This is a genomic window from Streptomyces sp. HPF1205, from assembly GCF_020400825.1.
Classification (GTDB): Bacteria; Actinomycetota; Actinomycetes; order Streptomycetales; family Streptomycetaceae; genus Actinacidiphila.
Map to the genome: position 1 here is coordinate 230,686 of NZ_JAINVH010000001.1, position 57,671 is coordinate 288,356.

Annotated in this window: 43 protein-coding genes and 1 tRNA gene (2 of these 44 only partly in view); 23 read left to right on the forward strand and 21 right to left on the reverse strand. The window is 74.1% G+C overall.

Annotated features, from left to right (window positions below; all coding sequences use genetic code 11):
* The 8 genes from K7G61_RS00975 to K7G61_RS01010 form a co-directional block, all read left to right on the forward strand.
* Positions 1–1,425: the 3' portion of an MFS transporter gene (locus tag K7G61_RS00975; RefSeq protein ID WP_225844539.1), read on the forward strand. Its footprint begins 216 nt before the window's first position; the window shows 1,425 of its 1,641 coding nt (coding positions 217–1,641); the start codon falls outside the window, past its left edge; it ends in the stop codon at positions 1,423–1,425.
* The gene (locus K7G61_RS00980) at positions 1,422–2,072 is read left to right on the forward strand and encodes a hemerythrin domain-containing protein (protein ID WP_225844540.1); all 651 of its coding nucleotides are present in this window, start codon (positions 1,422–1,424) and stop codon (positions 2,070–2,072) included. Before K7G61_RS00975 ends, K7G61_RS00980 begins: the two co-directional genes overlap by 4 nt.
* Positions 2,073–2,513: 441 nt before the next feature.
* Positions 2,514–4,292, forward strand: a complete 1,779-nt coding sequence (locus K7G61_RS00985; RefSeq protein WP_308190563.1) for a tryptophan 7-halogenase — start codon at positions 2,514–2,516, stop codon at positions 4,290–4,292.
* A gap of 49 nt (positions 4,293–4,341) precedes the next feature.
* Positions 4,342–5,859: an FAD-binding oxidoreductase gene (locus K7G61_RS00990; protein WP_225844541.1), complete on the forward strand. Its 1,518-nt coding sequence runs from the start codon at positions 4,342–4,344 to the stop codon at positions 5,857–5,859.
* A 549-nt stretch (positions 5,860–6,408) separates the two neighbouring features.
* A complete protein-coding gene (locus K7G61_RS00995; RefSeq protein WP_225844542.1) occupies positions 6,409–7,782 on the forward strand; it encodes a cation:proton antiporter in 1,374 nt (457 codons plus the stop codon).
* The gene (locus tag K7G61_RS01000) at positions 7,779–8,399 is read left to right on the forward strand and encodes a flavin reductase family protein (RefSeq protein WP_308190564.1); all 621 of its coding nucleotides are present in this window, start codon (positions 7,779–7,781) and stop codon (positions 8,397–8,399) included. The genes K7G61_RS00995 and K7G61_RS01000 overlap by 4 nt, the downstream gene beginning before the upstream one ends.
* 128 nt (positions 8,400–8,527) lie before the next feature.
* Positions 8,528–8,893, forward strand: a complete 366-nt coding sequence (locus K7G61_RS01005) for an antibiotic biosynthesis monooxygenase (RefSeq protein WP_225844543.1) — start codon at positions 8,528–8,530, stop codon at positions 8,891–8,893.
* A 60-nt stretch (positions 8,894–8,953) separates the two neighbouring features.
* Entirely contained in the window at positions 8,954–10,429 is a 1,476-nt protein-coding gene (locus K7G61_RS01010) for a cation:proton antiporter (protein WP_225844544.1), read from the forward strand.
* Between the two features lie 74 nt (positions 10,430–10,503).
* Here K7G61_RS01010 and sigJ read toward each other — a convergent pair whose 3' ends face one another.
* Entirely contained in the window at positions 10,504–11,523 is a 1,020-nt protein-coding gene (gene sigJ / locus K7G61_RS01015) for an RNA polymerase sigma factor SigJ (protein WP_225844545.1), read from the reverse strand.
* Between the two features lie 153 nt (positions 11,524–11,676).
* On the opposite strand from sigJ, the gene K7G61_RS01020 reads away from it, so the two are divergent.
* Complete coding sequence (locus tag K7G61_RS01020) at positions 11,677–12,060, forward strand: nitroreductase family deazaflavin-dependent oxidoreductase (RefSeq protein WP_225844546.1); 384 nt, start codon at positions 11,677–11,679, stop codon at positions 12,058–12,060.
* On the forward strand, positions 12,057–12,431 hold the full coding sequence (locus K7G61_RS01025; RefSeq protein WP_225844547.1) for a hypothetical protein: 375 nt from the start codon (positions 12,057–12,059) through the stop codon (positions 12,429–12,431). Before K7G61_RS01020 ends, K7G61_RS01025 begins: the two co-directional genes overlap by 4 nt.
* Before the next feature lie 186 nt (positions 12,432–12,617).
* On the opposite strand, the gene K7G61_RS01030 is transcribed toward K7G61_RS01025, so the two are convergent.
* From K7G61_RS01030 to fdh, 5 genes are all read right to left on the reverse strand, one after another.
* On the reverse strand, positions 12,618–13,109 hold the full coding sequence (locus K7G61_RS01030; protein WP_225844548.1) for a MarR family transcriptional regulator: 492 nt from the start codon (positions 13,107–13,109) through the stop codon (positions 12,618–12,620).
* 504 nt (positions 13,110–13,613) lie between these two features.
* A complete protein-coding gene (locus tag K7G61_RS01035; RefSeq protein ID WP_225844549.1) occupies positions 13,614–13,787 on the reverse strand; it encodes a hydrophobic protein in 174 nt (57 codons plus the stop codon).
* Positions 13,788–13,871: 84 nt separating this feature from the next.
* Positions 13,872–14,933 carry an NrfD/PsrC family molybdoenzyme membrane anchor subunit gene (gene nrfD / locus K7G61_RS01040; protein WP_225844550.1) on the reverse strand — a complete coding sequence of 354 codons (1,062 nt, stop codon included), beginning with the start codon at positions 14,931–14,933 and terminating at the stop codon, positions 13,872–13,874.
* Positions 14,930–15,919, reverse strand: coding sequence for a 4Fe-4S dicluster domain-containing protein (locus tag K7G61_RS01045; protein WP_225844551.1), 990 nt, complete (start codon positions 15,917–15,919; stop codon positions 14,930–14,932). The genes nrfD and K7G61_RS01045 overlap by 4 nt, the downstream gene beginning before the upstream one ends.
* Before the next feature lie 4 nt (positions 15,920–15,923).
* The gene (gene fdh, locus K7G61_RS01050; RefSeq protein WP_225844552.1) at positions 15,924–19,277 is read right to left on the reverse strand and encodes a formate dehydrogenase; all 3,354 of its coding nucleotides are present in this window, start codon (positions 19,275–19,277) and stop codon (positions 15,924–15,926) included.
* 429 nt (positions 19,278–19,706) lie between these two features.
* On the opposite strand from fdh, the gene K7G61_RS01055 reads away from it, so the two are divergent.
* From K7G61_RS01055 to K7G61_RS01085, 7 genes are all read left to right on the forward strand, one after another.
* Positions 19,707–20,735 (forward strand): SDR family oxidoreductase, encoded by a 1,029-nt coding sequence (locus K7G61_RS01055; protein ID WP_225844553.1) that lies wholly within the window; start codon positions 19,707–19,709, stop codon positions 20,733–20,735.
* Positions 20,736–20,939: 204 nt separating this feature from the next.
* Complete coding sequence (locus K7G61_RS01060) at positions 20,940–21,641, forward strand: UdgX family uracil-DNA binding protein (RefSeq protein WP_225844554.1); 702 nt, start codon at positions 20,940–20,942, stop codon at positions 21,639–21,641.
* A gap of 244 nt (positions 21,642–21,885) precedes the next feature.
* Positions 21,886–22,680: a DUF4232 domain-containing protein gene (locus K7G61_RS01065; protein WP_225844555.1), complete on the forward strand. Its 795-nt coding sequence runs from the start codon at positions 21,886–21,888 to the stop codon at positions 22,678–22,680.
* A 219-nt stretch (positions 22,681–22,899) separates the two neighbouring features.
* Positions 22,900–23,562, forward strand: a complete 663-nt coding sequence (locus K7G61_RS01070) for a class F sortase (RefSeq protein WP_225844556.1) — start codon at positions 22,900–22,902, stop codon at positions 23,560–23,562.
* 108 nt (positions 23,563–23,670) lie between these two features.
* Complete coding sequence (locus K7G61_RS01075) at positions 23,671–24,159, forward strand: RNA polymerase sigma factor (protein ID WP_374204024.1); 489 nt, start codon at positions 23,671–23,673, stop codon at positions 24,157–24,159.
* Positions 24,152–25,423, forward strand: a complete 1,272-nt coding sequence (locus K7G61_RS36235) for a DUF4232 domain-containing protein (protein WP_263983719.1) — start codon at positions 24,152–24,154, stop codon at positions 25,421–25,423. Before K7G61_RS01075 ends, K7G61_RS36235 begins: the two co-directional genes overlap by 8 nt.
* Positions 25,424–25,659: 236 nt before the next feature.
* A complete protein-coding gene (locus K7G61_RS01085; protein WP_225844557.1) occupies positions 25,660–27,420 on the forward strand; it encodes an MOSC and FAD-binding oxidoreductase domain-containing protein in 1,761 nt (586 codons plus the stop codon).
* Between the two features lie 143 nt (positions 27,421–27,563).
* Here K7G61_RS01085 and K7G61_RS01090 read toward each other — a convergent pair.
* A tRNA-Arg gene (locus tag K7G61_RS01090) sits at positions 27,564–27,636 on the reverse strand.
* 336 nt (positions 27,637–27,972) lie between these two features.
* Here K7G61_RS01090 and K7G61_RS01095 point away from each other — a divergent pair.
* From K7G61_RS01095 to K7G61_RS01120, 6 genes are all read left to right on the forward strand, one after another.
* Positions 27,973–29,589 (forward strand): dynamin family protein, encoded by a 1,617-nt coding sequence (locus K7G61_RS01095; protein WP_225844829.1) that lies wholly within the window; start codon positions 27,973–27,975, stop codon positions 29,587–29,589.
* A 4-nt stretch (positions 29,590–29,593) separates the two neighbouring features.
* The gene (locus tag K7G61_RS01100) at positions 29,594–31,414 is read left to right on the forward strand and encodes a GTPase (RefSeq protein WP_374204017.1); all 1,821 of its coding nucleotides are present in this window, start codon (positions 29,594–29,596) and stop codon (positions 31,412–31,414) included.
* Between the two features lie 126 nt (positions 31,415–31,540).
* Positions 31,541–31,963, forward strand: coding sequence for a single-stranded DNA-binding protein (locus tag K7G61_RS01105; RefSeq protein WP_225844558.1), 423 nt, complete (start codon positions 31,541–31,543; stop codon positions 31,961–31,963).
* Between the two features lie 562 nt (positions 31,964–32,525).
* Positions 32,526–34,190: an energy-dependent translational throttle protein EttA gene (gene ettA / locus K7G61_RS01110; RefSeq protein ID WP_225844559.1), complete on the forward strand. Its 1,665-nt coding sequence runs from the start codon at positions 32,526–32,528 to the stop codon at positions 34,188–34,190.
* Positions 34,190–34,609, forward strand: a complete 420-nt coding sequence (locus tag K7G61_RS01115; RefSeq protein WP_225844560.1) for a thioesterase family protein — start codon at positions 34,190–34,192, stop codon at positions 34,607–34,609. Before ettA ends, K7G61_RS01115 begins: the two co-directional genes overlap by 1 nt.
* Entirely contained in the window at positions 34,606–35,322 is a 717-nt protein-coding gene (locus K7G61_RS01120; protein WP_225844561.1) for a hypothetical protein, read from the forward strand. The genes K7G61_RS01115 and K7G61_RS01120 overlap by 4 nt, the downstream gene beginning before the upstream one ends.
* 10 nt (positions 35,323–35,332) lie before the next feature.
* On the opposite strand, the gene K7G61_RS01125 is transcribed toward K7G61_RS01120, so the two are convergent.
* The 14 genes from K7G61_RS01125 to K7G61_RS01190 form a co-directional block, all read right to left on the reverse strand.
* Positions 35,333–36,364 (reverse strand): ABC transporter ATP-binding protein, encoded by a 1,032-nt coding sequence (locus K7G61_RS01125; RefSeq protein ID WP_225844832.1) that lies wholly within the window; start codon positions 36,362–36,364, stop codon positions 35,333–35,335.
* 314 nt (positions 36,365–36,678) lie between these two features.
* Entirely contained in the window at positions 36,679–39,576 is a 2,898-nt protein-coding gene (locus K7G61_RS01130) for an FtsX-like permease family protein (RefSeq protein ID WP_225844562.1), read from the reverse strand.
* Positions 39,576–43,085, reverse strand: coding sequence for an FtsX-like permease family protein (locus K7G61_RS01135; RefSeq protein WP_225844563.1), 3,510 nt, complete (start codon positions 43,083–43,085; stop codon positions 39,576–39,578). The genes K7G61_RS01130 and K7G61_RS01135 overlap by 1 nt, the downstream gene beginning before the upstream one ends.
* A 242-nt stretch (positions 43,086–43,327) precedes the next feature.
* A complete protein-coding gene (locus tag K7G61_RS01140) occupies positions 43,328–43,732 on the reverse strand; it encodes a globin (protein WP_225844564.1) in 405 nt (134 codons plus the stop codon).
* Between the two features lie 442 nt (positions 43,733–44,174).
* On the reverse strand, positions 44,175–44,900 hold the full coding sequence (locus K7G61_RS01145) for an MBL fold metallo-hydrolase (RefSeq protein WP_225844565.1): 726 nt from the start codon (positions 44,898–44,900) through the stop codon (positions 44,175–44,177).
* A gap of 4 nt (positions 44,901–44,904) precedes the next feature.
* Positions 44,905–46,020 carry an FHA domain-containing protein gene (locus K7G61_RS01150; RefSeq protein WP_225844566.1) on the reverse strand — a complete coding sequence of 372 codons (1,116 nt, stop codon included), beginning with the start codon at positions 46,018–46,020 and terminating at the stop codon, positions 44,905–44,907.
* A gap of 66 nt (positions 46,021–46,086) precedes the next feature.
* Entirely contained in the window at positions 46,087–47,427 is a 1,341-nt protein-coding gene (locus K7G61_RS01155; RefSeq protein ID WP_225844567.1) for a VWA domain-containing protein, read from the reverse strand.
* 69 nt (positions 47,428–47,496) lie between these two features.
* The gene (locus K7G61_RS01160; RefSeq protein ID WP_308190565.1) at positions 47,497–48,579 is read right to left on the reverse strand and encodes a PP2C family protein-serine/threonine phosphatase; all 1,083 of its coding nucleotides are present in this window, start codon (positions 48,577–48,579) and stop codon (positions 47,497–47,499) included.
* Between the two features lie 281 nt (positions 48,580–48,860).
* On the reverse strand, positions 48,861–51,545 hold the full coding sequence (locus K7G61_RS01165) for a serine/threonine-protein kinase (RefSeq protein WP_225844833.1): 2,685 nt from the start codon (positions 51,543–51,545) through the stop codon (positions 48,861–48,863).
* 191 nt (positions 51,546–51,736) lie between these two features.
* Positions 51,737–53,029, reverse strand: coding sequence for a hypothetical protein (locus K7G61_RS01170; protein WP_225844569.1), 1,293 nt, complete (start codon positions 53,027–53,029; stop codon positions 51,737–51,739).
* Positions 53,030–53,105: 76 nt separating this feature from the next.
* Positions 53,106–54,077, reverse strand: a complete 972-nt coding sequence (locus K7G61_RS01175; RefSeq protein ID WP_225844570.1) for a glutamate ABC transporter substrate-binding protein — start codon at positions 54,075–54,077, stop codon at positions 53,106–53,108.
* Positions 54,078–54,169: 92 nt separating this feature from the next.
* The gene (locus K7G61_RS01180) at positions 54,170–55,588 is read right to left on the reverse strand and encodes a hypothetical protein (protein WP_225844571.1); all 1,419 of its coding nucleotides are present in this window, start codon (positions 55,586–55,588) and stop codon (positions 54,170–54,172) included.
* 160 nt (positions 55,589–55,748) lie between these two features.
* Complete coding sequence (locus tag K7G61_RS01185; RefSeq protein ID WP_225844572.1) at positions 55,749–56,798, reverse strand: BadF/BadG/BcrA/BcrD ATPase family protein; 1,050 nt, start codon at positions 56,796–56,798, stop codon at positions 55,749–55,751.
* A protein-coding gene (locus K7G61_RS01190) for a 6-phospho-beta-glucosidase (RefSeq protein WP_225844573.1) crosses the window boundary here: on the reverse strand, positions 56,795–57,671 show its 3' portion. 401 nt of this gene lie beyond the right edge of the window; the window shows 877 of its 1,278 coding nt (coding positions 402–1,278); its start codon lies beyond the right edge, outside the window; the stop codon is at positions 56,795–56,797. The genes K7G61_RS01185 and K7G61_RS01190 overlap by 4 nt, the downstream gene beginning before the upstream one ends.

Sequence of the window (57,671 nt, forward strand, 5' to 3'; positions counted from 1 at the left end):
GGCAAGAAGACGCTGTTCATGGCGGGGGTCAGCCTGTTCACCGCGGCCAGCCTGGCCTGCGGTCTGGCGCAGAGCCCGGGCCAGCTCATCGCGTTCCGTGCCGTGCAGGGCGTCGGCGCCGCGCTGCTGCTGCCGCAGACCCTGTCGATGATCGTCGACGTCTTCCCCGAGGAGAGGCGCGGCGTGGCGCTGGGCATCTGGGGCACGGTCGCGGGCCTCGCCTCGGTGGCCGGCCCGAGCCTGGGCGGCCTGCTGGTCACGAAGCTGGACTGGCGCTGGATCTTCGTCATCAACGTGCCCATCGGGGTCGCGGTGGTGGCCGCCTCGGCGGTGGTCATGCCGAACGCGACCCGCGCGGTACGGCACCGCTTCGACGTCCCCGGCGTCCTGCTCGCCACCGCCGCGCTGTTCCTGCTCGCCTTCGGCCTGATCGAGGGCCAGAAGTACGACTGGGACGCGGCGATCTGGGCGACGCTGGCCGGCGCCGCGGTACTGCTCACGGTCTTCCTGCTCTACCAGCGCGGCCAGCAGGACAACGAGCCGCTGGTGCCGTTCGAGCTGTTCAAGGACCGCAACTTCTCGGTGGTCAACTTCGTCGGGGTCGCGGTGTCCTTCGGGATCGTCGGGCTGATCCTGCCGCTGACCATCTACCTGCAGTCCGTCCTGGGCTTCAGCGCGCTCAAGGCCGGCGGGGTGCTGGTCCCGATGGCGGTCGGCTCGATCATCACCGCCGGGCCGTCCGGCGTGGTGGCCGACAAGATCGGCGGCAAGTACATCCTGGTGGCCGGGCTGCTGGCCTTCGGCGGCGGCATCGGCTGGATCGCGGCGACCGCGAAGCCGGGCGAGAGCTGGACCGGACTGGTCGCGCCGGTGGTCCTCATCGGCCTGGGCATGGGCTGCACCTTCACCCCGATGGCCACCGAGGTGATGCGCAACGTGCCGCCCCGGCTGACCGGCGCGGCCTCCGGCGTCAACAACGCGCTGCGGCAGGTCGGTTCCGTGCTGGCCGGCGCGGTGATCGGCGCGGTGCTGCAGAGCCAGCTCGTCTCGGCGCTGCGCGACCAGGCCCGGCAGCGCGCGGGCGCGGTCCCGGCCGGCTACCGCGAGCGGTTCCTGCACACCTTCGACGAGGCCGGCAAGCACCTGGCGGTCGGCGGCCGGAGCGGCGGCGGGATGCAGCCGCCCAAGGGGGCGTCCCCCGACGTGGCCCACCGCGTCCAGGACGCGGCCGCCGCGGTCTTCGGCCACGGTTTCGTCCACGCGATGAAACCCACCATGCTCGTGCCCGTCGGGGTCCTGCTGGTCGGGGTGGTCGCCTGCCTGAGCATCGTCAGCCCGCGCGGCCCGGCCGCCAACCCGCACGGCCTGCCCGCCGCCGCGGACGACGCGCTCGTCTCCGCGCGAACAGAAGCGAAGGAATCATGACTACCGAAACAGAACGCATCGTCACCGCCAATTCGCCCGACCGGATCAACTTCACCGAGATGTACGTCACCCACGACGGTTTCCGCCGCGACCTGGAGCGGCTGGCGGCCGCGGCCTCCGCGGGCAGGGCGGACTCCCCGCAGGTCCGCGAGGGATGGGAGACCTTCAAACGGCAGCTGCACGTCCACCACACCGTGGAGGACGAGTGGCTGTGGCCCAAGCTCCGCCAGCGTGTGGCCGGCCGCCCCGACGACCTGGCGCTGCTGGACGCGATGGAGGCCGAGCACTCGGTGATCGACCCGCACCTGGAGGCGGTGGACGCGGCGATGGCGCGGCGCGACCCCGACCTCACCGCCAAGGTGGAGGAGCTGCGGGCCGGCCTGGACGGCCACCTGTCGCACGAGGAGACCGACGCGCTGCCGCTCATCCAGCAGGTGATGACGCCCAAGGACTGGGCCGGATTCCGCGGCGCGATGGCCCGCAAGCAGAAACTCGGCGGCGCCGCCGAATGGGTTCCGTGGATCACCGACGGAATGTCGCCCGCGGACGCCGGGAAGTGGCTGCGGCGGATGCCGCCGCCGCTGCGCCTGCTGAACAAGGTGTCGTGGGAGGGACGTTACCGCAAGCGCAATCTGTGGAGCTGGTGAAGCCGCGGAACGCGCGTTTCGACGACACTCGCGGAGCGGTGCGGACATATCAGTGAACAACGCCCGACAGGCGTGAGCGAATCCGGAACCGGTCCGGAACCGGTCCGGAAACGACCCCGGACCGAACCGGGTTGACACGTCTCGATTCGGCATGTCACGCTTCTCGCAGCGGTAGACGTATGCCCGCACCCGTGCCTTGATTTTGATCGCCGGACCTGCCCTCCCGGGGCCAGGCCCGGCGATTCTTTTTGCCCGCTGCCGGTTTTCCCGCGCGCGTTTCGCCCGACGGGTTTCCGCTGAGCGGGTCCCGCCCGCGCCAGTTCGCTTGTCGCCGGCACCCTTGCCCGCAGTCCTGCCTGTGAATGTGCCCGTGAATGTGCCTGTTGTTTGCCTGTGGAAATGCCTGTGGATCACGCGGAATCGAGCAGAGAGGGGCGCACTGTGCCCAGCAAGCCCAAGGAAGAAGTTCCGGCGGCCACCGCCTCCAAGGCCGCGGCCAAGGCCCCCGCGGCGGCCCCGGCCACCGCCCCGTCCCCGGTCACGGCCGCCGCTTCGGCCCCGGCCAAGGCCCCCGAGCAGTGCGATGTGCTGATCGTCGGCTCGGGCCTGGCGGGCTCGGTGAGCGCGTCGATCCTGGCCCGCCAGGGCAAGAAGGTCGTCATGGTCGACGCCGCCAGCCACCCCAGGATGGCGATCGGTGAGTCGATGACCCCGCAGCTCATCGAGTGGCTGCACATCCTCTCGCTGCGCTTCGACGTGCCCGAGCTGAAGCACCTGCTCGACATCAAGGCCGTCACCAAGTACATCGGCCCCAAGCACGGCAGGAAGCAGTCCTTCGGCTTCATGCGGCACACCCCGGGCAACGAGCCCGACCCGCGCGAGGCGACCCAGTTCGTGATCCCGAAGCTGCTGACCGAGGCCAGCCACCTGTTCCGGCAGGACACCGACACGTACTACTTCAACGTCGCGGCCAAGTACGGCGCCGTGACCAGGCAGAACTGGCGTGTGTCGGACCTGGACTTCGACGACGACGGGGTGACCGTCACCGGCCAGAACGGCGAGGTCTTCCGGGCCCGCTACCTCATCGACGCCTCCGGCTTCCGCTCACTGCTGGCCGAGAAGTTCGGCCTGCGCGAGCAGCCGGCCCGCTTCAAGCACCACTCGCGCTCGCTGTTCACGCACTACATCGGCGTGAAGCCCTTCGACGACGTGTGCCACCACCCCAACAGCCTGCGCCCGCCGGCCGCCTCCCCGTGGAGCGGCGGCACCATGCACCACCTCATCGAGCGCGGCTGGTTCTGGATCATCCCGTTCAACAACTTCAAGGGCTCGATGAACCCGATCACCAGCGTGGGACTGACCTTCGACGAGCGGCTCTACCCCAAGCCGAAGGACATGACGCCGGAGGAGGAGTTCAACAAGTACCTCGACATGTACCCGGCGGTGAAGCGGCAGTTCGAGGGCGCCAAGCGGGTCCGCGAATGGGTCTCGACCGACCGGCTGCAGTACAGCTCCAAGCAGTCCATCGGCTACCGCTGGTGCCTGATGTCGCACGCGGCCGGCTTCCTGGACCCGCTGTTCTCCCGCGGCCTGTCCAACACCTTCGAGGTGGTGTACGCCCTGCTCAGCCGGCTCATCCCCGCGCTGGACGAGGACGACTTCGCGGTCGAGCGCTTCGAGTACGTCGAGACCGTCGAGCGCGGCCTGCTGCACTACAACGACGCGCTGGTCAACAGCTCGTACATCTCGTTCAACCACTTCCCGCTGTGGAACGCGGTCTTCCGGGTGTGGTCCGCCTTCCTCACCCCCGGCGTGATGCGGCTGACCCGGGCCCGGCAGAACTACGCGCTCACCGGTGACGTCAAGTGGCTGGACGCTCTGGAAAACACCCTCCACCCGGGGCTGTGGTGGCCGGAGAGCCACGAGTTCAAGCAGATACTCGACCTCATGGCCGAGACCTGTGAGAAATACGAAGCAGGCAGCATAGACGGTGACACGGCCGCCGAAATCATCATGAAGAGCCTGCGGGACTGCGCTCTGGTCAACCCGGTCTTCCAGTGGACCGACCCGGAAGTGAAGTTTGTCCTCCCCAGTACGTTGATGATGGGGAAATTCATGTACTGGGGCACGCGCAAGGCACCTGCGGAAATGCGGGAACTCGCGCAGGACACACTCCGCGGGATTGTCCGTTCGGGTCTCAAGGGCAAGAAACTGCTCTAATGTGATCGCTCGTCAGCATCCATTCGAGCCAATGAAAGTTGGGCCGAAGATGATCAGTCGGAGAACAGTCCTGGGAGCCGGGGCGGGCGCCGTCGCTCTCAGTGGACTGGGCAACACCGTGAGCTGGGCCGGCAGCGGTGTGCCGTGGAGTCAACTCCGTTCGCATCTCCAGGGCACGCTCGTGCTGCCCACGGACCCGGGTTATACGACCGCCAAGCAACTGGACCTCCAGCAGTTCGACGCCGTCAACCCCAAAGCGGTCGCGTACTGCGCCAGTGAGACGGACGTGGCCACCTGCCTGACGTTCGCACAGGACAACCGCCTGCCGTTCGCCGTCCGCAGCGGCGGCCACAGCACCGGCGGCTACTCCACGAGCACCGGGCTGGTCCTCGACGTGTCCCGGCTCGACTCCATATCCGTCGGTCCGGGCACCGCGCGGTTCGGTCCCGGGGCGCAGAACGTCGACGCGATCGCCGCCCTGTCCCCGTACGGCCTGGCGATACCCGGCGGGTACTGCCCGACGGTGGCCGTCGGCGGCTTCTACCAGGGCGGCGGTCTCGGCATACTCACCCGCTCCGGCGGGGTCGCCTCGGACCGACTGGTGTCGGCGCGGGTCGTGCTGGCGAACGGCCGGACGGTCACCGCCTCGGCCACCTGCAACCGCGATCTGTACTGGGCGCTCAGGGGCGGTGGCGGCGGCAACTTCGGCGTCGTCACCTCCTTCGAGATATCGCCCGTGCCGGTCGCGGCCGGCATCGGCGTGGTCAACCTCACCTGGACCTGGGACCGGGCCGCCGACGTCCTCGACGGCTACGCGCGCTGGTCGGTGGACGCCCCCAGAACCGTCACCGGCGGCGGCTTCCTCCAACTGTTCGACGCCGCGCCGGGCAACCCGGGTGTGCCGATGGTCTTCGTGGCCTCGACCGGCAGCACCGCGGAACTCGACAGCGAGGTCGCCCGGCTGATCGCGCTGACCGGGCCGCCGGCCCAACGCACACCCACCGGTGTGCTGCCGTACCAGGACCTGATGATGAACTTCTACCAGTGCGCGGCGGACACCGTCACCCAGTGCCACCGCGCCGACACCGAGCCCGGCGGCCTCCTCACCCGCCCGGCCTTCGGGCTGCAGCGCAGCCGGTTCTTCGACCGGCTGCCGAGCCGCGACCTGTGGGACTCCCTGGCGGCCCACTTCGACACCAGCGGCCGTCAGCCGGGGCAGCACCACATCCTCGAACTGCTGCCGATGGGCGGCGCGGTGGGCGATCTGGGGCGCACCGACACCGCCTACGTGCACCGGGACGCGCTGTTCACCCTCAACCTGCTGGTGGACATCGAGGACCCGGCGGCCGCGGACTCCGCGGGGCGCGCGGCCGGGCACCATTTCGTCGATGACGGGTTCGCCCTGATCGACCCGCAGTCGGCGAGGGAGACCTACCAGAACTTCATCGATCCCGCGCTGACCGACTGGCGTTCGTCGTACTACGCGGAGAACTACCCGCGGCTGGCGTGGATCAAGGGCAAGTACGATCCGTACGGCGCGTTCGACTTCGCGCAGAGCATCGACTGACGCCGCCGGCGACAGGGCCGAGCCCCCGTCCCGCCCCGCATCGGCCAACCGTTCCGAACCCCTGGTCACGGCGCGTGCAAACGCCCACCAGGCCCCGGCGGGAAGGCTGTTGAGGCGGTTCGGCGGGTCCTCGGCCCTGTCGCTCATCTACACTGGAATCACGGACCGGTCGCGCCCCGGGCCCATCCCGTCACCGCAGTGCGTGACGGCGAACGACTCAGTACCTGCGCCAGCACGGCGCGGGGCCCGTCTGTGCGGGGCGGCACCGGAGCTTTCGGTTCCTCCCGCGGGCCTTCGCGCGCGTCGGCGGGGAAGGGGTCCGCGGCCACGGCCGCGGCCTGCCCGGCGGTCCGATCCGGACTCGTCGCGGGCTCACCCGCCGAAGTCCCGTCCGCTTCATCGGAATTCATCGAAATTCATCGAACTCCGTTCAGCAAGGACCGGCCGGCCCGCTTCGACCACCGCACCCCGCCTTGGGCCGTCCCGACCCCGACCGCCACGTGACGCGGCGCACGTTCCGTCGTCCGGACGTCCCCAGGAGCACCGTCGATGAGCAGTCCCGTGCACAGTTCCCTGTCCGGCCCCACCTCGCGTACCGACCTCGCCCTCCACAGCCTGGCCCCGCACAGCGATCTGCGGGTCGCCACCATGGTGGCGGGCATCGCGATCGTCCTGCTGGCCGGCGTCCTGCTCGGCTCGCCGGCCAGGCGGATCCGCCAGCCCGCGGTCATCGGGGAGATCCTCGCCGGTATCGCCCTCGGCCCGAGCGTTCTCGGCCAACTGCCCGGCGACCTGCCGCGCAAGCTGTTCCCCGACGACGTGCGGCCGCTGCTGTCCGCGGTCTCGCAGGTCGGCCTGCTGCTGTTCATGTTCATGGTCGGCTGGGAGTTCGAGAAGCGCATCCTGCGGCCGCACCGCGGGGTCGCCGCCGCCGTCTCGTTCAGCTCCGTCGGCCTGGCCTTCGGCCTCGGCGTCGCGGTGTCCACGCTGCTGTACTCCCACCACGACCACGTCGCCGGGCACCACATCTCCTTCCTGACCTTCTCCACCTTCATGGGCGCGGCGATGTCCGTGACCGCCTTCCCGGTCCTCGCCCGCATCCTGACCGACAACCGCCTGACCCACACCCGGGTCGGCACCCTCGCCCTGGCCAGCGCCGCCGTCGACGACATCCTCGCCTGGTGCATGCTCGCGTACGTCTCCGCCCTGGTCACCTCCGGCAGCCCGAAGGACCTGCTGCAGGTGCTGAGCCTGAGCGCGCTGTACGTGGCCGGGATGTTCCTGCTGGTACGCCCGGCGCTGACCCGGCTGGTCGGCCGGTTCGCCGCCCGCCGGCAGTGGCGCAACCTGCTGGTGATGCTGGCGGCCGGCACCTTCCTGTCGTCCTACGTGACGACGTGGATCGGCATCCACGGCATCTTCGGGGCCTTCCTCTTCGGCTTCGTCATGCCCCGCGAACCCGCCGCCCAACTCGCCGAGCACCTGCGCGGCCCGCTGGACAACATCAGCACCGTGCTGCTGCCGGTGTTCTTCATCGTCACCGGCCTCGGCGTCGACATCAACGGCCTGCACGCCCGGCAGTGGGCGGAACTGGCCGTGATCGTCTCCGTGGCGTGCGCGGGCAAGCTGCTGGGCGCTTACATCCCGGCCCGGCTGTTCGGCCTGGGCAGGCGCGAGGCCCGCGCGCTGGGCCTGCTGATGAACACCCGCGGCCTGACCGAGCTGATCATCCTCAACACCGCGGTCCAACTCGGCGTCCTGGACGGCCAGATGTTCACCATGATGGTGATCATGGCGCTGGTCACCACCGCCCTTGCCGGGCCGCTGCTGCCCAAGGCCACCGTGCTCATGGAGACCACCACCGTGCAGGTCCCGGTCGCCGAACACGCGGCGCGGGACGCGGCGGGAGGGACGCCGCGATGACCGCCACCCCAAGTACCGCCGGTACATCCGGCACGTCCGGTACATCCGGCACGTCCGGTGCGGCGGACGGGGCCGGCGCGCCGGCGACCGCCGTGCACCGGACCGAACCCGTCGAGGGCCGGCTGCTGCGCACCGTGTGCGGCCTGTTCGTCACCGGGGTCACCGTCATCACCAGCGGTGCCGGTGACCGCTTGGAGGGAACCACCGTCAACTCCTTCACCTCGGTGTCGCTCGACCCGCCGCTGGTGCTGTTCTGCCTGCACAAGGCGTCCCGGCTGCGGACCCTGATCGACCGTTCGGGGTCGTTCGTGGTCAACTTCCTGGCCGGACCGCAGGAACCGCTCGCCCGGGCCTTCGCCGGCAGGCAGACCGCCTCGGTACGGGACGTGCCCCACCACCTGTCGGCCGACGGCATGCCCGTGCTCGGCGACGCGCTGGCCTTCCTCGCCTGCCGCCTGGAGAACGAGTTCGACGGCGGCGACCACACCATCTTCGTCGGCCGGGTCGTCGAACTCGGCGTGCCCCGCGAGCACCAGGAACCGCTGATCTTCTTCCGCGGCAGCCTGGGGGCACTGGAGGAGGAGCCGCGCGGGACGCACCCGATCTTCGACGGCTGACCCCGCCGCGCGCCCCGCGCTCCCGTACCCCGCTCCTGTACCCCTTCGCGCTCACCGCGCCCGTACCCCGTTCCCGCGCACCGCGCGCGGAGCGCTCATCCCGTGCTCATTCCCAGGGAGGAACCGTCATGCAGTTCGAGAACATCGACCCGAAGGTCCCGTTCGAGGCGCAGCTCCAGGAGAAGACCGGGACCGTCGTCCTGGTCAACACCGTGATCGTCCCGGACGGGCTGATGGACGACGTGCTGGAGAGCTGGGCCGTGGACGCGGCCTTCATGAAGGCCAGCCCGGGCTGCATCTCCACCCAGCTCCACCGGGGCACGGCGGGCGGCAACGTCCTGGTCAACGTGGCCGTCTGGGAGAGCAGCGAGGCGCTGTTCAAGGCGTTCTCCAACCCGGAGTTCCAGGCCAAGGCGTCCGCCTACCCCGAGGGCGTGATCGTGCGCCCGTACCTGACCGAGCGGGTCGCCGTCGAGGGCATCTGCGTCGCCTGACGTCTTCCGTCCGTCCCTCAGCCCGCCGTACCGGTCGTTGCGTCTGCGAGGAGTTCCCGGATGAGTCCAGTCAGCCTGGCGGCAGAGACCGTCGATCCGCTGCCGCAGCACACGCTGCTCGTGTTCCTGCTCCAGATCGGCTCTCTGCTGCTGCTGGCGACGGTGCTGGGCCGGCTGGCCCGGCGGTGCGGTCTGCCGACCATCGTGGGGGAACTGGCCTCGGGCGTCCTGCTCGGCCCCTCGGTGCTGCTGCACACCGCGCCCGGCCTGTCCGGCTGGCTCTTCCCCCGCGACCCCACCCAGATGCACCTGCTCGACGCCGTCGGCCAGATCGGCGTCCTGCTGCTGGTGGGGTTCACCGGGATGCACCTCGACCTGCACGTGGTCCGTACCCGCGGCGGGAAGGCGGCGGTCGTCAGCGCCGTCGACCTGATGGTGACACTCGGGCTCGGAGTCTGGCTGGGGTACGCGCTCCCCGGCCGGCTCCGGCCCCCCGACGCCGATCCCGCGGTGTTCGCGTGGTTCGTCGGGGTCGCCATGTGCGTCAGCTCGATCCCGGTGATCGGCCGGGTGCTGGTGGACATGAAGCTGATCCACCGCAACGTCGGCCAGCTCATCCTCGTCGTGGGCACCATCGACGACGCCGTCGGCTGGCTCATGGTGTCCGTCGTCACCGCGCTGGCCACCACCGGGGTCGGCGCCCACGAGATCGCCACCCCGCTGTGGCACCTGGCCGTCGTCGTCCTCGTCCTGCTCACCGTGGGCCGCAGGACCGTACGGTGGGTGATGCGGCGCGCGGCCGCGACCGGCTCCCGCGGTACCACGATCGCCGCCACCGTCATCCTCCTCGTCCTCTCCGGGGCCGGGGTGCAGGCACTCGGCTTCGAGGCCGTCTTCGGCGCTTTCCTGTGCGGCATCCTGATCGGCTCGTCCGGCGTCGACACGCAGGCCGCGAAGCTGGAGCCGCTCAACGCCACCGTCCTGTCCTTCCTGTCGCCGCTGTACTTCGCGCTGGCCGGACTGCGGATCGACCTGACCACGCTGGCCCACTGGGACATCGCCCTGTGGGGCCTGGTCGCGCTCGCCCTCGCCGTCCTCGCCAAGTACCTCGGCGGCTTCGTCGGCAGCACCTTCGCGCGGCTGGGCCGCTGGGAGGCCCTGGCGCTCGGCGCGGGCATCAACGCGCGGGGCGTCATCCAGGTGGTCATCGCGGTCGTCGGCGTGCGCCTGGGCCTGCTGACCACCGCCATGTACAGCATCATCGTCCTGATCGCCATCCTCACCCCGCTGATGGCCCCGCCGGTCCTGCGGTTCGCGATGAAGCGGATCGAGCACACCGCGGAGGAGGAACTGCGCGAGCGGCGGGTGCTGGCGCTCCAGGGCGACGCCGGGGCCGGCGCCGGTACCCCGGGCGCCGAGGCCGCGGCGCCGGCTTCGGGCTCCGCTTCGGCCTCTGCTTCGGCCTCCGCCTCCGCCTCTGCCTCAGCCTCCGCCCTCGCCGAGCGTGAACGTGCCGCCCTCGGCCTGCACGAGTGATGGCCACGGGCGCGTTCGCGTCTGCCGGGCCCGCCCCGGTCCGGGAGGGCGGCCGGCCGTCCTCCCGGACCGGCTCAGGGCCGCTCCTCCAGCTCCGGCGTGCCGTCCACGCCGTCCTCGCCCGTCTCCCCGGTGCCGTCCTCGCCCGCGTCCTCCAGCCGTACACCCGCGAGCTTGTCCGGGTTGGTGACCAGGAAGATGTGGGTCACCTGGTCGTTGCCCGGGTTGAGGTCCATCACCATGACCGCGTACGGCGAGTCGCCGGAGAAGACGACCGCCGACGGGTCGCCGTTGACGTGCCGGTAGCGGATGTCCAGTCCCTGCGGGCGGCGGGCCGCGTACCCGCGCAGGAAGCGGGCCACCTTGTCGCGCCCGCCGACCGGCCGAAGCGCCGAGCGCACCTTGCCGCCGCCGTCCGTCCACATCGTCACGTCGGGCGCGAGCAGCCGCATCAGCGCCGACAGGTCACCGCCCAGGGCCGCCGCTATGAACCGCTCGGTGATCCGCTGCCGCACGCGCGGATCGGCCTGGTAGCGCGGCCGCCTGGCCTGTACGTGCTCGCGCGCCCGGTGCGCCAACTGCCGTACGGCGGAGGGGCTGCGGCCCAGGATCTCGGCGATCTCGGGGTGGGCGTAGCCGAACACCTCGTGCAGCACGAACACCGCCCGCTCCAGCGGTGTCAGCGTCTCCAGGATCACCAGCAGCGCCATCGACACCGACTCGGCCCGCAAGGCGGCGTCCGCGGCGTCGGCGGCCTCGGCGGCCGGCGCGGAGTCCTCGGCGTCGGGTGTGGTCAGCAGCGGCTCGGGCAGCCACGGCCCGACGTAGGTCTCCCGGCGGCGGCTGATCGTCGCCTGCCGGGCCAGCGCCTGGTTGACCGCGACACGGACCAGGTACGCGCGGGGGTTCTCGATGCCGGCCGCGTCCGGCCGGCCGCTGCGCCGCGCCCACGCCAGCCACGTCTCCTGCAGTACGTCCTCGGTGTCGGCGACGCTGCCGAGCATGTTGTAGACCACGGAGAAGAGCAACTCCCGGTGCCCCACGAACTCCTGGGTGGCCCTGTCGTCGGGCTGCTCGGCCGGACTGTCCGCCATGAAGGCCTCCTGTGTGACGCGCACGCGCTCCTGTTCCTGAGATGAATGGCCGCCACCGGAGTGTGACATCGCGTCCGCGCCCCCTTATTTCCGGAACCGATTCGGTACCGGATTTCTCCTCCCGTCACGCGTCATCGAAGAAGGAGCAGAGACATGTCCGTTCAGCGGCGGCTGGCGCGCCTGAACAAATACGTCGGCAACAGGATCGTCGGCCGGATCATCCCCTTGCTGCCCGGCTTCGGCGCCGTGTACCACAAGGGGCGCAAATCCGGGCGTGAATACCGCACGCCGGTCAAGGTGTTCCGCAGGAACGGCCACATCATCGTGTCGCTGCCCTACGGCTCGGAGTCCGACTGGGTCAAGAACGTGGTGGCGGCGGGCGGTTGCGAGGTCAAGACCCGCGGCAAGCGCTATCCGGTGGTCGCGCCCCAGGTCTACGTGGACGACGACCCCGACATCCCGCGCTTCCTCGCCTGGGGCCTGCGGCGGCTGAACGCCGACGAGTTCCTCTCGCTGAAGATCGCGGACCCGGCGTGACCGGTCCGCGCCGGATCGTCCCGGGCCGGGCCGTCCCGGGCCGTGCCGGTGCCGGGTGGCTCGGCGACCGGCTGCTGCGCGGCCTGCTCGCGCTGGGCGCGATGACCACCGGGGTGGCCGCGCCCGGCTGGTGGCGCGAGCGCGGCGAGCACTGGTGGCAGGGCGCGGCCCCGGCCCGCCGTACCGACCCGCGGGCGGTGCGCGGTGCCGCCGGGGCCGGGCCGGGCGCCCTGGACGATCCGCGGCTGCTGCGCAGGCTGCGGTTGCTGCGCGGCAGCCAGGACCTGGAACGGCTGACCGAGGCCGCGCGCGGCCAGGCGGACGCGGCCCCGCACTGGCATCCGGAACGCCGCTCGGCGGGCGGTGGGTAGCCGCCGCGCGGCCGAGGGTGGGCCGGGGGTGGGCCGGGGGTGGGCCGAGCGTCGGTTGGGCAGGCACGGGCCGCCGGACGCGCGACCGGTCACGAGCCGGCGGTGCGGCCCGGCCGTCTCAAGCGGGGCGGCGGGGGCGGCCGGGATGGCCGGGGCGGCCGGGCGGCCGCGTGGCTGTCCGATCAGCTAGCGCTCGGCCAGGTCGTCGGTTGCCGTCCGGCCGGCCCGCGAGGTGCGCTGCAGGAAGTCGGCGATCTTCACCAGGTCGGCGTCGTCGTACTCGGCGCAGATGCCGTCCATGGCGGAGTTGAGGCCGGAGAACATGGCCGCGGCCTCGGCCTCCTTCTCCTTGATGATCTGGACCAGGACCGACCTGCGGTCGCTCGGGTTGGGCAGCCGCACCACCCAGCCGCCCCGCTCCAGCCGGTCGAGTACGCCGGTCAGGGTGGCCGGATGCAGCCCGGCGCGCTTGGCCAGGGCGGTCGGGCCGATCGGCCCGTAGCGGCTGACCAGATCGAGGCACTCCAGGTCGGTGTCCCGCAGGTCGAGGTGGCTGCCCACTTGGTGGTTGAGCAATGAGAGCTGGACACTCAGGTCGCGCAGATCGTCCTTGATCCGGTTCGTCAGCCGCTTCCGTCTCCGCGCCGCCGACGCCGCCTCAGGCAGTGTGGAATCCATGGGCGCATACCCTCTCACAGCCCCGTTCGCCGCTCGCGGCCAATTGGGCAAGACGCCCTGTGCCGCCCCCGCCAGGCGAAACAGGCGGGAGCCGGGATGCGCCCGTGATGCCTGGGACAGCCGCGCGGCCCGCGAAGCGGAACGCGCCGACGCTGTGCGCCCGGTGGTCCGACCGGTGTCCGGCCCGGGGCCCGCCCGTCGGCCCGACGGCTGCGAGGGCGCGGTGCGAGCGGTCGTCGGCTCCTCGCGGCGGGCGGTCCGTGACCGTGACGAGCCGCCAACTGGCGCTTCTCTTCCGCGGCCGCGACCCGCCGCCGCGTCCCCGAGCCGCGGGCAAGCCGTCATCAGCCACTCGTCCGGACGGCGGGCCGGCCGGACCTCTGCCGGACCGGCTGCCGGGTCGCCGACGCAGACGTGGACGCAGCCGTGGACGCAGACGCGGACGCAGACGCGGACGCGGCGGCGGGACGGGCAATCGCTTACCCGTCCCGCCACTTCATCCGGTCACCATCTGTACCAGCGATTTCTCCGTCCCCCGCCGACGCCCGAACCGCGGAAAACGAATCCGAGAAGCCATACCACGAGCACCACGAGGGCTATCCACCACAGCACGTGCAGGGCGAATCCGAGACCGCCCAGAACGAGCGCCAGTAGCAGAACCAGTGCGACTACAGCCATTTCCTGCTCCCTTCCGAGGTTTCGCGTACCCGGAAGGCGGCCGGCCATGCCATGACTTACCATTGGGCGCGGCATTCTTTTCGGTCATTCCCCGGACCGCGCCGGGTTTCCACGCCGTTCCACGCGCTCGCGTTGCGGGACCACCGTGTATTTCGGGTCGCGGGCCGACGCCACACCGGCCTCGAAGACCCCGAACCGGGTGCAGACGGAGGCCGCCAGCAGCGCCGCCCCGGCGGCCACCGCGGCCGGCCGCCCGAACCGCCCGTACCGCTCGTACCGTCGCCCGAACCGCCCGGCGGCCGGTGCCAGCAGCGCTCCGGCCGTGCCCAGCACGGACAGTGCCTCGGCCGCCCGGGTCAGCCGTCCGGCCTTCCCGTTCCGGTACGTCTCGGCCACCACTCCGAGCCGGCGCCGCATCAGCCTGGACGCCGCGATCTCGGCCGCGCAGCCGGCCAGGGCGGTCCGCCGGGCCGGCCCGGTCTCGGCCACGGGCGCGGCCAGCAGCGCCGCACCGGACGCCGCGGCCAGCGCCGAGCCGGCGAAGACGAACGGCAGTTCCCGGTGGGCGTCGTGCCAGGCGGGCACCGCCGTGTCGGCGGCCAGCACCGCGGTGTACGTGGCGACCGCGGGACCCAGCAGCGCGGCACCGGCCGTGCACAGCGCGCCCGCCCGCGGCAGCCGGCCGGCCCGGTCCAGCAGCGCGGCACCGGTGGCCAGCGGCCCGTAGCCCGCCAGGATCCACGAGCCGACGCTCATGGGCGAGGTGGGCTTGAACACGCGCAGCATGTTCGCGAACCGCGCCGGCCGGCCCAGGTCGTGCACCAGCGCGGCCACCGACCCGCCGAGGGCCAGCGCCGAGGAGGTCTTCAGCGCCCGCGCCATCCCCGGCCGCCCGGTCGCATGCGCCCCGGCGGCCAGCACGGAGCCGGCGCCGGCCAGCCCGCCCAGGAAGAAGTAGCCCGCGATGTCCAGCGGTTGCCACGAGGGCGGCTTGATCACCGGCCGGCCGTAGTACGAGGTGAACTCGGCCTTGTCCACCATCAGCCGCTCGCCCCTGCCGCCTCGCCGCTCCCGGCGCGGCGGCACCGCCTCCCGGCCCGGCCGCTCGCCCCTGATCCCCTGCCGCGTCACGTCGGAGGAACTCATCGCGTCCCCCTTCCCGACGTCGCGAAGGCCAGCGCCGCCGTGCCCAGCAGGGCGGCCGCGGCGCCCGCCGCCCGCCGCCACATCCGGGGCAGGTCACGGGTGGTCACCACCGGATCCGGCGGCAGCCCGTACACCTCGGGTTCGTCCATGAGCAGGAAGAAGGCGCCGTCGCCGCCCACGCCGTCGGCGGGATCGTGCCCGTACAGCCGTGCCTCGGGGACGCCCTCCCGGTGCAGTGCGGCGACTCGTTCCTCCGCCCTGGCCCGCAGTTCCTCCAGCGGGCCGAACTGGATGGACTCCGTCGGGCACGCCTTGGCGCACGCCGGTTCCATGCCCGCGCCCAGCCGGTCGTAGCACAGGGTGCACTTGAAGGCCCGGCCGTCGCCCGGCCGCTGCTCGATCACCCCGTACGGGCAGGCGGGCACGCAGTAGCCGCAGCCGTTGCAGATGTCCTCCTGGACCACGACCGTGCCGAACTCCGTGCGGAACAGGGAACCGGTCGGGCACACGTCCAGGCAGGCGGCGTGCGTGCAGTGCTTGCACACGTCGGAGGACATCAGCCAGCGCAGCTCGGTGCGGCCGTCGGGGGAGGGCACGGACGCGGGGCCGGCGGCTGCGGGGGAGGGTGCGGTTCCGGGGGAGTCGGGCGCTCCGGGGGAGTCGCCAACGATGGGGGAGGGCAGTGGCGTCTGCTCCTGGCCGGCGGCCGGCGGCCCCGCCAGGACCCGGCTCTGCTCGATGAACGCCACGTGCCGCCATGTCGAGGCGCCCAGGGCGCCGGTGTTGTCGTAGCTCATGCCGGTCAGCGAGAGCCCGTCCTCGGGGACGGCGTTCCACTCCTTGCACGCCACCTCGCACGCCTTGCAGCCGATGCACACCGTGGTGTCGGTGAAGAAGCCCACCCGGGGCGGCGGTTCGACGTGCCCGGCGTCGCCCGCCGGGTCCGGCTCGGGGCCGGACAGCAGCCCGCCCTCGGTCACTGCCATGGTGTCAGACCTCCATGCCGGTACGTTCGGTGATGCCCGCCCGGCGCCGGTACTCCGCCAGGAGCCGGGGCAGTTCGGGGCCGCGGGGGCGGCGGCCGGGGCGGATGTCGGCGCTGAGCGCCTTGACCTCCTGGATGTGCACGTTCGGGTCGAGCGCGATCGCGGACAGCTCGTTGGCGGCGTCCCCGGTCACCAGCCCGTTCGGCCCGAAGTGGTAGGGCAGGCCGATCTGGTGGACGGTGCGGCCGTCCAGCCGCAGCGGGGGCATCCGGTCGGTGACCAGCACCCGCGCCTCGATCGCGCCGCGCGCCGTGACCAGGGTCGCCCACCCGCCGTTGACCAGCCCCTGCTGCGCCGCCAGCGCCGGCGAGACCTCGCAGAACATCTCCGGCTGGAGCTCCGCCAGATACGGCGACCAGCGCGTCATCCCGCCCGCCGTGAAGTGCTCGGTCAGCCGGTACGTCGTCACCACGTACGGGAACACCTCCGCTCCCGGCTCCCCGCCGCCGGGGTGGAAGCGGTTGCCCTCGCGGGAGAAGACCTGCCGCACGGGATTGCGCCCGTGCCGCCCGTACAGCGGGTTGGACAGCGGCGAGTCCTGCGGCTCGTAGTGCGTCGGCAGCGGCCCGTCCACCAGGCCCGAGGGTGCGAACAGCCACCCCTTGCCGTCGGCCTGCATGATGAACGGGTCGTCGCCGCCGAGCGCCGCCGGGCCCTTCGCGTCCCGCGGCGGCTCGGTGCGCGGGGCGAGCTCCGGCGGGAAGTCGGGTACGTCGTGGCCGGTCCACTCGCCCCGCTCGGCGTCCCACCACACGTACGCCTTGCGCTCGCTCCACGGGCGGCCGTCCGGGTCGGCCGAGGCGCGGTTGTAGAGGATGCGGCGGTTGGCCGGCCACGCCCAGGCCCACTCGGCGGCCACCCAGTCCTGCTCGGTGTGCGGCTTGCGGCGGGCGGCCTGGTTGACGCCGTCCGCGTACACCCCGCAGTAGATCCAGCATCCGCACGAGGTCGAGCCGTCGTCCTTGAGGTCGGTGTACGCCGACAGGTGCGAGCCGTCCGGGCCGTATCCGTTGATCTCGGCGAGCACCGCCTCCGCCGACGGCTCCCGCAGCGCGCCCTCGGTCGGGTAGTCCCAGGCCAGGTCGAGGAACGCGCGGTCGGACGGCTCGGCGGAACCCGCCAGCCGCTCCTTGATCCGGCGGGCCAGGTGGTGGACGAACCACAGGTCGCTGCGCGCGTCGCCGTCCGGCTCCACCGCCGCGTGGTGCCACTGCAGCCAGCGGTTGGTGTTGGTGAACGAGCCGGACTTCTCGGTGTGCGAGGCCGCGGGCAGGAAGAACACCTCGGTGCCGATGTCCTGCGTACGCAGCTCGCCGGTCTCGATCTCCGGGCCGTCCTTCCACCACGTCGCCGACTCGATCAGCGAGAAGTCCCGCACCACCAGCCAGTCGAGCTTCGCCATGCCGAGCCGCTGCATCCTGGTGTTGGCCGAGCCGACCGCCGGGTTCTCGCCCATCAGGAAGTAGCCCTTGCAGACCCCGTCGAGCTGCGCGAGCACCGTCTCGTACGTGCTGTGCGAGCCGGTCAGCAGCGGCAGGTGGGAGAAGCAGAAGTCGTTGCCCGGCGTGGCCGCGTCGCCGTAGTACGCCTTGAGCAGGCTGACGAAGTACGCGCGCGCGTCCCCCCAGAAGCCCTTGTCGGTCCGGATGGCCTCGACGAAGCCGTCGAGGTTCTCGTCACGGTGGGCGTGCGGCACCGGCAGGTAGCCCGGCAGCAGGTTGAAGAGGGTCGGGATGTCGCTGGAGCCCTGGATGCTGGCATGGCCGCGCAGCGCCTGGATGCCGCCGCCGGGACGGCCGATGTTGCCCAGCAGCAGTTGGAGGATCGAGGCGGTGCGGATGTACTGCGCGCCCACCGTGTGCTGCGTCCAGCCGACCGCGTAGCAGAAGGCGCTGGTGCGGTCCGCGCCGCTGTTGCGCGTCAGCGCGTCGCAGACCTGGCGGAACAGGTCCGGCGGGACCCCGCACGTCCGCTCGACCACCTCCGGGGTGTACCGGGCGAAGTGCCGCTTGAGGATCTGGTACACGCAGCGCGGGTGCTGGAGGGTCTCGTCCCGCGGCGGGCTCGGGTGCGCCGCGGCGCCGCCCGAGCCGTGCGACTCCGAGCCGCCCGCGTCCGAGATGGCGGACTCGCGCTTCCTGCGGGCCGAACGGTCGCTCTCGCTCTCGCGGTTCTCGCCGCTCTCGGGGCTCTCGCCGCTCGCCCCGACCTGCCCGTTGTCCTTCGGTGTCTCTTCCGGCGTGCGCCCGGTCTCCTCGCGCTCACCGGCCGCCGCGTTGACCTCCCCGCCCTCGTAGGCCCAGCTCGACGGGTCGTAGTGGCGCCCCTGCGCGTCGAGCCCGGAGAACACCCCGTCCAGGTCCTCGGTGTCCTCGAAGTCCTCGTCCACCAGGAAGGAAGCGTTGGTGTACCGCAGCACATACTCCCTGAAGTCCTTGCCTTCCGTCAGTACGTGATTGACGATCGCGCCCAGGAAGGCGATGTCGCTGCCGGCCCGGATCGGCACGTGGAGGTCCGCGAGCGCGCTGGTGCGGGTGAAGCGGGGATCGACGTGGATGACCGTGGCGCCCCGCGCCTTGGCCTCCATCACCCACTGGAAGCCGACCGGGTGCGCCTCGGCGTAATTGGAGCCCTGGATGACGATGCAGTCCGAGTTCTGCAGGTCCTGCATGAACGTGGTGGCGCCGCCCCGGCCGAACGAGGTGCCCAGACCCGCCACCGTCGCGCTGTGGCACACCCGCGCCTGGTTCTCCACCTGGATGACGCCCAGCCCGGTGAACAGCTTCTTGATGAGGTAGTTCTCCTCGTTGTCCAGCGTCGCCCCGCCCAGGCTCGCGATCCCGAGGGTGCGGTTGACGCGGACCCCGTCCACTTGGTCCTGCCAGGTGTTCCGGCGGGTGGCGACCACCCGATCGGCGATCATGTCCATCGCCGTCTCCAGGTCCAGCGGCTCCCAGTCCTGCGCGTACGGCCTGCGGTAGAGCACCTTCTTGCGCCTGGCGTCCCCGGTGGTGAGCTGCAGGGTCGCCGACCCCTTCGGGCACAGCCGGCCCCGGCTGATGGGCGAGTCAGGGTCGCCCTCGATCTGCACCACCCGCTCGTCCTTGACGTACACCTGCTGCCCGCAGCCGACCGCGCAGTACGGACAGACGGACTTCACCACCCGGTCGGCGGTCGCCGTGCGCGGCGTGAGCTCCCGGGTCCGCCGCGACATCGCCGCCGCGCCCCTGCCGAGGCGGTCACGCCCGGTGAGCTGGCGGAGAACGGGCCATCCTCGGATCGGTTCGGGCAGGTCCATCTCTCGGTCCTCGTCTCGTCCGGCTGCCGCGCGGCATCGTCACAGCCCCGACGGCGAAGGTCGGCTGCCCCGGCTCGGCGCGGGAAAACCCGGGACCCGCGCCCCGCCGTCCCGTACGCGCGGACGGGACCCGCCACGGTCCGGCGTCCACCGTATGCGTACTGTTACGGAGGCGCCCGCCGGCAAGGGCCGGATGGGTGCGGTCCGGCGGGAGCGGGGGCGGGGGTGGCGGCTGCGTACGTCGCGGCGGGGGTGCGGGTCCGCGGGGGCGGATGGCCGGGTGCGGGTGTGTCCCGGCGTGGGTGAGGTGCGGGTCCGCGGGGGCGGCAGGTGCGGGTGGGGCCGGTGTGAACACGGGCGGCGGGGTAGGCGGGGGATGGGAAGCCGGGCCGTGCGTGGTTCCGGCGCAGACGTTCCCAGGAGGACCCCATGGCAGCGCTTCAGCTCCACCCCGAATCCCTGAGCGGTCTGTCCGCGGTGGTCACCGGCGGTTCCCGCGGACTCGGGCTGCTGATCGCCGAGCAGCTCACCCGGCGGGGCTGCGCGGTCACCATCGCCGCCCGCGACGCCGAGGAATTGTCCGCGGCGGAGGACTTCCTGAAGCTGCGCCCCGGCGCCCGGGTCCGCGCCGCCGTGTGCGACGTGACCGACCAGGACGCGGTACGCGACCTCTTCCGTACCGCCGACGAGGAGTGGGGCGGCGTCGACGTGGTGGTCGCCAACGCCGGGGTCATCCAGGTGGCGCCGCTGGACTCGGTCGGGGTCGCGGAGTTCCGTGACGCGATGGAGACCATCTTCATGGGCACCCTGAACACCTCGCTGGAGGCCATGCCCTACCTGCGGCGCAGCCGGGCCGGCGGTCGGCTCGCGCTGATCGGGTCCCTCGGCGGGCTGGTCGCGGTGCCGCACTTGCTGCCGTACTCCTGCGCGAAGTCCGCGGTGGGCACCCTCGCCGAGGGGCTGCACGCGGAGGCGGGCCCGCACGGGGTGAGCGTCACGGCCGTGCATCCGGGGCTGATGCGCACCGGCTCGCACGTGGCCGCGGAGATCGGCGGCGAGCAGGCGGAGGAGTTCGCCTGGTTCTCCGGGCTGGCCGGCACTCCCCTGGTGTCGATGGACGCCCGGCGCGCAGCCGACCGCATCGTCACCGCGCTGCAGCGGCGCAGGACCCGGGTGGTGCTCACGCCGGCCGCCAAGGCGGCCGACATCAGCCACGGGGTGGCGCCCGCGACGACCACCAAGCTCACCGCGATGGCGGGTCGGGCGTTGCCCGCCGCGCCCGAGGGACACGAGACCCCGCACACCGACGAGGGCGGCGAGTCCGCCGAACTGCGCAAGGGAGGCGAGGTGGAGCCCCCCGCCCGCGTCGTGGTCCGCAAACTCCGTGACTGGGGCAGCACCCTCAACGATCGCGCGGCCCAGGCGTACAACCAGCTCAGCCACCGCCGCTCGGCCTGACGGGGTGCACGGCGTGCGGACCGACATGCACGCGATGCACGCGAGGGCGGAAGCCGGCCGGCGGGCCGGGCGGTACGCCGAGGCCTACGCGGTGGCGGAGACGTACGCGGTGGCCTGGCGGCTCTCGGGAGCGTGGGCGCGTGCACGGGCACGGGCGCTGGCGCGTGCGCGGTCCGGGGCGCGGGTGGCGGCGGAGGCGCGGACATGAGCGGGGGCGCGGACGTGAGCGGCGGCGCGCGGCGAGACGGCGAACGGCCGCCCGGCTCGGGGTACGACGCCACGCCGTACCTCCCGGAGCACGGCGGGCTGGCCGCCTACCGCGAGGCCGCCGCCGACTGCCGGGGATGCCCTCTGTTCGAACCGGCCACGCAGACGGTCTTCGGTGAAGGCCGCGACGACGCCCGCATCGCCCTGGTCGGCGAGGAACCGGGGGACCAGGAGGACCGGCGCGGCGAGCCCTTCGTCGGCCCGGCCGGCCGGATGCTGCGCAAGGCCATCGAGGACGCCGGACTCGGCGACGAGCCCGCCTACATCACGAACGCGGTCAAGCACTTCAAGTTCGAGCCCGCCGAGCGGGGCAAGCGGCGCATCCACAAGTCGCCCTCCCTGCGCGAGGTGTCCGCCTGCCGGCCCTGGCTCGACGCCGAACTGCGCCTCCTCTCGCCGGAGTTGGTCGTCGCCCTCGGGGCCACCGCCGCCAGGGCGCTGCTCGGCTCGTCCTTCCGGGTCACCAAGGAGCGCGGCACCCCGCTGCCGCTCGCACTGCCTCCGGACGGTGAGCGGCAGGCCACGGTCGTGGCGACCCTCCACCCCTCCGCGATCCTGCGCTCCGACGACCGAGAGCGCGCGTACGAGGGGCTCGTCGCCGATCTGCGGGCCGCCGCCCGGGCGCTGGCGGGCGGCTGAACGGGGCCGGGCGGCGGATTGCGTGGGCCGGGCCGGCTCGGCCGGCCCGGGCGCCGGGCCGGCCGGGGCGGGGGAGGGAAGGGGGGCCGGGCGGCGGATCGTGGCGGGCGGCGCGGCCCGCAGGACTTTGACATCTCTTTACAACCCGGTCCAGGGCCGGGTCGTCTCTCCCCGCGATTCCCGGAACGGCCCCGCCGGCTTCCTGCCGAGCGCCGAGGCCGCTGGGGGGAAAGAGGGACTGGACATGCTCAAGCGCTCACTGACCAAGCGCTCACTCGCCGTCGGCACCGCCGCCTCGGCGGCGGCGTTCGCCGTCGCCGCACTGGGAGCCGTACCCGCCATGGCGGCTCCTGGCGCGGCCCCGGCCCGCGCCACGACCCCGATGTGCCTGACCTCGCAGCTCTCCGCCCGTCTCGGCGGCGGCGACGCGGGGGCGGGCAACCTGTACCGCTACCTCGTGATCACCAACCACAGCCGCACCACCTGCCATGTCACCGGGTACCCCGGGCTGTCGCTGCTCGACGCGCACGGCAAGCAGATAGGCGCCCCCGCCGACCGCGACCCGAGGTCGTACGCGCCGGTCGTACTGCGCCCCCGCGCTTCCGCCAGCGACACCATCCACACCGCGAACCAGATGGGCACCTGCCTGCCCGCCTCGACCTCGCTGCGGATCTACCCGCCCGGCAACCGCTCCTCGCTGGTCTTCCCCGGCAAGGTGACCAACTGCGACCGGGTGTTCACCGTCACCCCGTTCACGGCGGGCACGGAGGGCAACCCGTCGAACGCCCGTTCCGGCAGTGTCCCCACCCCCGAACCGACCCGCTCCGCGGCCTCGACCGCCAGGCCGGCGCCCGCACCCGGCCGGCAGGTCACCGCGGTGCCGTCCGGCGCGCCCGACACCGGCGTGGCGCCGGTCGCGTCCTCCGGATCGCACGGCACCGAGGTCGTGGGGGCCGCGGCCGCCGGCGGCGCGCTGGTCCTGGGCGGCCTGGGCCTCGCCGCCCGCCGGCGGGCCACCCGTGGCCAGGCCCGGGGCTGAGCGTTGGCTCGCTTGTCCTCAGCCCTGCCTTCCCGTCGCCGCGTGCTCGACCCCGCGGCGGCGGGTGGCGGCGCGTACGCCACCGCGCCCGGCACGGCCGCCGTCCCCGCCGGAACCGGCGGCCCCGAAGCGGGCCTTCCTCGGACCGGCCGTCTGCGGACCGGCCGTCTGCGGACCGTCCGCTCCGGGGCCGTCCGCGCCGCTGACGGGAGCGTCCGGGTGAGGCGTACCGGAAGCCGCCGTTTCCGTTACGCCCTGTGGCCGGCCCTCCTCGCGCTCGCCGTGCTCGTCGGCCTCACCGGCTGCGGGACGGGCAAGGCGGCCCGCACGCCGTCCGACCCGGGGCCGGGCACCGGCCGGAACACGACCGCGCCCGTCTCCTCACCCGTGAGCGGCCGTAGTTCCGACGCGGCGCCGCCCGCGCAACTCGCCCGCTCCGAGCCCGTACGGCTGCGCATCCCGGCGATCGGGGTCGACACCAGCGTGATGCGGCTCGGCCTGGCCGCGGACCACACGGTGGAGGTGCCGCCGATCGCCGCGCACTCCCCGGCCGGCTGGTACGAGGGCTCGCCCACCCCAGGCCGCACCGGGCCGGCGGTGATCCTCGGACATGTCACCGTCGGCCAGTACGGTGACGGCGTCTTCCGCCACCTGTCCGCCATGCGGGCGGGCGACCGCATCCTGGTCGGGCTGCGGGACGGCGTCACCGCCTCCTTCACCGTCGACTCCGTGCAGACCGTCGCCAAGTCCCGCTTCCCGACCGACGAGGTGTACGGGAACGTCGACCGGCCCGAGTTGCGTCTCATCACATGCGGCGGTCCCCGCGACGGCGGGAGCGGCTACCCGGACAACGTGATCGTCTACGCCTCGCTGGTCCGGTGAGGGAGCGCGCCGATGAAGGAACCGCCGGGGTTCCCTCACCCGGGACACGCGGTCGCGACGATCACCCGGGCCGGCCCGGCGCCACGACGACGAGTGAGGAGCGCGGTCATCCGGTCTCAAGAGGCGGCGGCTTCCGAATTGTTCGCGGCCCTGTATCCACGGCTGGCGGGCTGGTGCCGCCGACTGGTGGACGACGACGGGACCGCGCACGAGATCGCCTCGGAGGCCTTCACCCGGCTGTGGGCGCGCTGGACGAAGGTCGACGAGCCCCAGGGGTTCCTCTATGTGACCGCGGCCAACCTGGTCCGCGACCACTGGCGCAAACTGGAGCGCGAACGGCGGGCCCTGCGCCGCGTGACCACGGAGGAAGTCGTGAAGCAGCAGCCGGAGACGGCCGACCCGTCCGTCCGCATGCTCGTCCAGTCGCTGCCCGAACGCCTCCGCAACCCCGCGCTCCTCTACTACTACGCCGACCTGCCGGTGCGTGAGGTCGCCGCACTGCTGGGCCGCAACGAGGGAACCGTCAAGGCCGATCTGCACGCCGCTCGCGAACTGCTCCGCGCGAAACTCGGGGGACACCATGACCGGATTGCCTGACGACCCCCGGGACGACGCCCGCCCCCCGGGCGCGACGGGCGATTCCTCCGCGGGCGGTTCCTCCGTGGGCCGTTCGCCGGAGGGCGGTTCCGCGAGCGGTCCGTCGGCGGGCGGCCCTGCGAAGGGTTCGGCGCAGGGCGATGGCCGGGCACGCGGAGCCGGTCCGGAGTTCGGCGGGGACACCGGCTGGGGCTCCGGCGGGGACATCGGCCGGGGCTCCGGCGGGGAGACCGGCCGGGGTACGGGCGGGGACATCGGCCGGGGTACCGGCGGGCACTTCGGCCGGGGCACCGGCAGGGACGTCGGCGTGGATGTCGCGGGGGGTTCGGGTGGGGCTGTCGACCGTGCTCCGGGCCGCGCCTTCGGCCCCGACGCCGCCCGCGCCGCCACCCGCGGCCATGGTGGTGACCTCAGCCGGGACTTCGACGCCGGCGGTCCGGACGGCGACGAGCCGGACCCGCTGGAGTGGCTGCTGCGGCCGCCCGGCGACTACCTTTCCCCGCCGCCCGGGTCCTTCGAGCGGATCCGCCGCAAGGCCGCGCGCCGCCGCCGCAACCGCGCGGCCGCGGGCGGTGTGGTCGTGGCTGCCATGATCACGGGCTCCGTCTACCTGGCCGGCGCCCTGTCCCCGCACGACTCGGGTGACGTGGTCGGCCCCCCCGCCACCAGCTCCCAGGTCACCCACGTGCCGACCCCGCCGGAACCGACCGGCCGCGCCCCGCGGCCCAGTACGAGTCCGCCACCCACCACCCGCGACGGCAGGCCGAGGCCGGTCACCTCCGCCACCACCCCCACCGCTCTGCCCAGCGGCACCTCCGGCGGCCGGGTGGTACCGCCGACCCCCACCGCCGCCACCCGGATGTGCACAACCGCCCAGCTCTCAGCGGAACTCGGCGGCGGTAACGCGGGCGCCGGCAACCTCTACCGCTACCTCGTGCTCACCAACCGCAGCGCCACCAGCTGCCACATCGCCGGCTACCCGGGCCTGTCCCTGCTCGACGCCGACGGCAACGAGATCGGCGCGCCCGCCACCCGCGACCGGCGCCCGTACCAGCCGGTGATCCTCGCGCCCGGCGATTCCGCGAGCGACACGATCCACACCGCCGACCAGCAGGGGACCTGCCTGCCCACCTCCGTCTCGCTGCGGATCTATCCGCCCGGCAACCGCGCCTCCCTGGTCATCGCGGGCCGCGTCACCGACTGCGACAACCTCCTGACCGTCACGCCGTTCACCGCCGGCCGCACCGGCAACCCCGCCAACTGACCGCCGACCGCGCCGGCGCCGCCTCCGCGCGGCACCCATCCCGCCCTGCGAAGCGATCGACGAGGCACTCCGCATCCGAGTCGGTACCGTGGTCCGTGTGACCGCCACCGCTCCGGCACGTGCTCTGCGGCGGCCCGCCCGCCGTATCCCCGGGCCGCGCGTACCGGCGGATCCGGGCCGTGCCTCCTCTCCGGCGGCGGTGGGCCGCCGGAGAGGGAACAGGGAAGGAACCCCCGATGCCCTCGCTGCTCTCGGTGAATGTCGGGATGCCGAAAGAGGTGTCCTGGCAGGACAGGACCGTGTGGACCGGGGTGTGGAAGCACCCGGTGCGCGGCCCGGTGATGGTCAGGCGCCTGAACATCGACGGTGACGGGCAGGGGGACACCGCCGGCCACGGCGGCGAGCAGCGCGCCGTGCTGGTCTACCAGATCCAGTCCTACCGGCACTGGGAGCGGCATTTCGGACGCGACGACTTCGAATACGGTCAGTTCGGCGAGAACCTCACCGTCGACGGCCTGCCCGACGACGAGGTCTGCATCGGCGACCGGTACCGCATCGGCGAGGCCGAGTTCGAGGTCACCCAGCCGCGGGTCACCTGCTACCGCGTCGGCCTGCGCCTCGGCGAACCCCAACTTCCCGCCCTGCTGGTCGCCCACCACCGTCCCGGCTTCTACATGCGGGTGCTGCGCGAGGGGCACGTCCAGGCCGGTGACCCGATCGTCCGGACCCGGACCGGACCGGGCGCGCTGAGCGTCGCCGACACCGACGCGCTGCTCTACCTTCCCGGCCGCGACCCCGCCAAGCTGCGTCTGGCGCTGGACATCCCCGCCTTGAGCCCCGGCTGGCAGGGATCGTTCCGCGAACTGCTCGCCGCTGCCGGCGGTGGTCCGGGCTCCACCGCGGATACGGGTGCCGGGGCCGCTCCCGTGGACACGCGCCCGGCCTGGCAGGGTTTCCGGGAGTTGCGGGTGGCCGAGGTGGTGCCCGAGACGACGACGGTCGCCTCGATCCGCCTCACCAGCCCCGACGGGACACCGCTCCCGGCCGCCCGCGCCGGCCAGTACCTGACGCTGCGGGTCCCCGGCCTGGGCCGCCCGGCCCCCGTACGCAGCTATTCGCTGTCCTCGGCGCCGGACGCCGGCGGCTACCGGATCAGCGTCAAGCGCGAGCCGCACGGCGTCGCGAGCGGCTACCTGACCACGAAGCTGCGGCCGGGAGCGGTCCTGGAGGTGGCCGCTCCCCGGGGCGACTTCGTCCTCGCCGACGGCCCCGGCCCGGTGCTCCTGATCTCCGCCGGCATCGGCCTCACACCGGTGCTGTCGATGCTGCACGAGCTCGCCGCCCGCGGCAGCGACCGCGAGGTCTGGTGGATCCACGGGGCACGCGGGCCGCGGGAGCACCCGTTCGCCGCCGAGGCGCACGCCTTGCTGGCGGCGCTGCCGCGCGGCCGGGAACACGTCTTCTACAGCGCGGCCACCGCCGAGGAGCGGAGCCGTGCCCACGCCGTCGCCGGGCGCCTGACCGCTGAGGGACTGGCCGCGCTGTCCCTCCCGGCCGGGGCGACCGCCTACGTGTGCGGACCGGCCTCCTTCATGGACGACATGCGCGCGGCACTCGCCGCGGCCGGTGTCGACCCGGCCCGCATACACGCCGAACTCTTCGCCGCCCTGCCGTCGAGAACCCCGGGTCTCACCGCCCGGGCGGCCCGCCCGCCGCACCAGCCCCCTGGCCCGCCCGGAACCGGCCCGCTGGTGACCTTCGCCCGCAGCGGCATCTCCGTGCCGTTTCCCGAGGGCAAGAGCAGCGTCCTGGAGCTCGCCGACGCCTGCGACGTTCCCACGCGCTGGAGCTGCCGTACCGGCGTGTGCCACACCTGCGCCACCCGCCTGCTGTCCGGTGACGTCACCTACTCGCCCGAGCCGCTGGAACCTCCGTCCGACGGCGAGGTCCTCATCTGCTGCTCACGGCCCGGCACCGACCTCGTCCTCGACATGTGAACCGGCCGGTCTCCTCGGCCCGCGTCGTCCGCGACAAAGGCGCCCGATGGAGGCGAGTTTCAGCCACTCCGCGTCCGGTGTGGCCGGACCGGGCCGCCACCGCGCAGCGTAGGCGGGAGCGCGGTGGCCGACCCATGAGGGAGCGCCCCCGGCAGGACTCGAACCTGCGGCCAAGCGCTTAGAAGGCGCCTGCTCTATCCACTGAGCTACGGGGGCTGGACAGTGGCCGCGGCTGTCTCCGCCCCTGGGTGGTTCCGTGACCTCGTACCGGGGTCAAGGATAGGGCGCCACAGGTCCGCTGCCGGGTGCTTCACCCGCGTGACACGATGTGGAGGTTCGGTGAAGCGGTCCGATAATCGCAGGCGTCCGCTGAAGGTGCACCGCTTTTGACAGGTCGAAATGCTGCCGTTGTGCACTCGTTATGCCGATGGCTCATTCTGTCCCCCGGCTCTCGCCTGTCCCAATGGCACGGTGCGCGGGCCGAATAGGGCAATTACCCCGAATAAGCTTCAAAAACGCCGCAATATCGGGCATTCTGCCATTGTGGTGATCTTGGACGTACGGCCTGAGCTGCTTGACGCGCTGTGCACGCTGCGTGACCGTGTCGATGCCGCACGCTTCCCCTTCCCGCTCCCCGGAGCCGTCCTTGCCCGCCGAACCCGGCAGGAACTGCTCAGCCAGCTCGACGACTACCTGCTACCCCGGCTCGCGGCGCCGGAAGCCCCTCTGCTGGCCGTCGTCGGCGGCTCCACGGGAGCAGGAAAGTCGACCCTTGTCAACTCGATCCTCGGCCGCCGCGTGACCGCTTCCGGAGTCCTTCGGCCCACCACCCGCACTCCGGTCCTCGTCTGCCATCCCGAGGACCGGGCATGGTTCGCCGATCCCCGCGTCCTGCCCGGGCTCGCCCGCACCTGGGCCGTACGGCAGCGCTCCCGCGCCGACGAGGACGGTCATGAGCGGCCTGGGCCCGAGCGGCCCGAACTGCGCCTGGAGACCGACGACTCCCTCCCCCGGGGGCTTGCCCTCCTCGACCCCCCGGACATCGACTCCCTCGTCACCCGCAACCGCGAACTGGCCGCCGAACTCATCTGCGCCGCCGACATCTGGGTCCTGGTCACCACCGCTTCCCGCTACGCCGATGCCCTGCCCTGGCACCTGCTGCGAACCGCGAAGGAGCACGACGTCACCCTCGCCACGGTCCTCGACCGCGTCCCGCACCAGATCGCCGGAGAGGTCAGCCGCCAATACGCCGCCCTGCTCGCCGAGGCCGGTCTCGGCGACGTGCCCCGCTTCACCATCCCCGAACTGCCCGAGTCCGCCGGCGGCGGCGGACTGCTCCCGCAGACCACGGTGGCCGCCGTACGCGCGTGGCTGGCGCACTGCGCCGAGGACCCCGCCGCCCGGCAGCAGGCGGCCCGCCGGACGGCGGTCGGCACCCTGGACTCGCTGCGTACCCGGCTGCCCGCCCTGGCCTCCGCCTCGGCCGCCCAGCATGCCGCTTCCTTGCGGCTGGCCCGAGTCGTCGAGCACTCCTACGCGCAGGCCGCCGCCCGCGTCGACGCCGCCTTGACCACCGGCGCCGTCCTTTCCGGGGAGGCCCAGGCGCACTGGCGCGGCTACCCCGCCTGCGACCCCGGCCTTCTCCTTGACTCCCTGGCCGAGGGACTCGCCGCGCTACTGCGGGCCGAGACCGACGCCGCCGACGAACGCATCACCGAGACATGGCGGCGCGACCCCGCCGGTGCCGCCCTTCTCACCGAACCCGCCACCCGCCCCGACCGGGACCGGGTGGCCGTCTCCGCCCGCATCGACAAGGGCGTGCGGGCATGGCGGCGCGACCTCGCCGCCCTGGCCCGCCCCCGGGGAGTGGGCCGCCGCTCGGGCGGCAGACCGGCCGCCGGTTCCGGACATCTGACCGCTCTGCTGGCCACCACCCTGCTCGGCGCGCGGCGCGGCCACGCCGCCGGGGAACGCCTCGCCGAGGCGGTCGGCGCCCAGACCGCCCTCCGGCTCGGGGACACCGCCCGCGGCCGCCTGGAGAGGGCGGTGGCCTCCGTACTGCGCGGCGAACGCGACCGCAGGCTCGCCCCGCTGGACGGCTACGACGTCACCGCCGGGCAGCAGGCCGCCCTGATCGCCGCCCTGTCCGTACTGCACAAGGAGAGGTGACCGAGTGAGTGCCATCCCCTCGCCCCCGGGCCGACCGGCGGTTCGTGACAGGAGGAGCGCGGCCGACCCGCTGGCCGTCAGGGCGGACGCCCTCGGCGAACTGCTCGGTCTGTCCAGGGCCCGGATCGACCCGGACGAGCTGGCCGAGAGCGGCGAACTGCTGACCCGCATCGGCGAGCGGCGCAGGCTCTCGCCGGAACACACGGTGGTCGCCCTGGCCGGCGCCACGGGCAGCGGGAAGTCCACCCTGTTCAACGCCTTGACCGGTCTCGCGGCGGCCGAGACCGGCCTCCGCAGGCCGACCACCGCCCGCCCGGTCGCCTGCGCCTGGCGGCCGGAGCGCGCCGCCGCGCTGCTGGACCGGCTCGGCATCGCCCCCCGGGACCGGCATGCGGGGCGGGGCCCGCTGACCGTCCCGGCCCCTGCCGGTCCCTGCGGCATCGCACACTCTTCAATTGGCGGCGCCGCCGAGGCCGGGTGGGGCCTCGGGAGCGCCAAGGAGCAAAGCCTCGAAGGGCTGGTTCTCCTCGACCTGCCCGACCACGACTCCGCCGCCGCGGGTCACCGCGAGCAGGTGGACCGCCTGCTGCGACTGGTGGACGTCGTGGTCTGGGTGCTGGACCCGGAGAAGTATGCCGACGCCCTCCTGCACGAGCGCTACCTGCGTGCCATGGCGGGGCACGCAGATGTCACCGTGCTGGTGCTCAACCAGGTCGACCGGCTGCCCGGCGACGCGGCCGATCTGGTCCTCGACGACTTGCGCCGGCTGCTCGACGAGGACGGGCTGGCGGTCGGCGAGCACGGAGAGGCCGGCGCACTCGTGCTCGCCGCCTCCGCCCTCACCGGCCGGGGCGTACCGGACCTGCGCGCCGCGCTGGCCCGTATCGCCACCGAACGCGCCGCGGCGGGGCGACGGCTGGCGGCCGACATGGACCGGACAGCGAGCGTGCTCCGGCCGCTCTACGTCGGCGAGGGCGGCACCGGACTGACCGAACCGGCGCGCGAGGATTTCATCGACCGGCTCGCGGACGCCGTGGGCGCGGCCGCGATCGGTCAGTCGGCGGAAAGGGACTGGGCCAGTGCCGCATCTGACGCCTGCGGCACTTTGTGGGGTCGGCTGATCAGTGAACGGACGGTCACGGACAGGTGTTCCCGCTCCGGGCCCGGATCACCGGATTCACCTGTTCGAGGGACCCGGGGGCGGTCGGGGCCGCCGGTCGCAGGACATCCTTCCGGCCGGCTCCCGGGCCTGTCGGCCTCGCGCGCGGTGATCGAGGACGCCGTACGGGGCCTTGCGGGCGACGCCGCCCGCGGCCTGCCCGGGCCCTGGGCCCAGGCGATTCGCGAGGCGGCGCGGCGCGGCGGAGAGGAACTGCCCGCGGCGCTCGACGAGGCCGCGTCGCGAGCCCTGCCCGGGCCTCCCGAACGTCCCGGCTGGTGGTCGGCGGCCCACGCGGTCCAGTGGGTGCTCGCGATCGTCGCTGTCGTCGGCGGGGTCGCCCTGGCCGCCACCGCCGTGGGCACGCTCGCCCTGGCCTGGTGGCCGCCGCTGGCCATGATCACGGCAGGAGGCCTCGGCGGTCCCGTGGCCACATGGGCCTGCCGGCTCGCCGCGCGCGGGCCCGCGCGCGGATACGGGCAGGCCGCGGAACGCCGGCTGCGCGACGCCGCGGCCGCCTGCGGCAGGGCCCTGGTCCTCGAGCCCGTGGCCGCCGAACTCGTGCGGTACCGCGAGGTGCGCGAGCAGTACGCGGTGGTCGCGGGAACCGCCCCCGGCCCGTACCGACCGAAACCTCCTCTGCCGTATTTCCACTCGACCGAGTGACGGATTTATCCACAGTCAGGGAGTTGTCCACAGATTTTCCCCGATTCCTCCATGGGCACTGGAATTCGAGCACGATGTTCTTGTCGCGTTCCGCAGGGGAGCGCGCGGACGAGGAAGGACAGTGCCATGAACGAGACCCTGGTGACCGTGGTGGGAAACGTCGCCACGGAGCCCGAGACCACCGTCACCGCCACCGGCCTGGCGGTCACCCGGTTCCGGCTCGCCACCACGGCCCGCCGGTTCGACAGCGAACGCGGAGGCTGGACCGACGGTCCGACGAGTTTCTACACCGTGCGGGCCTGGCGGACCCTGGCGGGAAATGTCAAGGAATCGGTCGGTCTGGGCGAACCGCTCGTCGTGCAAGGACGGCTGAGGGTGCGTGAGGAGGAGAAGGACGGCCGCCGCTACGTCTCGGCCGAGATCGAGGCGACAGCCATCGGCCATGATCTCGCCCGCGGCATCGCCCGATTCGCGCGCTCGTCGTCAACCGCCCATGTACGGCCGGAAGTGCCGGCTCCGCAGGCCCCGCTCCCGGCGGGGGTGGCATGAGCACCTGAAGCATCCGTATTCCGGGGTATTTCCCGGAGTGAAACCCATCGGAGATTTATCGACAAAGCAGAAACCGCTTTCGTGAACGCGTGACGATCGGGATTCGACTGGGCTCGTGGGGGGTCTCGGTGACAGCCGGATTGCGGCTGTCCCCAGGATTTCGGCGTTCGTACGCACGGAGGGTTCGGAACTGCAGGCGGGGCCACCGTCATTCGACCGTGTGCCTCGCGGGAGGGGAAAAACCATGTTCAAGATCACCAGACACACAGGCGCCCGCCTCGCGGCGGCCGGTGTCGCGGCCGGCCCGCCCGGGGCCGGGGCGATCATCGCCGCGGGGCCGACGGCCGCAGACGCCGACCCGCCGCCCGGGACCCGCCGAGGACGGCCGCCGACGACGAACGACCACGGCGCCCCGACGGGACAGCCCAGGTCAGCGCCGGGTCAGCGGCCCGTGACCAACTCATTCGCCCGCACGGCTGGACGGCTGGCAAGATGGGGTGTATCTGCCCTCACGGGGTGGAGCCGCACATTGGCCCTTCTCTCGACTGCCGGACGGTTTCTCTTGGCTGAGTACATCTACACGATGCGCAAGACGCGCAAGGCGCACGGCGACAAGGTCATCCTCGATGATGTGACGCTGAGCTTCCTGCCGGGCGCGAAGATCGGTGTGGTCGGCCCCAACGGTGCCGGTAAGTCCACCGTGCTCAAGATCATGGCAGGTCTGGAGCAGCCGTCCAACGGCGACGCCTTCCTGAGCCCGGGCTACAGCGTCGGGATGCTGCTGCAGGAGCCGCCGCTGGACGAGTCGAAGACGGTGCTGGAGAACGTCCAGGACGGCGTCGCCGAGACCAAGGCGAAGCTCGACCGGTTCAACGAGATCGCCGAGCTGATGGCGACCGACTACTCCGACGAGCTGCTGGACGAGATGGGGAAGCTGCAGGAGCAGCTCGACCACGCCGAGGCGTGGGACCTGGACGCGCAGCTCGAGCAGGCCATGGACGCGCTGGGCTGCCCGCCCGGGGACTGGGCCGTGACCAACCTGTCCGGTGGCGAGAAGCGCCGGGTCGCCCTGTGCAAGCTGCTGCTGGAGGCCCCGGACCTGCTGCTGCTCGACGAGCCCACCAACCACCTGGACGCCGAGTCGGTCCAGTGGCTGGAGCAGCACCTGGCGAAATACCAGGGCACGGTGGTCGCGGTCACCCACGACCGGTACTTCCTGGACAACGTGGCGCAGTGGATCCTGGAACTCGACCGCGGCCGGGCGCACCCGTACGAGGGGAACTACTCCACGTACCTGGAGAACAAGGCGGCGCGGCTGAAGGTCGAGGGCCAGAAGGACGCCAAGCGCCAGAAGCGCCTCAAGGAGGAGCTGGAGTGGGTCCGCTCCAACGCCAAGGGGCGGCAGGCCAAGTCCAAGGCCCGACTGGCCCGGTACGAGGAGATGGCCGCCGAGGCGGAGAAGATGCGGAAGCTGGACTTCGAGGAGATCCAGATCCCGCCGGGCCCGCGGCTGGGCTCGGTCGTCGTGGAGGTCGAGCACCTGTCGAAGGCGTTCGGCGAGAAGGTGCTGATCGACGACCTGTCGTTCACCCTGCCGCGCAACGGCATCGTCGGGGTGATCGGCCCCAACGGCGCCGGCAAGACCACCCTCTTCAAGATGCTGCAGGGCCTGGAGAAGCCGGACAGCGGCAACATCAAGGTCGGCGAGACCGTGAAGATCTCCTACGTCGACCAGAACCGGGCGAACATCGACCCGAAGAAGACGCTGTGGCAGGTCGTCTCGGACGGGCTGGACTACATCAACGTCGGACAGGTCGAGATGCCGTCGCGGGCGTACGTGTCGGCGTTCGGCTTCAAGGGCCCGGACCAGCAGAAGCCCTCCGGGGTGCTGTCCGGCGGTGAGCGCAACCGGCTGAACCTCGCGCTCACCCTCAAGCAGGGCGGCAACCTGCTGCTGCTGGACGAGCCGACCAACGACCTCGACGTGGAGACGCTGTCCTCGCTGGAGAACGCGCTGCTCGACTTCCCGGGCGCGGCCGTGGTCGTCTCCCACGACCGGTGGTTCCTGGACCGGGTGGCCACGCACATCCTGGCGTACGAGGGCGAGTCCAAGTGGTTCTGGTTCGAGGGCAACTTCGAGTCGTACGAGAAGAACAAGGTGGAGCGGCTCGGCCCGGACGCGGCACGCCCGCACCGCGCCACCCACAAGAAGCTGACCCGCGGCTGATGGCGCGGCACGTCTTCGCCTGCCCCCTGCGCTGGGCGGACATGGACGCCTACGGCCACATCAACAACGTGGCGTTCCTCCGTTACCTGGAGGAGGCGCGGATCGACTTCATGTTCCGCCTGGCGCCGGGGGAGGGCGCCGCGACCTTCAGCGGCGGCTCGGTGGTGGCGCGCCACGAGATCGACTACCTGCGGCCGCTGGTGCACCGGCACGAGCCGGTCACCATCGAGACGTGGGTGACGGACATAACCGCGGCGTCGCTCACCTTGGGCTACGAGGTCAAGGACGCGAAGACGCTGTACGCGCGGGCGTCGACGGTCGTGGTGCCGTACAACCTGGCGAACCAGCGGCCGCGGCGGATCACCGCGGAGGAGAAGGCGTTCCTGGAGCAGTTCCGGGACGAGGCCGTGGCAGCATGACGCGGCTGGCATTCGACGCGCCCACCGCGGCGGCCCCCGGGGAGGCGGCGGAGGAACTGGCTGGGTTCCTCGGGCGGCTGCTGAAGTGGGACAAGGCGGCGGTGGTACGGCTCAGGTCGGCGCCCGGGGAGGCCGCGCTCGGGGTGTTCGGGCAGCCGCCGTTCGGTGGCGTGATCGCCGTCAAGGGCATGGCCCTCGGCGGTGAGGGCGTGGACGGCGCCGTGGAGGCCACGGTGTCCGCCGGGCAGTTGCTGGACGCCGTCGCGGCCGCGGCCGGGGACGGCGGACAGTTCGTCATCCCCGCGTCCGTGACCGGACCCGCCTGGGCGGGGCTGCTGCCGCCGCGCGGCGGCTGGCAGCGGATCGCCGAACTGCCCGGCGCCGAGGTGCGGGCCACCGCGGCGCAGGTCGTCGCGGAGTTCCGGTCGCGGACCGAGGGGCTGCCGCCGCAGCGCCGCACCCGGGAGGAACTGGACTCCCTCGCAGAGGAGTTGTGGACGCGCCCGTACCAGGGGGCGACCCTGCGGGCCGTGCACGCCGCGTACGCCCTGGGCTTCCTGCGGGTGCCGCCGGGCGGGCCGGGGAGTCCGGGCGGTCAGGACGAGGTGGCGGTACTCCGCGCTGGCTCGTGGGTGCGGATACGGACGGGCTACGGTTCGGTGGCCTCGCGCGGCCGGACGGCGGTCGGCGGGCTGACGGTGTCGCCCGTGTAGCAGCCCGCGCTCACTCGTGGTCCGGCCGCGATCGAGGCTCGGACTCGGATCGAGGCTCGGACTCGGGCCGGGGCTCGGGTTGGGACAGGGGCCCGGATCCGGGCTCGCGTTGGGGCCGGTCCTTGGCGGGCCGGACCTCGATGTGGTCGGGTTCGAGTTCGAGCAGCACGCGGGAGCGGATGTCGAGGGCCGTCGTGTAGTCGCGGGGGAGTTGCAGGCGGCCGGCGCGGTCGACGGTGGCGTACTCACGGGCGACCGAGGACTCCTGCCCGTGTTCGTCGACCTCGGTGTGGCGGACGACCTCGGAGGCCGTGCGGCCGTCGCGGATGGCGACGGTGCGGCGGACGGCGTCCGCGACCGCGTGGTCGTGGGTGACGACCACGACGGTGGTGCCGAGCTCCTCGTTGGCGGTGCGGAACGAGGTGAAGACCTGTTCGGCCGTGGTGGAGTCGAGTTCGCCGGTGGGCTCGTCGGCCAGGACGACCGAGGGGTTGTTGGCGAGGGCGACACCGATGGCGGCGCGTTGCTGCTCGCCGCCGGACATCTGGACCGGGCGGCGGTCGCGGCAGTGGCCGACGCCGAGCATGTCGAGCAGTTCGGCCGCGCGGGCGGCTCGGGCGCGCCGGGCGCGCGGTCCTCCGCCGCGGCCGGCGAGCTGCATGGGCAGCATGACGTTCTGGGCCGCGGTCAGGTACGGCAGGAGGTTGCGGGACGTCTGCTGCCAGACGAAGCCGACGACGTGCCTGCGGTAGCGAAGGCGGGACGCGGCGTCCATCGAGAGCAGGTCGTAGCCGGCGACCGAAGCCGCACCCGCGGTGGGGACGTCCAGCCCGGCGAGGATGTTGAGCAGGGTGGACTTGCCGCTGCCCGACGCCCCGACCAGCGCCATCAGTTCGCCCTTGGCGACAAGCAGGTCCAGGCCCTGGAGTGCCTGGACCTCGACGCCGTCGGCGGTGAAGATCCGCACCAGGCGGTCGCAGCTGATCAGCGCGTCCTTGCCGTAGGCGGGGCGGTCGCGTTCCTCGGCTGCCCGGCGCTCCAGCTCCGCGAGGCTGCGCGGGGACGCCGCCGCCCCCGCCCGCGCGCCCCCGGCGCCCGGCGCACCGCCCGCACGACCCGGCCCCGGACGGCCCGCCCCGGCCGCCTGCCCCGCACCGCCGACCGCCCGCGGCGCCGCACCCTCCGGCCCCGCACTCCCCGCCCCAGTGCCGGCCGAGCCGACGCCGACCGCCTCAGCCCCGGCTGCCGCCTGCCCCGTACCGCCGACCGCCCCCGCTCCCGCCGTGCCCGCGGGCTCCGACCCGCTCGCCGTGTCCGCCCCGCCCACCGGAACCTCCTCCGTACCGTCGCGACCGCTCATGTCCTGTCCCCCGCTCGCAGCTCCGTACTCTCGCGCCGCCGGCCGCTCCACCACACCTGGACCGGAAGCACCAGGCAGGCCAGGAGCACCAGGCCCACCGACGGCAGGGCCAGGGACCAGGGGTCGGCCCGCAGGCCCAAGCCGATGCCGAAGTCGACCGGCGGTACGTCGGGCGAGCCGGACCCCGGGCCGAACGCCAGGGCCCGCAGGTCGACGCCCGGCCGCAGCAAGGGGATCGCCGCGAGCCCCACCAGGACGCCTCCGAGGGCCGCGAGGAGCGTCTGCGGCAGCATCTCCAGCAGCACCAGCCGCCGCGCCTGGCGGCGCGTCATTCCCATGGTCCGCAGCCGCGCCAGCAGGGCGGCCCGCGCCGGCGCGGCCTGCAGCAGCGACAGCAGCAGGGCCAGCGCGCTGTAGGCCGCACCGGCCGCGATGGCGGCGAGGTAGACCTCACGGGCGCCGCGCTGCAGCGGCGTGTCGGCCAGCGCCGCCCGCTGCTCGCTGCGCAGCAGGGCCCTCACGTAGGTGGTGGACTCCTTGGCCAGCCGGTGCAGCGCGGGGCCGTCGATGTGCCGCCCTGGCGCGTTCATGGCGAGGATCGTGGTGGGACCCGAGTACTGGACGTACGGGGCCATGTCCGGGTGCCGCGCGTCGAGTTGTGCGGCCGAGAGGATCACGAACTGGTCGGCCGGGGCCGCCGGAGTGGTCCGCAGCACCGCGGCCGCCCGTACGTCGGTCTCGCCCACGCCCGTGGTGATCCGGGTCGGGGCCCGGCCGATCGCCGCGGCCACCTTCGGCGAGACCACCGCGGGGAGCGGCCCGTGCCCGTGGTAGGAGGCGAACACCGAGGCAGGGAAGGCCGGCAGACCGATGGCGCGGGTGAGCTCGCCGTACGAGGCCGGGTCCACGATCACCACCGAGTACGGCGTCGGGAGGGCGGGCGAGGGGCTGTAGTCCTCGACCCTGGCGCTGACCGTCAGGCCCACGCCCGGGGACCTGCGCACCTGGTCGGGAAGGTGCGGGTCGAGCATGAAGCGCGCGTCGACGCGGGCGTCCGCGCCCACGGTCGCCGTCGCCGCGCGGTCGCGCCCGTGGTCCACGCCCGCCAGCACCGAACCGCCGAACGAGGCGACGGTCAGCGACACGAGCAGCGCCAGCAGCGGCAGTTGGCCGGCGGCGGGGGAGCGGCCCGCGCGGGCCAGACCCAGGTGGGCGACCGCTCCGGTCAGCCGGGACGCCGGACGGCTCAGCAGCCGCAGGGGCAGCGGGTAGACCCGCAGCAGCACCAGCGCGGCGGCCACCGCCAGCAGCGCCGGAGCGGCGGCCAGGAAGGGATCGGAACCGTCCGGGCCCGAAGCCGTGCCGCGCTGCCGCAGCGCCACCACCGCGCCCGCGACCAAGGCGGTGACGGTCAGTTCGAGCACCAGTCGGCGCCGCGAGGGGCGTACGGCGACCACGTCGTCGCGAGCGGCCGGGCGCACCCGCCGTACCGCCCACGCCGCCCGCAGCGGAAGCGCCGCCGCACCGGCCACCAGCACGCCCAGCCCCAGCAGGACGGAGAGCCGGGCGCGCTGTGTGGGCAGCAGGGCCAGCGCCAGCGCCGTTCCGGCCGCCGCGCCCGGCACCGCCGCCGCGCACGTCTCCCCGGCCAGCCGCGCCACGATCCCTGGCAGCGAGCCCCCGCGGGAGCGCAGCAGCGCGATCTCGGCCCGCCGGCGTTCGGCGGCCAGCCCGCCCGCCATCAGGAGCACCGCGAGGGCGGCCGTGCCCACGCCCACCGCCGCGATCAGCACCAGCGGCGAGGCGGCGGACCGGTCCTTGGCGAAGGTGTCGAGCAGATCGTCGAAGCCGCTTCCGACCTGCAGTCCCGGATCCACGAGCCGCTGCAGGCGCACGGCGCGCGGCCCGCTGTCGAACGACGCCAGTTCCTTGCGTATCCCGGACACGTCATGGGCGGCCAGCCGCGAGGCGTCCACCGGGTGGTGCCAGTACATCGTGGCGCCGACGCCCAGCAGGGGTATCGAGACGGCGTCGGGACGGTCCAGCAGCATGGTGAAGTGCCAGTACGTCTTGGGTTCTTCGCCGGGCGGGGTCGGGGGCGCGGACAGTACGGGGGCCAGCAGGTCGGAGTCCTCGTGCCAGTACGCCGAGGACGGGTCGCGCGGAGCCACGATGCCCGAGATCCGCACGGTCAGCGGTGTCACGGACCTGCCGGCCAGGTGTACGGTCCGGCCGACCGACAGGCGCAGGACCTTCGCCGTCCGCTCGGTGACGGCGGCCTCAAGCGTCGTCGCCGGCTCGTCGCCCGCCGAGCCCCCGGACCCGCCGGACGCGCCGGACCCACCGGACCCGCCGGAACCCCCGGATTCGCTGGACCCGGCCGACCCGCCCGAGCCCCCGGCGCCGTCGGGGTCATGGGACGCGCCGCGCGGCAGGCGCCCGGCCACCACCCGCACCTGGGAGGCGAGGCCCGCCTGAGCTACGAGGTCGGCGGTCGGCGGATGGGTGGAGGTACGCGGCAGCTCCGGGTCGGGCACCGCCGAGTCGGCGCCGGTCCGCACACCGTAGACGGCCCCGCCGGGCAGCAGCCGCAGCGGCGGGGAGGCCAGGCCGAGGAACGCCCGCTCCGCCCTGTCCACCGAGGCGGGGCCGAGGTCGGGGAGGATGCCCGGGTCCTCGCCGGTCCGGTAGAGGTCGGTGACCGAGACCGCGCGGGCCCGGGGCGAGGCCTGCGCGACCGCGTGCCGCAGCGCGCGGTCCTCGTAGCGGTCCACCGCGCGCGGCAGCGCGGCGGCCAGGAACGCGGTGACCATGACCAGCGCGAAGGTGGCGAGCGCGGACCCGGGCGCCGCCCGCAGCCGGACCCGCACCCAGCCGGGAGCCGTTCGCCCCATCAGTCCTCCCCCTGCCGTCGCAGTGCCGTCGCGGGATCGCCGCGCCGCATCGCCGTGGCCAGGACGACCAGCAGCGGCGCCACCAGCACCACGGCCAGGAGTTGCGCGAGGCGGCCCGCCGGGAGCTCGACCAGGAGGTCGGGGACCGGGCGTCCCGCGGTGCCGGTCAGGATGATCAGCGGGGTGACCAGCCGGGTGAGCAGAGTGCCGAGGCCCACGCCCACCGCCATCGAGACGAGTACCAGCAGGCCCTGCTCGGCGGCGATCACCCGGGCCAGCCCGCGGCGGGGCGCGCCGAGCGCCCGCAGGACCGCGAACTCCTGGTCGCGTTCCCTGATCGCCCCCACCGCGGACACCGTGAACCCGACGGCCGCGAGCACGGCCGCCGCCACCACGGCCGCGGGCAGCGCCGACTGCGGCCCCGCGCCCAGCGGATCGGCCCGCAGCTCGGCGGCACGCTCGTCGCGTACGAGCAGGCTGTCGACGTCGGTGCGGTCGCGCAGGGCGGCCGCGACCCGGGCGGAGGTGCCCGGCCGGGTCGCGAGCCACCATTCGGTGGGCTGCATCGGGAGGGCGCCGGCCGCCTCCAGCGTGCGGTTGACGGCCCGCAGGTCCAGCAGCAGCGTGCCCGCGTCCTTGTCGGAGCCGCCGGCGCCGCCGGAGCCGCCGGGCGCGTCGGCGGCGTCCGTCCCGCCGGCGCCGCCGTCCGGGGTCCCGGCGGAGCCCTCCGGACCGGCCGACCCGCCCAGCGCGTCGATCGTGTCCCCGGTCGCCGGGACCGCCCGCACCGCGGCCGCGATCCGCACCTGCGCGTTCACGCCGTTCACGGGCACCTTCACGACGTCTCCGACCTTCGCCCCGACGGCCCGCAGGTAGGTGTCCGTCGCCACGGCGGCGAGCGGGGGCGCGGCGGCGGACGAGGCCCGGGCGCGCAGGGTCACCGTGGGGGGCGTCTGGTAGGACATCGGGTCGAGTTCCGCGGCGCCCGTGTCGTAGGTGACCGTCAGCAGGGCGGCGCCGCCGGCCCGCGTGCCCGACACCGACGGCGCCGTCTCGCCCGGCAGGTGGGCGAGCGACGGGTCGTCGAGCTCGGCGGTCGTCGACCAAGCCGTGGACGAGGCCGTGGAGGGGGTCGCAGACGAGGCCGTGGACGAGGCCGCGGATGACGCCGTGGAGGAGGCCGCGGGTGCGGGGGCGGTCGCGAGCGGCCGCGAGGTGCCGTCGGCGACCGTCACCACGGGTGAGCCGAGGGTGAGGCGGTGCCGCTGGGGGGCGGAGGGCAGCGAGTAGGCCGCGTCGACGCGGATCAGCCGCAGCGGCCCGGCCGGGGCGCCGCCCGCGGTGCCCGACGCCGCCGCGAGGTCGAGGGCGAGCGGGTGCGGGGCGCCGTCCGGGGGCACGTCGCCGAGCAGCAGGTCGTAGACCACCCCGTAGGCGTCCTCGACCACCATCGTCAGGTGGTCGGGTTCCTGGCCGGGTGGCGCCCCGCCGGCCACGTCCAGCGTCGCGTCGACGACCACCTTCCGGGCGGAGGCGGGCAGCGCGAAGCCCGCCGGGGCCGCGGCGGCACCGGCGCGCAGCGGCCGCAGCACGTCGGCGACCGGGCGCCCGCCGGTCAGGTCGGGCCTGAACCGCATCGCGCGGGCGGCCCGCTCGGTGTCGATGGCCAGCAAGGTGGCGTGCCGGTCGCCGGAGAGGGGGAGCTGGTCGCGGGTGGCGGGCGCGGCGGCGGTGACGTCGGGCGCGGCCGCGTAGATCCCGGCCTGGCCGAACGGGGGCGTGGTCGTGCCGGTCACGCGGATGTCGGCGCCGACCGCGAAGTCCGCCTGGTCGTGCTGCGAGCGGTCCCAGCTCGCGCCCTGCCCGATGGCGAACACGCCCATGGCGACGGCCAGTACGAGCAGCAGCGCCGCGCCCGCGCCCCGCTGCGGCCGCCGGGCGAGCTGCCAGCCGGCCAGCGCGGGGGCCAGGGCGCGGCCGCGCGCGGCCCGCCGTTCGCCGAGCCTGGCGACCAGGGGCAGCAGCCGCAGCACCAGGACCGTGCCGGCCAGCAGGCACAGCGCGGGCGCGGTCACGAGCACCGGATCGACGCCGAGCCCGCCGCTCGCGGTGGCGCTGAGCGCGCCGCCGCCGGAGGAACGCCGCTGAAGCTGCCAGTACGCGACGCCGGCCACCGCCAGCAGCGCCACGTCGGCACCGGCCTGCAGCGCGCCGGGCAGGGCGCGGCGGCGGGAGCGTGCGGCGCGCTCCACCGCGTACGCGCCGCCGGCGCGCAACGCCGGCGCGATCACCGCGCCCGCGCAGGCCAGTGCCGTGCACACCGCGACCAGCCAGGCCGCCCCGGTCGAGCCGCCGCCGAGCGACGCCCCGGTACGCGCCATCGCGCCGGTCCCGCCGAGCAGCCGCGTCACCGGCCCGGCCAGCAGCGGCGCCACCACGGCCGCCGGTAGTGCGAGCAGCAGCGCCTCCGCGGCGGCCAGCCACGCCACCCTGGCCCGGGAGCCGCCGCGGGCGCGCAGCAGCGCGGTCTCCCCGGCGCGCTCCTCGGCGAGCAGCCGGGCGACCAGCAGCAGCGCGAAACCGGCCAGGACGACCAGCTGGAGCGCGCCGATCAGCAGCGTGGACCGGCTCACCAGCAGGCTGCGCCGCAAGTCGGACACCAGCGCCGGCAGGTCGCTGGACGGCTGGGCGGAACTGGCGGCCGGGTCCGTACGGAAGGCCGCCAGGGCGTGCCGCACGCTGTCCGCGAGGGCGCCCATCCGCCCGGTCGTCACCGTGCGGAAGTCCCCGACGGCCTGCCACGACATCTCGGCCGCCCGCACCCGGCCGGAGGCGAAGGTTCCGCCGTCCACCAGCATCGGGCCGTACGTGGTGTACCCCACCGTGCGCACGCCGCGCCCCGCCAGCGGGTCCAGGTGCCAGTACGCGGCGGTGCGGTCGCGGGGCCGGTACACGCCGGTGACGCGGATCCGCAGCCGTGGGCCGCCCAGCCGGTCGACGAGCGTGATCACCTGGCCGGGCCGCGCCTTGAGGGCCTGCGCCGCCACCGCGGGGACGGCCACCGGCACCTCGGGGGCCCCGGCCGCGGCGGGCGCCGGCCAGGCGCCCGAGACCAGGACCAGCCGGGAGCGGTCGAAGGTGCCCAGCAGGGTCAGCAACGGGTCGCCGGTGCGGGCCGCGCCCGGGGGCCGCAGCGCCGGCGGCAGTCCGTAGGGGCCGGAGCGGGTGGTGGAAAGGACGGTCGTCGGCAGGCCGCCGAACGAGCCGCCCAGCACCTTGCGGACGGCGCCGTCGACGGGACCCGCCGGGCCGTTCAGCGACGCCTGGGCCTCGACCGTGGCCCGGTCCGCGGCCTGGTGCCCGAGGGTGCGGCGCAGCGCCGCGTCACCGATCGAGCCGGTGAACGCGGTGAAGGTGGCCAGTACCGACGCGGTCAGGACGACGGTCAGGAGAGCGGCTGCGAGCAGCGCCCGGTGTGCGCGCACGCGCATCAGTACGAACCCGGTCACGAACGTTCCCCCGTTCCTCCCCTGACCGGATGCTCTCAAGGGGGCGGCCGGTGCAGAACAGTGTCGGAGATTGTCGCAATACGATCGTGACCGAGCGGCGGGTGGACAACTTCGCGCACGGATGCGCGTCAACGCCCGTGTGCGGCCCGGTGATCCGCCCCCGCGAGCCGATCAACCGGCGGGCGGGGGCGGCCGGTCCGGCGGGTTCGGCGGGTTCAGCCGCGGAGTGGCTGCCGGCGGATTCAGCCGGGCGTGTTCACCATCGAGGCGGCCGCGTAGACCAGGTAGTCCCACAACTGCCGCTCCTGGTCGGGCGCCAGCTCCAGCTCGTCCACGGCGGTCCGCATGTGGCGCAGCCAGGCGTCGTGCGCGGCCCTGTTCACGGCGAAGGGCGCGTGCCGCATCCGCAGCCGCGGGTGGCCGCGCCGGTCGCTGTACGTGCGCGGGCCGCCCCAGTACTGCATCAGGAACAGCGTCAGCCGCTCCTCGGCCGGGCCGAGGTCCTCCTCGGGATACATCGCCCGCAGATCGGGGTCGTCCGCCACGCCCTGGTAGAACCGGTGCACCAGGCGGCGGAAGGTGTCCTCGCCGCCGACCAGTTCGTAGAAGGTCTGCTGCTGCGGCGCGCCGTGCGGGATCTCGTTCACCCTCCCATGGTGCCAGGCACCCCGGCCGAGGACGCAGGCCGTAGGACCCGCCCGCGCGGGCGCACGATGGAGGCATGGCCGAAACCGCGCAGGACCGGCGCACCCGGCTCGCGGCGCGGCCCGTCGGCGGCGCGGGCCGGGCAATCCCCGCGGGAGCCAGGGGAGGGGCCAAGGGAGGAACCAGGGGAGGGGCCGCGGGAACGCTCGCCCAGCGGGATCCTCGCCGGCCGCCACCCCGACCGCGCCCGGTACGGCCTGACCGTCGACGGCCGCCGTCAGTAGGTCTGGCGGGACGACCCGCCACGTCGGCCCCACCTGGCAGATCACGCCCTGACCGGGGCCCGCCGCCCGCATGCCGCCGCGCGCCCGGCGTTCGGCCCCCGGCCCCCGGAGCCCCGAGCCCGGCCCGACGCCCAGCCGTCCGCCGCCCGCAAGCGCCGGCTCAGACCGGCTCCCACACCGAGGCGTCGTGCGCGAACAGCACCCGCCGCGGGTCGAACTCCAGCAGCCGGGCCGGCCACCCGTCGTCGGGCGCGGGCAGCGGGGGCGCCTGCGGGTCCGGGGGCTCCGCGGAGGACCCGGCCGCCTCACGTTCCGCCGCCGCCGTCTGCGCCAGCCGGGCCGCCGCGAAGTGCGAGGCCGTGGCGTGCGTCTGGCCGGCCAGGATCACCGTCCCGTCCGGCTCCCGCACCACCAGCGACTGGTGGCCCGCGGTGTGGCCGGGCGTCGGCACGACCCACAGCCCGGGCCGGACCTCGGCCTCGCCGGACAGCTCCTCGTACCGCGCCCCGGCGAAGTCCAGCAGGTGCTCGGGGGTGTGGCCCGTGTCGCCGCGGGCCAGCGCGAGCTCGGCGGCCTGGGCGAGGATCGGGGTGCCGGCGAACAGCGGGTTGCCGCCGACGTGGTCGAAGTGCAGGTGGCAGTTGACGACCAGGCGGATGTCTGCCGCGTCGACGCCCGCGGCGCGCAGGGCGGCGGACAGGGGACGCCGGCGGGGCCGGTAGTGCGCGTCCGTCTCCGGGTCCGCGGCGCCGATGCCCGTGTCGAACAGCATGAGCTCGCCGCCGTGCTCGACCAGGTACGCCAGCGCGGGCTCCACGCGGGGCCGCCCGTCACCGGTCTCGGAGCCGGGGCGGACGAACCAGCCGAGATCCAGGCGGCGCAGCATCGGTTCAGGCCCTCCTCAGGGTGATCGTCGTCCAGGCGCCCACGTGCACCCGGTCGCCCTCGCCGAGAGGAACGGGGGTGAACGGGCGGATCGGCTCCTCGGCGAGGTTGACCGTGGTGCCGTTGGTCGAGTTCTGGTCGACCACCGACCAACTGCCGTCGGGCTGCTGGACCAGCACGGCGTGCTGGTGGGAGACGCCCGGGTCCTCCGGGGCTCGGGACAGGTCGATGTCCGGCGCCTCCCCGGTGCTCTGCCGACGGCGTCCGATGGTGACCTGGTTGCCGGTCAGCGGCAGGCTGACCTCGGGGGAGAACGCGGGGAAGTACAGGCCCGGCGCGTCCGGCCCGCTGCGGGACATCATCGCGGTGAAGTACTCGCGGTCGGCGCCGATGACCGCCACCCACGCCGTGCCCCGGCCGGGGCCGCCCGGCACCACCGTCGGCGGCGCGGCCTGGACCTGCGCCGATGTCGCCTCGGAGGACGGCGCCGGCTCCCGCCGGTCCTGCCTGACCGAGCCGGACGGCGGGTCCAGCAGGAAGTCCCCCGACCCGGGGACCAGCGTCACCGATTCGGGGGGCACGGGCTCCGCGGGCCGGTTGACCTGCGAGGGCCGCGAGAGCCGCGAGTCGTAGTGCTCGTACGGGGGGTACTGCGGCGAGGCGACGGTCGGCGCGGCCACCTGCTGGAGGTCGGGGGACCCCGCGTGCGGCCGGACGGACGGGTGGCCGGACGACGGCGCCGCGGCTCCCGAGCCGCCCGGACTCCCCGCGGCTCCCACCGCCCCCGAGGCCCGCGCGGGCCCCTGCGGCGGGACGCCGGGCGCGATCGTCGGCGCCTGCGTACGGAAGTTGTAGCGGCACTCCTCGCAGAACAGCGCGGCGCCCTCCCGCGGCGTGCCGCACTGCGGGCACAGCTCGGCGACCTGGGTCGGCTCGGACGCGAACCCCCCGGGCGGCGAGGGCGAGGTCGGCGGGGTGGAGGCCGGCGAGGCGGACGACGAGGACGCCGAGGACGCCGAGCCGGCCGGCCGCGGCGGATACGCGGACGGCGTCATCCGGATACCGCAGACCTCGCACCAGTCCGAGGTGGCGGACTGGTGGTTCTTCGGACAGATCGGCATGGGCCGGCCCCCCTCCGCCGCGCCGGGCGGCTCACAGGTCGTGCGCGAGCACTATGTACCCGGCGGCTACTTCTTCACGCGCACGGTCTTCGTCGACCGCGTCTCCAGGGTCATCTCGTCGGCGTCGGCGACCTTCGCCTTGAGCCGCACAGTACCGCTCGCGGCGTCGACCACGTCCACCACCTTGGCGAGCAGCTTGGCGGTGTCCTCGTTGCCCGAGGCGCTCGCCAACTGCACCGCGCGGCCCAGCTTGGCGGTGGCGCCGTCCATGTCCCCGGCCTTCCTGGCCTCCAGGCCCTGCTGGATGACCTGGGCCAGTTCGGCCTGCCCGGTGTAGTGGGCGACCTGCGGGCTGATCCGGGTGGAGGCGGCCATGTCGTCGGTCCACACCGCCCGCACCAGGCCCTGGCCGAGCACCTCCGGGGCGTCCGTGCCGGGGGAGGGCAGGACCAGCGACACGCGTGCCGCGAGCATCTCCTGGCCCAGCCCGGCCGCGGGCACCCGCACGTTGATGTGGTAGTCGCGCGACTCGTCGCCCCACGAGCCGGTCGGGTAGTCGCCGACCCGCGGACCGACCGGCGCGCGCCGGCCGGTGAGGTCCTCCACGGTCGGCGCGACCTGCTTGACGAAGGCGATCTCGGCGCCCTGCGGGGTCCACAGCCGCAAGGACACGTCCGCGACCTCCTTGCCCATGGCGTTCTCCATCATCGCCCGGAAGTCGGCGGCCAGGCCCGCCGGGTCGGCGACGATGTCGGCCGAGCCGAGCAGCGCGGAGGCGATGCCCGTCACCTCCTTGACCTCCCAGTCGGTGCCGACGCCGCGCGCGTCGCAGGTGAAGCGGCCGGCGCAGGCGTCCAGGGCGGCCCGGAGGTCCTCGGGCCTCTCGTGCTCGTTGCGGCCGTCGGTGAGCAGGATGCCGTGCCGTATCGCCACGTCGGCGCCGCCCAGCAGGGAGTCGGCGAGCCGCAGCCAGGTGCCGATGGCGGTGCCGCCGCCCGAGGTGAGCTTGCGCAGCGCCTGCTTGGCCTGCGCGCGGGTGGCCGCGTCGGCGACCGCGAGCCGGCCGCCACCCGGGTAGACCTCGCGTGCCACGTGCGTGCCGGCCACGATCGCGAACGAGGTGCCGTCGCGCAGGGCGTCCACGGCGACGGCGGCGGCGTCGCGGGCGTTGCGCAGCTTCGTCGGCGGGTAGTCCATGGAACCCGAGCAGTCCAGCATCAGCACCACGCCCGCGGCGGCGGCGCGGGCCGTGTCGCCGCCGGGCAGCGGCCGGCCCCCGCTGGTGCCGCCGCCGGTCGAGGTGACCGTCACGATGGCGTTGACCTCCCCGCTGCCCTCGGGCAGGTACTCGTTCTGGTAGACGTCCACCGAGAACTGCGGGACGTTCGACTTGGAAAGAATGGCCATCGCTTCCTGCGCTCCCTGACCCTGAAAACCCTCGTGAGAAACCTTCGCAATGCCCCCCCGCGCCGGTCGCTAGGCGGGTGGGAATCCTGCCCTGGACACGGCGGCCGGGAACGGCAGCACCGCGACCGTCACGTTGTCGTGGCCGCCGCCGTCCAGCGCCACCCCGAGCAGCGCCCGGGCACCGGCCAGCGGGCGGCTGCGGGCGTCCGCCGGGACCACCTCGGCCATCTCGGCGGCGGACTCCGCGTAGTTCCACAGCCCGTCGGTGCACACCACGATCACGCCCGGCTCGTCCGGCTGGAAGGCGGCGACGTGCGGGTCGACCTCCACCGCGTCCGCGCCCAGCCAGCCGGTGATCGCGTGCGCCCGCTCGTCGGCGTACGCCTCGGCCTCCGACATCAGGCCCGCGGCGACCATCCGGGCCGCCCACGAGTCGTCCTCGGTCAGCCGGCTCGGCGGGCGGCTGCGGTCGTCGGGGATCCAGTACGCGCGGCTGTCGCCGATCCAGCCGACGGTCAGCAGCGGGCCGGTGACGACCGCGCTCACGCAGGTGCAGGCGGGCGCGTTGTTGCGCGGGCGTTCCCCGGGCCGCTCCCCCTCCTCGGCCAGCGCGCTCACCGCGTCGAAGGCGGCCAGCAGCGCGCCGCGCATCGCGTCCTGGGCGCCCGCGCCGCGCTCCAGGGCGGTCAGCAGCGACTCGCTGCCGGCGGCCGACGCGGCGGCCGAGGCGTCGTCCGGGCGGTAGGCGGTGGACACCCCGTCGCAGACCACGGCGGCCACCGCCGGGGTGCCGTCGGGCAGCGAGGCGGCGGCCACCGCGAAGGCGTCCTCGTTGCGGTGGTGGCGCAGCCCCCTGTCGCTGACCGCGGCGACCCCCTCCAACTCCTTTTCCTGGTGGTCGCGCTGGCGCGGCTGGGCGTGGCCGCAGTGCTCGCAGTACCCGTCGTCGTCCACCCCGCCGACTCCGCAGGCCACGCACACGCTGCCGCGGGTTGACGGCACGGGCTCCTCCCTCGGGTCGGACAGCCGTGCCGACACGCCGAGGAAGAGCGTCTCCCCGCCGCCGTCGTCCCCGCCCGCGGGCACCTCGCCCGTACCGCCGTCCCGGCCGTCCCCGGTCCGGCCGCCGGAAGGGCCGGCCGCGTCGGGCACGGGACCGGACCCGGGACCGGACCCGGGCGCGGGGGGCGGGCCGCCGGGCGCCGATGGTACGGCGGGGCGCGCGGCCGGCGGTACGGGCGGGGCGGCCGGCGGTACGGCCGGTGGCACGGGCGGCGCGGGCGGTACGGGCGCGGTGAGGTCACGCCCGCAACCGCCGCAGAAGCGGTCATCCCTGTCCAGCGGCTCCGCGCACCGGGGGCAGCGCGGCGGAGTGGGAGGGGCGGCGGAGGCGGCCGTGGAGGCGGCCGACTCGGGTTGTGCTGGCATCGGATTCACACCCACGTCCGGGGGCGGAAACGGTTCGCGCGTTCCACCAGTTCGATCCTTGTACTGCCGTCCTTGGCGAGCCTGGCCAGCAGCCGGTACGAGCTTTCCAGGGCGAACCGCAGGCCGCGCTCGTCCAGTTCGGCGCCCAGGAGCCCGCCGGTCAGGCCGGGGGCGGGGGAGGGGGCGCCGGGCGCGGCCTCGCCCGCCCGCCCGGCCAGCACCCAGTCCAGGGCGCTGCCCAGCACCTCGGTCGCGAGCTGCTCGCGCCGGTCGGAGTCCAGGCCCTGCCGCTGCAGGGCGTCGACCTGCCGGGCGGCCGCGTACAGGTCGGGCAGCAGCGGCTCGGCGGGCGAGCGGCCGCGCAGCCTGGCCCGTATCGACGCCACCCGGGCCGCCGTGTAGTGGATGGACGCCTCCGGCACCGACTCCAGCGCCCTGACGGCGCCGTCGCGGTCCCCCGACCGCAGCAGGACCCGGGCCAGGCCGAACGCGGCGCTCACATAGCCGTGGTCGGTGGTCCACACCAGCCGGTAGTACTCGGCGGCGTTGTCGAGCTGGCCCAGCACCTCCGCGCAGATGCCCAGCGCCAGCTTGGGCGCGGGCTCGCCGGGGAAGGCGTCGTACACCGCGTCGAAGCCGATCGCCGCCGTCTCCTGGTCGCCCGCGCACAGCGCGGCCAGACCCCGGTGCCACACCACCCGCCAGTCGGCGCTGTCCTCGGCGGACGCGTCCAGCGTGTCCAGCACGGACCCGGCCCCCTGCGTGTCGCCCAGTTCGAGCCGGGCCCGCACCTCGCGCAGCCGGCGCTCCACGGAGTCCTCGGGCGCGGACTGCAGCGCGACCACCAGCTCGGAGGGCGCGGCGGCCGACAGGCCCGCCAGGAAGCCCGCGTTGGGGTCGCCGGGGTCCACGTGCGGTACGGGCAGGGCGAGTACGGCGGCGGACGCGTCCAGCCGGGACACCATCGCGGGGGCCGGGCCGCCGGCCGCCTCCCCGCTGCGCTGGGCCGGCAGCCACGTGCCGGGCGGCGGCCCGAACGCGCCGGCGGTGCCCGTCAGGACGGGGCCGCCCGCCGGGGGAGCGGGCGCGGCACCACCCGGAGCGCCCTGGCCGGCCCCGGTCACGGTCACGGCCCCGGCCGGGGTCCCGGCCGCGAGCGCCCGGCCGCGTCTGCGCGCCGCCTTCTCCCGCGCCCGGTCCGCGCCCAGCGCGGAGGTGTCGCCGGTCATCGGGCGCAGCAACTGGGTGTCCACCACCCGCAGTTCGGGGCCGAACAGGGTGGACAGGGCCGGCCGCGGCTGGCCGGTCTCCAGGGCCACGACCTCCCGCAGCACTCCCAGGAGCTGGTCGGCCATCTCCTCGGCGGAGGAGAAGCGCTTGCCGGGGTCGGGGTCGGTGGCCCGCACCAGCAGCCGGTAGAACGACTCGTACCGCTGGAACACCTCGATGTTGGCCGGGTCGGGCAGGCTGTCCGCGAAGACGCTGGTGTAGCCCTGGAAGTCGAAGGTGAGCACCGCCAGGGTGCGGGCGACGGTGTAGAGGTCGGAGGCCACGGACGGGCCGACCTCGGCGACCTCGGGCGCCTGGTAGCCGACCGTGCCGTAGATGGCCGACTCGGTGTCGTCCATGCGCCGGACCGCGCCCATGTCGATGAGTTCGAGCCGGTCCCCGGTCTGGATCGCGTTGTCCACCTTGAAGTCGCAGTACAGCAGGTTGCGGCTGTGCAGGTGGCCGAGGGCGTCCAGGGCCTCGACCGCGTACGCGATGGCCTGCGCGACGGGCAGCGGGCGGCGCCTGCCGTCGGCGCCGCGCCGCTCGTTGGCGATCTCCTTGAGGGACTTGCCGCCGACGTAGGCCATCACGATGTAGCCGTCGAGGGTGCCGGTGCGCTGGTCGAGGTGCTCGACGAAGTTGTAGATGCGCACGATGTTGGGGTGCTCGATCTCGGCCAGGAAGCGCCGCTCGGAGACCGCCGCGGCCAGGGCGTCCTCGTCGCCGGTGTCCAGCAGGCCCTTGAGCACCACCCAGCGGTCGGAGACCGCGCGGTCCACGGCCAGGTAGATCCAGCCGAGGCCGCCGTGCGCCAGGCAGCCCACCACGTGGTACTGCCCGTGCACCACGTCCCCGGGCCGCAGCTTCGGCGTGAACGAGTACGGGTGCCCGCACTTGGTGCAGTACCCCTCGGTACGGCCCGGCCGGTCGCCCCGGCTGCGGCCCACCGGCGCCCCGCACTCGCTCCTGCTGCAGAACCGCTTGCGCTCGGGCACCTCGGGGTTGGCCAGCACCATCGAGGCCGGGTCGGGCCTGGGCACCGGCGGCACGGACACCAGCCCGGCGCCCAGCTTGCCGCGGGTCGGGCCGCTGGAGCCGCTCTTGGCGCTGCGCACCGACACCGAACGGCCCGAGGAGCCGCCGCTGAGGCCCTGCGAGAGCCGCCCGGACACCGAACGGCGGGAGGCCTGCGAGGAGGAGCGGCTGCCGGTGCCCGTGCCGGTGCTCGAACTCCGCGAGGCCGACCGGCCCGACTCGGCGCCGCCCGCGGCGGGGGGCGCGCTCGTGCCCGCGCCGGCGCCGGCCCGGGACTGCGCCTGCGCCGGAACCTGTGCCTGCGCCGGAATGCGCGCCGGGGCCGGCGCGCCCGCCAGCGGTGCCAGGCCGCAGGTGTCGCAGTACAGCTCCCCGCCGCCCATGTCCTCCAAGGTCCCGCCGCAACCCGGCCGTTGGCACTTGCTCACGTGTCCCCCTCAGCCTTTCCCCGGTACGTGCGGACGTTCGTTCGCGGACGAGGCGGCGGCCCCCGGACGGGAAGACGCCGCAGGGACCCCGTACGGTTCGCCGCGCCCCCGGCCGCTGCCGGCGCGGGACCGGTCGCGGGCCCCGGTCATGCGCGTTCCTGGCGGTCGGTGGGGGTGCGCGGGGCGCTGCCGAGGTCGGCCACGGCCTGCTGGTAGCGGCGTACGGCGCGCTCCGCGGCGGCCAGGTCGCACGGCGCGCTCCACAGCAGCCGCCGCGCCTGGTCGTACCGCTCGATCAGCACGGGGTCCTCGGCCATGCCGAGCCTGGCCACCTTGGCCCGGTACGCGTCGAGCCGGCCGCGCAGTTCGGCGCGCACCGCGAGCGGCGCGGTCACCGCGGTCAGCGAGTCGCGGGCGCGCAGCAGTTCCTCGTCGGCGGCCTGCTCCAGGCCGTCGAGCAGCGGGGAGAGCCGGTGCCAGTGCGCGTCCCTGGCCAGCTCCTCGGCGAGCGCGAGCTGTTCGTGCAGGGCCGAGGCGGGACCGCTGACCGCGGGCACGTCCGAGGCGAGGATCTTGGAGAGCACCTCCACGCGGGCGCCGCGCGCCTCGGTGAGGGTGCGGTCGGCCCGGGAGAGCACGTCGCGCAGCCGGGTCAGCCGGTGCTCGGCGTCGTCCCTGACGTGCAGCACCGCCTCCACCTCGCGGCGGATCTCCTCCAGGCGGCGGCCGGCCTCCTCGTAGGGCGAGGTGTCCGGGCGGCCCGGAGCGGGCACCGGCTGCCAGAACGCGAGCGGGTCGCAAACGGTGCGGGACCGCAGGTCCGCGAGGTCCGCGACGAGCCGCTCCAGCTCGTCCCCGGCCGGGTGGGAGCCGGGCCGCACGCCCACCGAGTGGGCCAGCGACCGCACCCGCTGGGTCTCGGCGGCCAGCAGGTCTATCCGGGCGGGCAGCGCCGACCAGACCGAGTCGGCGGCGGCCACCGTCTCCATGGCCTGGTCGTACCAGGTGTTCATACGGGTGAGCAGCTGCTCCAGGCTGAGCCGCTCGGTCAGCCGGGCCGGGCCGGTCAGCGAGCGGGCGTGGTCCGGCACCGCGGCGCCGGTTACGGTCACCCCCTCGCCGCGCAGCAGCTCGGTGAGCCGGGCCAGTTCGGTCTGCGAGGGCCAGCGGCGCCGCGCGCGCAGTTCGCGGGCGGCGCCCAGCGCGTCGGTGTACGCCTCGAAGTGCGTCCACAGCGCCGAGATCGCCGCGTCCGTGCGCGCCCACCGCTCCTTGGTGACGCCGGTCAGCTCGGCGCCCTCCAGCAGCCTGCGGCCTGAGTGGTCCTGGAGCGCCAGAAGGGAGGACTCGACCGCCTCGTGCTCGGCCCCGAGCCGGGCCAGCGCACGGTCGACTTCCTCTCGGCCCATCACCGGTCCGGATGGTCCCGCGACCGCCATCACACCCTCTTCCTGTGCGTACCGCGTTCCGCGTTCCGCGCGCCGCGGGCCGTCGCCTTCGCCTGCCTCCCCGAGGTCACCGGTACACCGGAGGCGGCGGCCCGGTGATCCCCGGCAGGTCCTTGGCGAGCCACGTGTCGTACGACCGCATCCACTCGCTGCCCGCGCCGCCCGATTCGTACCGCGCGAGCACCTCGTTGACCCTGCGTACCAGATCCTGGTCGTCCAGGTTCACGGCCACACCGTACGGCTCGCTGGTGACCGGATGTCCGACCAGGCGCACCGCGGGGTCCTGGGCGGCCTGTCCGGCGGCCAGCGCGTTGTCGGTGAACACCGCGTCGGCCTGGCCGAGTTGCAGCCTGACCAGGCAGTCCAGCTGGTTGGGCACGGTCATGACGTGAGCGCCGTGCCGGTCGTGTTCGAGCGTGGCCTGGCCGGTCGAGGTGTCCGCCGTGCACACCGTACGGCCCTTGAGGCTGTCGTCGAAACCGGTGACGGGCGAGTCCTTGGGCGCGAGGATCTGCTGGCCCGCGGTGAAGTACGGGACGGAGAAGGCGACCTGGCCGGCCCGGGCGCAGTTGATGGTCATCGTCCGCACCACCAGGTCCACCTTGCGCTGCTTGATCGCCTGGATGCGCTGGTCGGTGGGCACCGTCAGGTACTGCACCTTGGAGGCGTCGCCGAGGATGTCCCGGGCGATCGCCTTGACGATGTCGATGTCGAAGCCGGCCAGGACGCCGGTGGACGGGTCGCGGTAGCCCCACAGGTAGCTGTTCTGGTCGACGCCGACCAGCAGCCGGCCGCGGGCCTTGATGCGTTCGACGGCGGCGCCGTCCGTGGTGCCGGAGGCCGGGCTCGGGCTCGCCGCGCAGTCGTCGTCCTGCGCGAGGGCGGACCGGGCGTGCGCCAGGGGGCCCGGCGGACCGGCCGCCACCGCCCTCGCGTCCCCGCCGCCCGGGGTGATCGGCACCAGGACGGCGGTCACCGCCAGCGCGCAGGCCGCCGCCATCGTCAGCACGCCGCCCCAGCCGCGCCCCGCGCCGCCCACCGTACGTCTCCCGTCCGCGCTCGCCGCGCCTGGTGCCGGTCCCGGGTCCGGCCGCGCGCCGGACCCCGTCGCCGAAGTGGTTCCCATACCGCTCACCGGTATTCCGACAGGCGGCGGCCGATGCCCAGCACCGCGCCGGCCGCGGCGAGGACCGCCAGCAGCCCGGCGCCGAAGGCGAGCAGCGACAAGGCGCCGTGCCCGCTCCTGGCGGCCGAGGTGAACTCGGACTGCTCCTGGGCGACGGCCTTCTCCAGGTCCTGGTCGACCTTGTCGAAGCACTGGCCGGTGGTCTCGGTGACGGTGTCGCCGGCCGCGTCCTTGCCGCCGATCACGTGGGCGACGGCCGTGGTGTAGTCGCCGCCGTTGTCGCTGCGGCGCTCGTCGGCGTGGCGGGCCCGCCAGGTCTGGACGCCCTTGATCGCGTCCTTCACCGGGGCGCGGCCCGCGTCGGTGTCGGCGAGCGCGAGGGCCTGGGCCATCTCGCCGCCGACGCCCTTGGGATCGGTACCGGCCAGCGTCTGCATGCCCTTGACGAAACTGGCGTCGTAGCTGTCGCCGGATCCACGGGCCACCAGCGTCAGGTTCTCGTCGCCGCGGGCCTGGAGCACCGCGATCCGCGCGTTGTTGAGCACCCGCATGGACTTGGCGCCGTGCGCGTACGAGTCGCCGAGGTCGCCGCGGGCCACCATGTGCGCGGTCAGCAGCCACACCAGCACCACCGAGGCCGCCGCGGTCGCGGCGAGCATGCCCTGGTTGAACACCCGGTTGGTGCGCCGGTAGTGCCGCCGCTGGGCCCACGCCAGGACGGCCAGCGCGAGCACGCCCAGCACCCAGGCGCCCCACGGCAGCGCCTTCGCCCTGGCGTAGTCGTGGTCGAGCCGCCGGGTCTCCGCCCGGTACAGCGTGTCGGCGGAGTCCAGCAGGCCGCCCTTCTGGCGCATCTGCTGGTTGGCGTACCGCAGGTAGGCGCCGCCGAGCGGGAAGCCCAGCCGGTTGTCGGCCTGCGCGGTGGCCACCAGCCGCGTGTAGTACGGGAGCTGCTCGCTCAGGTGGGACAGGGCCGTGGTGTCGGCGGCCGCGCCCCGGCTGCTGGCGGCGGCCTCGGTGATGAGGCGGGCCGCCCGCTTGATGTCGGTCTCGTAGCGGTCGGTGACCTTCGCGGGCTCCTCGCCGCCGACCAGGAAGCCTCCGGTGACGGTCGCGTCGGCGTCCGCCAGCGAGCGGTATATCTCGGCGGCGTCCGAGCTCAGCGGACCGCTGTGGTGCAGCACGTTGCCGGCCGCGTCCGAGCGGTCGGTGACCTGCCACGCCGTGACGGCCCCGAAGGCCACGACCAGGACGGCCAGTACGGCGCCGATGATCCGCAGCCGGCCCGGCTCGGTGCCGGCCGCGCCCCGGACCCGGTCCGAGGTCTCCCGCCACGGTCCGCGGCGGTTCCGGCCGGGCCGCGTCCCCGGTCCCGGCGGCGTGTTCGCCTCCGGCCGCCCCGCCCTCGTCGGCGTGTGCGTCACATACCCTCCCCCAGCCCCGGACCTCCGACGTGCGCGGGGTCACCCAGCAGTATGGCTGCCGCCGTCTGCACGATTCCACGCCCCCGCGCGCCTTTCGGTTCCGCGCCCCGGCCCGCGGCCCGGCAGCGGGGGACCGGATCCGCTCGCGGGCGCGCCCCGTTCACGCGTAGTGGGCCCGCAGCCTCTCCAATGCCCCCGGCGGGGCCGCCAGACGGTCGAGGCCGAGCAGACCCGCGCCCAGCACGGGAGGCGCCGTCACCACATGGGTGCGGGCCATGGGGGCGCGGGTGGCGAGGCGTTCGGTCAGCCGCGCCATGAGGTACGGGTCGCGGGCCGCCATGACGCCGCCGCCCAGGACGACGTCCGCCTCCTCCTCCAGCAGGCCGAGGCGGCCGAGCGCCACGACCGCCATGGCGGCGATCTCCTCGGCCTGGCGGTCGAGCAGGGAACGGGCGACCGGGTCGCCGGCGGCGGCGGTCGCGAACAGCACGGGTGTCAGCTCGTACCTGCGGTGCCCCGGGACCGTCCCCAGGTGCAGCGCCTCGATCAGCGCGTACATGCTGGTCAGGCCGAAGTGCGCGGGCAGCGCGGCGGCCAGGGCGGTGGGAGCGCCGCGGCCGTCCTCGGCGCGGGCGGCGTACCACAGGGCCTCCTCGGCGAGTCCCGCCCCGCCGCCCCAGTCGCCGGAGAGCCTGCCCAGCGCGGGGAAGCGGGCGGTGCGGCCGTCCGGCAGCATCCCCACGCAGTTGATGCCCGCGCCGCAGACCACCGCCACGCCCCGCGGGGCGTCGACGCCGGCCCGCAGGATCGCGAAGGTGTCGTTGGCCACGCGGGTGGAGTTCGCCCAGCCGCGCGCGTGCACGGCTGCCTGGAGCCGCTCCTCCTCGACCGGCAGGTCCGCGTTGGCCAGGCAGGCCGAGGTGTGCTCGGCCAGCGGTGCGGCCGCCGGCTCCCCGGCGGCCGCGGCTCGGGCGGCGGGCAGGCCCGCGTCGGCCGCCGCGCGCTCCACGATCCGCGCGAGGGCCGACACTGCCGCCTCGACCCCGACGACGGGCGGCTGGAACCCGCCGCCGCGGGCGGCGCCGAGCACCGTCCCGTCGGCGGCGACCAGCGCCACGTCGGTCTTGCTGTTGCCCGCGTCGACGGCGAGGACGCCACCGGGGACGAGCGGCCGCGGGGACCGGGGCGGAGGGCCCCCGGGGAGGGTCACGCCCACGCCAAGTGCTGCCGGTTGTGCGCGACGAGACGGTCGGTCAGGGCCTCGGCGTACTCGTACTGCCCGATCAGCGGGTGGGACAGCAGGGCCTTGAACACCCGGTCCCGTCCGCCGCGCAGGGCGGCCTCCAGCGCCAGGTCCTCGTACGCGGACACCTGGGCGACCAGCCCCGCGTACAGCGGCTCCAGCGGCGGCACCGGCAGCGGCGAGGCCCCGCCCGTGTCCACCACGGCCGGCACCTCGATCACGGCGTCGTCGGGGAGGAAGGGCAGGGTGCCGTTGTTGTACGTGTTGACGACCTGCACGTCGCCGCCCGACGAGGAGGACCCGGCGCGCAGCAGCGAGGAGGCCAGGGCGACGGCCGCCTCGGAGTAGAAGGCGCCTCCCCGCTCGGCCAGCAGCGCCGGCTTCTCGTCGAGCTTCGGGTCGCCGTACATCTCCAGCAGCCGCCTCTCCATCGCCGCCACCTCGGCGGCCCGCGACGGCTTGGTGCGCAGCTCCCGCACCACCTCGTCGTGCGTGTAGTAGTACCGCAGGTAGTACGAGGGGACCACGCCGAGCCGGTCCACGATCTGCCGCGGCATGCGCAGGTCGGCGGCGATCGCGTCGCCGTGCTCGGCGAGCAGGGCGGGCAGGACGTCCTCGCCGCCGGGGCCGCCGAGCCGCACCCCGCGCTCCCAGGTCAGGTGGTTGAGGCCGACGTGGTCCAGGTGCACCCGCTCGGGGGGCGCGTCCAGCAGGGCGGCGAACTTGCGCTGGAAGCCGATCGCGACGTTGCACAGGCCGACCGCCTTGTGGCCGGCCCCCAGCAGCGCCCGGGTGACGATGCCCACCGGGTTGGTGAAGTCGATGATCCAGGCCCCGGGC

Coding starts and splice junctions, on each gene's coding strand:
- K7G61_RS00980 (WP_225844540.1), top strand. CDS start 1,422: ATGACTACCGAAACAGAACGCATCGTCACCGCCAATTCGCCCGACCGG.
- K7G61_RS00990 (WP_225844541.1), top strand. CDS start 4,342: ATGATCAGTCGGAGAACAGTCCTGGGAGCCGGGGCGGGCGCCGTCGCT.
- K7G61_RS00995 (WP_225844542.1), top strand. CDS start 6,409: ATGAGCAGTCCCGTGCACAGTTCCCTGTCCGGCCCCACCTCGCGTACC.
- K7G61_RS01000 (WP_308190564.1), top strand. CDS start 7,779: ATGACCGCCACCCCAAGTACCGCCGGTACATCCGGCACGTCCGGTACA.
- K7G61_RS01005 (WP_225844543.1), top strand. CDS start 8,528: ATGCAGTTCGAGAACATCGACCCGAAGGTCCCGTTCGAGGCGCAGCTC.
- K7G61_RS01010 (WP_225844544.1), top strand. CDS start 8,954: ATGAGTCCAGTCAGCCTGGCGGCAGAGACCGTCGATCCGCTGCCGCAG.
- sigJ (WP_225844545.1), bottom strand. CDS start 11,523: ATGGCGGACAGTCCGGCCGAGCAGCCCGACGACAGGGCCACCCAGGAG.
- K7G61_RS01020 (WP_225844546.1), top strand. CDS start 11,677: ATGTCCGTTCAGCGGCGGCTGGCGCGCCTGAACAAATACGTCGGCAAC.
- K7G61_RS01030 (WP_225844548.1), bottom strand. CDS start 13,109: ATGGATTCCACACTGCCTGAGGCGGCGTCGGCGGCGCGGAGACGGAAG.
- K7G61_RS01035 (WP_225844549.1), bottom strand. CDS start 13,787: ATGGCTGTAGTCGCACTGGTTCTGCTACTGGCGCTCGTTCTGGGCGGT.
- nrfD (WP_225844550.1), bottom strand. CDS start 14,933: ATGAGTTCCTCCGACGTGACGCGGCAGGGGATCAGGGGCGAGCGGCCG.
- K7G61_RS01045 (WP_225844551.1), bottom strand. CDS start 15,919: ATGGCAGTGACCGAGGGCGGGCTGCTGTCCGGCCCCGAGCCGGACCCG.
- fdh (WP_225844552.1), bottom strand. CDS start 19,277: ATGGACCTGCCCGAACCGATCCGAGGATGGCCCGTTCTCCGCCAGCTC.
- K7G61_RS01055 (WP_225844553.1), top strand. CDS start 19,707: ATGGCAGCGCTTCAGCTCCACCCCGAATCCCTGAGCGGTCTGTCCGCG.
- K7G61_RS01060 (WP_225844554.1), top strand. CDS start 20,940: ATGAGCGGGGGCGCGGACGTGAGCGGCGGCGCGCGGCGAGACGGCGAA.
- K7G61_RS01065 (WP_225844555.1), top strand. CDS start 21,886: ATGCTCAAGCGCTCACTGACCAAGCGCTCACTCGCCGTCGGCACCGCC.
- K7G61_RS01085 (WP_225844557.1), top strand. CDS start 25,660: ATGCCCTCGCTGCTCTCGGTGAATGTCGGGATGCCGAAAGAGGTGTCC.
- K7G61_RS01105 (WP_225844558.1), top strand. CDS start 31,541: ATGAACGAGACCCTGGTGACCGTGGTGGGAAACGTCGCCACGGAGCCC.
- K7G61_RS01115 (WP_225844560.1), top strand. CDS start 34,190: ATGGCGCGGCACGTCTTCGCCTGCCCCCTGCGCTGGGCGGACATGGAC.
- K7G61_RS01120 (WP_225844561.1), top strand. CDS start 34,606: ATGACGCGGCTGGCATTCGACGCGCCCACCGCGGCGGCCCCCGGGGAG.
- K7G61_RS01130 (WP_225844562.1), bottom strand. CDS start 39,576: ATGGGGCGAACGGCTCCCGGCTGGGTGCGGGTCCGGCTGCGGGCGGCG.
- K7G61_RS01145 (WP_225844565.1), bottom strand. CDS start 44,900: ATGCTGCGCCGCCTGGATCTCGGCTGGTTCGTCCGCCCCGGCTCCGAG.
- K7G61_RS01150 (WP_225844566.1), bottom strand. CDS start 46,020: ATGCCGATCTGTCCGAAGAACCACCAGTCCGCCACCTCGGACTGGTGC.
- K7G61_RS01155 (WP_225844567.1), bottom strand. CDS start 47,427: ATGGCCATTCTTTCCAAGTCGAACGTCCCGCAGTTCTCGGTGGACGTC.
- K7G61_RS01165 (WP_225844833.1), bottom strand. CDS start 51,545: ATGGGCGGCGGGGAGCTGTACTGCGACACCTGCGGCCTGGCACCGCTG.
- K7G61_RS01170 (WP_225844569.1), bottom strand. CDS start 53,029: ATGGCGGTCGCGGGACCATCCGGACCGGTGATGGGCCGAGAGGAAGTC.